Source organism: Myxococcales bacterium (assembly GCA_022184915.1).
In the GTDB taxonomy this organism is placed as follows: domain Bacteria; phylum Myxococcota_A; class Polyangia; order Fen-1088; family Fen-1088; genus JAGTJU01.
This window is the reverse complement of the sequence record JAGTJU010000001.1, coordinates 980,416-1,038,086: the sequence shown is the minus strand read 5'-3', so window position 1 is coordinate 1,038,086 and position 57,671 is coordinate 980,416. Positions and strand designations below refer to the sequence as shown.

General features: G+C 66.8%; 44 protein-coding genes, 1 tRNA gene and 1 pseudogene (2 of these 46 only partly in view). 31 read left to right on the top strand and 15 right to left on the bottom strand.

Features of this window, described 5'->3' with window-relative positions; all coding sequences use genetic code 11:
• A protein-coding gene (locus KA712_04270; protein MCG5052155.1) for a LysR family transcriptional regulator crosses the window boundary here: on the bottom strand, positions 1–828 show its 5' portion. It extends 39 nt beyond the left edge of the window; only the first 828 of its 867 coding nucleotides appear in the window; its start codon is at positions 826–828; its stop codon lies off the left edge, out of view.
• 194 nt (positions 829–1,022) lie between these two features.
• Here KA712_04270 and KA712_04265 point away from each other — a divergent pair, with 194 nt between their 5' ends.
• The 3 genes from KA712_04265 (at position 1,023) to KA712_04255 (ending at position 4,476) form a co-directional block, all read left to right on the top strand.
• Entirely contained in the window at positions 1,023–2,177 is a 1,155-nt protein-coding gene (locus tag KA712_04265; protein ID MCG5052154.1) for a 2-isopropylmalate synthase, read from the top strand.
• 168 nt (positions 2,178–2,345) lie between these two features.
• Positions 2,346–3,494: a response regulator gene (locus tag KA712_04260; GenBank protein MCG5052153.1), complete on the top strand. Its 1,149-nt coding sequence runs from the start codon at positions 2,346–2,348 to the stop codon at positions 3,492–3,494.
• On the top strand, positions 3,427–4,476 hold the full coding sequence (locus tag KA712_04255; protein ID MCG5052152.1) for a GGDEF domain-containing phosphodiesterase: 1,050 nt from the start codon (positions 3,427–3,429) through the stop codon (positions 4,474–4,476). The genes KA712_04260 and KA712_04255 overlap by 68 nt, the downstream gene beginning before the upstream one ends.
• A gap of 15 nt (positions 4,477–4,491) precedes the next feature.
• On the opposite strand, the gene KA712_04250 is transcribed toward KA712_04255, so the two are convergent.
• The gene (locus KA712_04250) at positions 4,492–5,223 is read right to left on the bottom strand and encodes an HAD family hydrolase (protein ID MCG5052151.1); all 732 of its coding nucleotides are present in this window, start codon (positions 5,221–5,223) and stop codon (positions 4,492–4,494) included.
• A gap of 159 nt (positions 5,224–5,382) precedes the next feature.
• Here KA712_04250 and KA712_04245 point away from each other — a divergent pair, with 159 nt between their 5' ends.
• The 9 genes from KA712_04245 to KA712_04205 all read left to right on the top strand — a co-directional run bounded on the left by KA712_04245 (position 5,383) and on the right by KA712_04205 (position 17,723).
• Positions 5,383–6,609, top strand: coding sequence for a hypothetical protein (locus tag KA712_04245; protein MCG5052150.1), 1,227 nt, complete (start codon positions 5,383–5,385; stop codon positions 6,607–6,609).
• 36 nt (positions 6,610–6,645) lie between these two features.
• Positions 6,646–8,232 carry an Hsp70 family protein gene (locus KA712_04240; GenBank protein ID MCG5052149.1) on the top strand — a complete coding sequence of 529 codons (1,587 nt, stop codon included), beginning with the start codon at positions 6,646–6,648 and terminating at the stop codon, positions 8,230–8,232.
• A 10-nt stretch (positions 8,233–8,242) separates the two neighbouring features.
• Positions 8,243–8,776, top strand: coding sequence for a DnaJ domain-containing protein (locus KA712_04235; protein MCG5052148.1), 534 nt, complete (start codon positions 8,243–8,245; stop codon positions 8,774–8,776).
• Between the two features lie 13 nt (positions 8,777–8,789).
• Positions 8,790–10,556, top strand: coding sequence for a serine/threonine protein kinase (locus KA712_04230; protein MCG5052147.1), 1,767 nt, complete (start codon positions 8,790–8,792; stop codon positions 10,554–10,556).
• Positions 10,557–10,791: 235 nt separating this feature from the next.
• Positions 10,792–11,793 (top strand): hypothetical protein, encoded by a 1,002-nt coding sequence (locus tag KA712_04225; GenBank protein ID MCG5052146.1) that lies wholly within the window; start codon positions 10,792–10,794, stop codon positions 11,791–11,793.
• Positions 11,790–13,754, top strand: coding sequence for a hypothetical protein (locus tag KA712_04220; GenBank protein MCG5052145.1), 1,965 nt, complete (start codon positions 11,790–11,792; stop codon positions 13,752–13,754). Before KA712_04225 ends, KA712_04220 begins: the two co-directional genes overlap by 4 nt.
• Before the next feature lie 50 nt (positions 13,755–13,804).
• Complete coding sequence (locus tag KA712_04215) at positions 13,805–14,872, top strand: hypothetical protein (protein ID MCG5052144.1); 1,068 nt, start codon at positions 13,805–13,807, stop codon at positions 14,870–14,872.
• Positions 14,869–16,848: a hypothetical protein gene (locus KA712_04210; GenBank protein ID MCG5052143.1), complete on the top strand. Its 1,980-nt coding sequence runs from the start codon at positions 14,869–14,871 to the stop codon at positions 16,846–16,848. Before KA712_04215 ends, KA712_04210 begins: the two co-directional genes overlap by 4 nt.
• A gap of 23 nt (positions 16,849–16,871) precedes the next feature.
• On the top strand, positions 16,872–17,723 hold the full coding sequence (locus tag KA712_04205) for a tetratricopeptide repeat protein (protein MCG5052142.1): 852 nt from the start codon (positions 16,872–16,874) through the stop codon (positions 17,721–17,723).
• A gap of 4 nt (positions 17,724–17,727) precedes the next feature.
• On the opposite strand, the gene KA712_04200 is transcribed toward KA712_04205, so the two are convergent.
• Positions 17,728–18,357, bottom strand: coding sequence for a hypothetical protein (locus KA712_04200; protein ID MCG5052141.1), 630 nt, complete (start codon positions 18,355–18,357; stop codon positions 17,728–17,730).
• A 24-nt stretch (positions 18,358–18,381) separates the two neighbouring features.
• Positions 18,382–19,185, bottom strand: coding sequence for a hypothetical protein (locus KA712_04195; GenBank protein ID MCG5052140.1), 804 nt, complete (start codon positions 19,183–19,185; stop codon positions 18,382–18,384).
• A 131-nt stretch (positions 19,186–19,316) separates the two neighbouring features.
• Between KA712_04195 and KA712_04190 the strand changes: the two genes are divergently transcribed.
• Positions 19,317–19,388: transfer RNA gene (locus tag KA712_04190), tRNA-Val, on the top strand.
• A 27-nt stretch (positions 19,389–19,415) separates the two neighbouring features.
• On the opposite strand, the gene KA712_04185 is transcribed toward KA712_04190, so the two are convergent.
• Both KA712_04185 and KA712_04180 read right to left on the bottom strand, forming a co-directional pair.
• Positions 19,416–20,003 (bottom strand): class I SAM-dependent methyltransferase, encoded by a 588-nt coding sequence (locus KA712_04185; protein MCG5052139.1) that lies wholly within the window; start codon positions 20,001–20,003, stop codon positions 19,416–19,418.
• 8 nt (positions 20,004–20,011) lie between these two features.
• Positions 20,012–20,974: an NAD(P)-dependent alcohol dehydrogenase gene (locus KA712_04180; GenBank protein ID MCG5052138.1), complete on the bottom strand. Its 963-nt coding sequence runs from the start codon at positions 20,972–20,974 to the stop codon at positions 20,012–20,014.
• A 212-nt stretch (positions 20,975–21,186) separates the two neighbouring features.
• Here KA712_04180 and KA712_04175 point away from each other — a divergent pair, with 212 nt between their 5' ends.
• The gene (locus tag KA712_04175) at positions 21,187–23,238 is read left to right on the top strand and encodes a hypothetical protein (GenBank protein ID MCG5052137.1); all 2,052 of its coding nucleotides are present in this window, start codon (positions 21,187–21,189) and stop codon (positions 23,236–23,238) included.
• A 16-nt stretch (positions 23,239–23,254) separates the two neighbouring features.
• Here KA712_04175 and KA712_04170 read toward each other — a convergent pair whose 3' ends face one another.
• Positions 23,255–25,729 carry a hypothetical protein gene (locus tag KA712_04170; protein MCG5052136.1) on the bottom strand — a complete coding sequence of 825 codons (2,475 nt, stop codon included), beginning with the start codon at positions 25,727–25,729 and terminating at the stop codon, positions 23,255–23,257.
• A gap of 111 nt (positions 25,730–25,840) precedes the next feature.
• Complete coding sequence (locus KA712_04165; protein ID MCG5052135.1) at positions 25,841–29,617, bottom strand: HAD-IC family P-type ATPase; 3,777 nt, start codon at positions 29,615–29,617, stop codon at positions 25,841–25,843.
• A 62-nt stretch (positions 29,618–29,679) separates the two neighbouring features.
• On the opposite strand from KA712_04165, the gene KA712_04160 reads away from it, so the two are divergent.
• Complete coding sequence (locus tag KA712_04160; protein MCG5052134.1) at positions 29,680–30,447, top strand: hypothetical protein; 768 nt, start codon at positions 29,680–29,682, stop codon at positions 30,445–30,447.
• A 39-nt stretch (positions 30,448–30,486) separates the two neighbouring features.
• Entirely contained in the window at positions 30,487–31,353 is an 867-nt protein-coding gene (locus KA712_04155) for an MYG1 family protein (protein MCG5052133.1), read from the top strand.
• 4 nt (positions 31,354–31,357) lie between these two features.
• Here the strand turns inward: KA712_04155 and KA712_04150 are convergent, their stop codons facing one another.
• The gene (locus KA712_04150) at positions 31,358–32,395 is read right to left on the bottom strand and encodes a saccharopine dehydrogenase NADP-binding domain-containing protein (protein MCG5052132.1); all 1,038 of its coding nucleotides are present in this window, start codon (positions 32,393–32,395) and stop codon (positions 31,358–31,360) included.
• 173 nt (positions 32,396–32,568) lie between these two features.
• Between KA712_04150 and KA712_04145 the strand changes: the two genes are divergently transcribed.
• From KA712_04145 to KA712_04135, 3 genes are all read left to right on the top strand, one after another.
• Complete coding sequence (locus KA712_04145; GenBank protein MCG5052131.1) at positions 32,569–33,636, top strand: serine/threonine-protein phosphatase; 1,068 nt, start codon at positions 32,569–32,571, stop codon at positions 33,634–33,636.
• A gap of 43 nt (positions 33,637–33,679) precedes the next feature.
• On the top strand, positions 33,680–34,861 hold the full coding sequence (locus KA712_04140; protein MCG5052130.1) for a metallophosphoesterase: 1,182 nt from the start codon (positions 33,680–33,682) through the stop codon (positions 34,859–34,861).
• 72 nt (positions 34,862–34,933) lie between these two features.
• Positions 34,934–35,800, top strand: coding sequence for a hypothetical protein (locus tag KA712_04135; protein ID MCG5052129.1), 867 nt, complete (start codon positions 34,934–34,936; stop codon positions 35,798–35,800).
• Between the two features lie 37 nt (positions 35,801–35,837).
• Here KA712_04135 and KA712_04130 read toward each other — a convergent pair whose 3' ends face one another.
• The gene (locus KA712_04130; GenBank protein MCG5052128.1) at positions 35,838–37,214 is read right to left on the bottom strand and encodes a hypothetical protein; all 1,377 of its coding nucleotides are present in this window, start codon (positions 37,212–37,214) and stop codon (positions 35,838–35,840) included.
• 229 nt (positions 37,215–37,443) lie between these two features.
• Here KA712_04130 and KA712_04125 point away from each other — a divergent pair, with 229 nt between their 5' ends.
• Positions 37,444–38,283, top strand: coding sequence for a hypothetical protein (locus KA712_04125; GenBank protein MCG5052127.1), 840 nt, complete (start codon positions 37,444–37,446; stop codon positions 38,281–38,283).
• A gap of 427 nt (positions 38,284–38,710) precedes the next feature.
• Here KA712_04125 and KA712_04120 read toward each other — a convergent pair.
• Positions 38,711–38,845: pseudogene (locus tag KA712_04120) on the bottom strand (pentapeptide repeat-containing protein).
• A gap of 715 nt (positions 38,846–39,560) precedes the next feature.
• On the opposite strand from KA712_04120, the gene KA712_04115 reads away from it, so the two are divergent.
• From KA712_04115 to KA712_04090, 6 genes are all read left to right on the top strand, one after another.
• Positions 39,561–40,487, top strand: coding sequence for a GTP-binding protein (locus KA712_04115; protein ID MCG5052126.1), 927 nt, complete (start codon positions 39,561–39,563; stop codon positions 40,485–40,487).
• A 130-nt stretch (positions 40,488–40,617) separates the two neighbouring features.
• A complete protein-coding gene (locus KA712_04110) occupies positions 40,618–41,607 on the top strand; it encodes an alpha-ketoacid dehydrogenase subunit beta (GenBank protein MCG5052125.1) in 990 nt (329 codons plus the stop codon).
• 21 nt (positions 41,608–41,628) lie between these two features.
• A complete protein-coding gene (locus KA712_04105; GenBank protein MCG5052124.1) occupies positions 41,629–42,888 on the top strand; it encodes a 2-oxo acid dehydrogenase subunit E2 in 1,260 nt (419 codons plus the stop codon).
• A gap of 328 nt (positions 42,889–43,216) precedes the next feature.
• Complete coding sequence (locus KA712_04100) at positions 43,217–44,212, top strand: 3-methyl-2-oxobutanoate dehydrogenase (GenBank protein ID MCG5052123.1); 996 nt, start codon at positions 43,217–43,219, stop codon at positions 44,210–44,212.
• A gap of 114 nt (positions 44,213–44,326) precedes the next feature.
• The gene (locus KA712_04095; GenBank protein ID MCG5052122.1) at positions 44,327–45,241 is read left to right on the top strand and encodes an OmpA family protein; all 915 of its coding nucleotides are present in this window, start codon (positions 44,327–44,329) and stop codon (positions 45,239–45,241) included.
• 41 nt (positions 45,242–45,282) lie between these two features.
• Positions 45,283–46,509 carry an MFS transporter gene (locus KA712_04090; GenBank protein MCG5052121.1) on the top strand — a complete coding sequence of 409 codons (1,227 nt, stop codon included), beginning with the start codon at positions 45,283–45,285 and terminating at the stop codon, positions 46,507–46,509.
• 15 nt (positions 46,510–46,524) lie between these two features.
• On the opposite strand, the gene KA712_04085 is transcribed toward KA712_04090, so the two are convergent.
• Entirely contained in the window at positions 46,525–47,850 is a 1,326-nt protein-coding gene (locus KA712_04085; GenBank protein ID MCG5052120.1) for a DUF1552 domain-containing protein, read from the bottom strand.
• Positions 47,847–49,487 (bottom strand): DUF1588 domain-containing protein, encoded by a 1,641-nt coding sequence (locus KA712_04080; protein MCG5052119.1) that lies wholly within the window; start codon positions 49,485–49,487, stop codon positions 47,847–47,849. Before KA712_04080 ends, KA712_04085 begins: the two co-directional genes overlap by 4 nt.
• A 157-nt stretch (positions 49,488–49,644) precedes the next feature.
• On the opposite strand from KA712_04080, the gene lpdA reads away from it, so the two are divergent.
• The 4 genes from lpdA to KA712_04060 all read left to right on the top strand — a co-directional run bounded on the left by lpdA (position 49,645) and on the right by KA712_04060 (position 56,032).
• Entirely contained in the window at positions 49,645–51,036 is a 1,392-nt protein-coding gene (lpdA, locus tag KA712_04075; protein ID MCG5052118.1) for a dihydrolipoyl dehydrogenase, read from the top strand.
• 18 nt (positions 51,037–51,054) lie between these two features.
• A complete protein-coding gene (locus tag KA712_04070) occupies positions 51,055–51,402 on the top strand; it encodes a Rieske 2Fe-2S domain-containing protein (protein ID MCG5052117.1) in 348 nt (115 codons plus the stop codon).
• 65 nt (positions 51,403–51,467) lie between these two features.
• Positions 51,468–54,032: a glycoside hydrolase family 3 C-terminal domain-containing protein gene (locus KA712_04065; GenBank protein ID MCG5052116.1), complete on the top strand. Its 2,565-nt coding sequence runs from the start codon at positions 51,468–51,470 to the stop codon at positions 54,030–54,032.
• Positions 54,033–54,079: 47 nt separating this feature from the next.
• Entirely contained in the window at positions 54,080–56,032 is a 1,953-nt protein-coding gene (locus KA712_04060) for an OPT/YSL family transporter (GenBank protein MCG5052115.1), read from the top strand.
• A gap of 35 nt (positions 56,033–56,067) precedes the next feature.
• Here KA712_04060 and KA712_04055 read toward each other — a convergent pair whose 3' ends face one another.
• Both KA712_04055 and KA712_04050 read right to left on the bottom strand, forming a co-directional pair.
• Positions 56,068–56,409: a hypothetical protein gene (locus tag KA712_04055; GenBank protein MCG5052114.1), complete on the bottom strand. Its 342-nt coding sequence runs from the start codon at positions 56,407–56,409 to the stop codon at positions 56,068–56,070.
• Between the two features lie 4 nt (positions 56,410–56,413).
• Positions 56,414–57,403, bottom strand: coding sequence for a hypothetical protein (locus KA712_04050; protein MCG5052113.1), 990 nt, complete (start codon positions 57,401–57,403; stop codon positions 56,414–56,416).
• 30 nt (positions 57,404–57,433) lie between these two features.
• On the opposite strand from KA712_04050, the gene KA712_04045 reads away from it, so the two are divergent.
• Positions 57,434–57,671 carry the 5' end (the start) of a hypothetical protein gene (locus tag KA712_04045; GenBank protein ID MCG5052112.1) on the top strand. It continues 356 nt past the right edge of the window, so 238 of the gene's 594 nt are visible here — the first part of the coding sequence; the start codon lies at positions 57,434–57,436; its stop codon lies off the right edge, out of view.

The following is a 57,671-nucleotide window of genomic DNA, read 5'->3' as shown; positions in this document are numbered from 1 at the left end:
AGAGCGGCGGGCCGGGAACACCAGGTGAATCTTTCGGGCAATCCGAAGCTCGTTGACCTGGACCTCCTTGAGGACGCCCTGCTCGACCTCGGGCCCCACACACATGCGGGGCAGGAAGGCCACGCCCTCGTTCAGCTGCACAAGCTTCTTGATCGTCTCGACCGTGGGCATTTCGATGTCCCGGTTGAGCGGCACGTTGCGGCGCTCGAACTCCTTGACCACCATCTCGCGGTACGGGGACAGGACGTTGTGGGCGATGAAGGTCTCCATGCCCAGCTCGCCGATCGACACGGTCTTGCGCCGGGCCAGCCGGTGCTCGGGAGACACCACGAAGGCCAGGTGGTCCGTATAGATGACCCGCGTCGAGAGGCGCTCGTCCCGGGGCTCGTAGGACACCACGCCCAGCTCCAGATCGCCCCCCAGGATCTCCTCGGGGATCTTGCTCGAAAGGCTGCGACGCACCAGCACCCGCACCCGGGGGTACTTGCGCCGGTACTGCACGATGTGTCCCAGCAGGTACAAGGTGGTGGACTCGTTGGCGCCGATCAGCAGCTGGCCGGCAGACTTGTCCCGCAGCTCGGCCAGGGCGCCCGCCAGCTCCCCGCCGAGATTCTCGAAGCGACGCGCGAATTCGTAGACCAGCTGGCCCGCATCGGTCAAACGCATGGCCTTGCTGCCGCGATCGATGAGCGCCTCACCCAGCTCATTCTCGAGGCGCTGCACCGCGAGAGACACCGCTGGCTGCGTACGCCCCAACTTCGCGGCAGCCCGCGAAAAGCTCGCCTCCGCAGCCACCATGCGGAACACTTGAAGTTCGTGTAGCTCCAACGCTTATGGCCCCCCTGTCATGAATAAGCGCTGATTATAAGATTAAGAAAACTTATTCCAATCGTGAAAACAATAAATTCGCCAAATCCAGAGACGCTCGCTACAGTTGAGAGCTTCAGGGCGACCGCGGGCGCGTGCCGCGCGCGGCGCGACCATTCTTCACCCCCAGCGAGACGAACCCGAACAGAGGCACCATGAACGACCGCGTATTCATCTTCGACACCACGTTGCGCGATGGCGAGCAGTCCTGCGGATGCAGCATGACGGTGGCCGAAAAGCTTCAGATGGCGCGCAAGCTCGTGGAGCTCGGGGTCGACGTGATGGAGGCGGGTTTCCCCATGGCGTCCGAGGGTGACACCGAGGCGGTCGACCAGATCAGCCGCACCTTCTCGGGCGTCAGCGTGGCCGCCCTGGCGCGCTGCAATGTCAAGGACATCGAGCAGGCAGCCCGGGCGCTGGACAAGGCGAAACGCCCCCGGATCCATACCTTTATCGCGACGAGCCCCATCCACCTGGAATACAAGCTCCGCAAAACGGAGGACCAGGCGCTCGAGAGCGCGGTCAAGGCGATTCAATTGGCCCGCAAGTACGTAGGTGAAGTGGAGTTTTCAGCGGAGGACGCCACCCGGACCTCCCCCGAAAGCTTGGCCCGCTTCGCGCGCGCCGCGGTCGACGCCGGCGCGTCGGTCGTGAACATCCCCGACACCGTGGGCTACGCGATTCCCCAGGAGTTCGGCGCCTTGATCGCCAAAGTGGTGCAAGCCGTCGGCGACCGGGCGGTGGTGTCGGTGCACTGCCACAACGACCTCGGCCTGGCGGTGGCCAACAGCCTGGCCGGCGTTCAGGCGGGCGCCCGCCAGGTGGAATGCACCATCAACGGCATCGGTGAACGTGCAGGCAACTGCTCGCTCGAAGAAGTGGTCATGGCGATGAAGGTCCGCAACGACCTGCTGCCCTTCGCCACCGGCATCAACACCCCCGAACTCTTTCCTGCGAGCCAATTGCTTTCTTCGATCATCGGGGTGAGCCCGCAGCCCAACAAGGCCATCGTGGGGAAAAACGCCTTCGCCCACGAAGCGGGTATTCACCAGGACGGCTTCCTCAAGGAACGCACCACCTACGAGATCATGGATCCCACCACGGTGGGTGTGCCCGAGAGCCGGCTGGTGCTGGGCAAACACAGCGGCCGCCATGCCCTGGCCGACCGTTGCTCGCACCTGGGCTTCCAGCTCACGCCCGGGCAGATCGATATGGTCTACAAGACCTTCATTGCGCTGGCCGACAACAAAAAGGGCCTGACTGACGACGAGATCGCCGAGCTGGCGCGGCAAGCGCAAGCGGCGGCCTGACTCACGCACGTCACGCGCCCCCCTCGCTGACCGCGAGGCTCGCCCCGGACAGGCTTTCGGCCAGTCCGGGGCGTTTCATTTGAGCCCAATCGCGGGCAAGCGCCACGTTCAAGCCGGCTGGGCAGCCGCCGATGACAAATCCGATAAGTCCCATCGAAAGACACCGCGATGTCGCCCCCTTCCGCCAAAGTGCTGTTCATCGACGACGATCCCGGGATTCGGCGGGCCTTTTCACGCGTTCTGGCGAGCCGGGGGTTCGAGACCGAGGCGGCGGGTAGCGGCGCCGAGGCGCTGAGGTTGGCGGAGCTCGGGCAGTACCCGGTGGTGGTAACGGACCTCCGCATGCCGGCCATGGATGGGCTCACCCTGATAGAGAAGATGCGCCCTCTTCAGCCTCACGCCGCTTTCGTGGTGGTCACGGGCATGCCCGATCTGGACCTCAATCGAACCAGCGCCAGCACCAGCCAGATCGACGGCGTGCTGTCGAAACCCTGGAATGCCGACGAGCTCGAGGAGGTGATGCGGCGGGGATGCGCACTTTACGAGCAGCGATGCGGCGCCCACGCCCAGGTGGTGAATGATGCTTACTCGGTGCTGGTGATCGAGGACAACGCCCAAGACGCCGAGACCATTCGCGCCATGCTGGCCCCTGCGGTGGCGGAGATTGTCCTGGCGGAGCGTCTGGCTGAGGGCCTTCAGATCCTACGCGCCCGTGACTTCGACGCCGTTTTGGCCGACCTTTCACTGCCGGACGCCCGCGGGCTCGACGTGGTGGTGCGGGTCCGTACGCTTTCGCCCGAGTCGGCCGTGGTCATCCTGGGCGGCCTCGACGACGAAGAGATCGCCCTGCGCGGTGTGCAGATGGGCGTTCAGGACTACCTGTCGAAGCGGGGCATGGACCAGCGGACCTTGCGACGCACGCTTCGCTACGCCGTCGAGCGCAAGCGCGCCGAGCAAAGCCTTGCCTTCCTGGCTCGCCACGATCAACTGACGGGCCTGGCCAACCGGACGACCTTTCAAGAAAAATTGAACGCAGCCCTGGCCCGCGCCCGACGCCAGAACCAACCCCTGGCGGTCTTGTTCGTGGATGTGGATCGGTTCAAGGCGATTAACGACAGCCTGGGGCACGAGGCGGGGGACCTCCTGCTCAAGACCATGAGCCAGCGGCTGCTCGCCACCGTCCGTGAGTACGACACCGTGGCGCGCATCGGCGGCGACGAGTTCGCCGTGTTGCTGGAGGACCTGAACGGTGACTGCACGCCCCGTCGACGTCTCTCAGCGCATTCTGGCGGCGCTCACGGCGCCCCTCATGGTTGACGACATCGAATTGGTGGTGACCGGGAGCGTGGGGGTGGCCATTCACCCGCAGGCAGGCGAGACCGGCGAGCGACTGATGAAGGCGGCTGATATCGCGCTACACGCAGCCAAGCAGAGAGGCAGGAACAACTTGCAAATCGCCGAGGGAGGGCGCGATGTGGAGTCTTCCCTGCAGCTGCGGCTGGCCGCGGACCTGAGGCACGCTTTGCGCGACAAACAGTTTCTTCTGTTTTATCAGCCTCAGATCGACATCCGGGAGGGCCGCGTGGTGGGCCTCGAGGCGCTCCTCCGCTGGCGCAAGCCCGATGGGCGCTTGGTGTCTCCCGCCGAATTCATCCCGGTCTTGGAAGAGACGGGGCTCATCGTGGACGTGGGCGCCTGGGTGCTGGGCGAAGCGTGCCTTCAGCTCGCGCGCTGGCGCGCCGAGGGCCTGCCTGACCTGCGGGTGGCCGTGAACCTCTCGGCCAAGCAGTTCGAGACCGATGGGCTCGTGGACGCAGTGAAGAAGGCGCTGGCGGCCTCGGGGATCGAGCCAGGCGGGCTGGAGCTGGAGATCACCGAGAGCTTGCTCATGCAGGACACGTCGCACACGAACCGGACGCTCGAGGCCTTGAAGCGCTCGGGCGTGCGGATCGCGGTGGATGACTTCGGCACGGGCTATTCGTCGCTTGCCTACCTCGAGCGCTTCCGCGTGGACGTACTCAAGATCGATCGTTCCTTCATCAACGCCATCAACGTCACCGGCCGCAAAGGATCCGTGGCGGGCGCGATCGTGGGGCTCGGACACCGCCTGGGACTCGAGGTCGTGGCCGAGGGCGTGGAGACGGAGGAGCAGTTTCGCCACCTGCACGGAAGCGATTGCGACGTCGTGCAGGGCTTTTACTTTGGCAGACCCTCCGGCGACTGGACGCGGCTTCTGCTCGAGGACATCATCACGCGCCTTTGTCCTCAGACGACGCCGCGCGCAGTGGCGAAGGGCTGAGCCCACGCTCCCGGTTCAGGCGACGCTCACCAGCGCGCGCCGTGCCTCGGCCGTGGCAAGGGAGTCCGCCACGTGGTCGGCGCCGGCCTGCTTCAGCTCCGCAACGCCAAAGCGCCCCGTGGCCACGCCCAAACAGCGCGCGCCAATTGCATGCGCCGCCGCAACGTCCTTCGGGGTGTCACCAATCACCAAGACCCTGCAATCGGAGACGTCCCGCCCGAGCAACGCTGCGCCCCGGGCCGCGCCCACCGCCAAGAGCTGCGCCCTGTCCTCGTGGTCGCACCCGAAACCACCGAACGCAAAGCGCTCGTAGAGCCCCACCGCCTCGAGCTTCAGGGCCGCGCCCTTTCGAATGTTTCCCGTGCCGAGGCCCACGACCCCTTCGGCGCGCTCCCGCACCAGATCGACCGCGTGGCTGACACCCTCGTAGACCACGAACCGGTGAGCTTCCGCTTCCACCTCCCGCCGCAGGGCCTCCACGTAACCTTCGAGCAAAGCGTCGATCTCCGCTTGCTTGGCCTCCCGTGAGGCCCACGCGTCAACCAGTCCGTGAGGTTGCAAGGCCGCAAGCCCGATGGCCACAATCGCGCGATCGGTCATGCCATCGAAGCTGAAATCCAGACCATCCGCCCGTCCGTAGCGGCGCTCGAAGGCAAGCGCCAACGCGCGTCGCCCCGCACCGGCCGTATCCACCAGAGTGCCGTCGATATCGAAGAGGTAGATCGTGGGGCGGGCGGGCCTTTGCATGCGCCAGCCGTGAACCATAGCGGCAGCAGCGCAGAGGATCACGTCGCGCGATGTGAAATTTCGAGCACGGGGGCACGAAAGCCGGGCGCAGCGTACGGCCTCCCAGGTTTCTCGCGCCCGAAATTGACCGCGCGCACCGGGGCCTGAAACAATACCGGTATGAAGAAACGCCCCCGCGCACGTGGCCCTGCGGCCGCACTCGCCTGCCTCGTGGCAGGCCTGTCGACCCCGGTGCGCGCGCAGCCGGCGCCGCTCGTGGTGCCGCCCACGACGCATCCGATCTACGTGAGCGCCGAGGGTGCGGCCCTCGACGACCAAGCGCTTGCGTCCTTTCGCCAGGCCACGGCCAAGCTGGGTCTGCCTCCCGTGGAGACCGTGGATCTGCCCGCGTTGCCGAAGCCCTCGGCGCCGGGCGCCGTGATCGCCGGGGTGGCGCAGGTCAGGGACTTGGCGTTCGAGCAGGGCGCAAAGTTGCTCGAGACCGCCCGGGCCGAAGTCGCCGAGACGGGAGCAGAGGGGCTCTCCCACGACGAGCTTTGTGACCTTTTCCTCTACCTCGGGATGGCGCTCGACCAGGCCGACTGGCACGACCTTCCCGAAGAGGGGCCGCCTGCGCCCAGCCCCACCGCGGGCCAAGCCTACCTGCAAGCCGCCGCGCTCTGCCCCGAGCGAGAGCTCTATCACCGCACCTACCCGCCCCTTGCGCTGCACCGTTTTCAGACCGCCGTGGCGGAGGTGCGCACACGCGGCCAAGGCACCCTGGTCGTGCGTGCGCCGGCTGACGCCCTCGTGTCCGTGGATGCGTTGCCGGCGCAGCCCGCCCCCGTGACCCTGGCCTTGCCTTTTGGTGAACACTTCATCCGCGTCGAGCGCCCAGGACGGCACCCTTGGGCGACCCGCGTACCTCTGGCCCTCCCCCGCCTCGAGGTGGAGGCGCCGGCCCAGGCGTTCCGGACCTTTCCGGATCTCGAGGCCGCCGCGCACGCCCGTCGCATGGGGGCGGCCTACGCGCTGGTGGCCGAGCTCAAGCCCGGGCCTGACCCTCTGCTCGAAGCGCGTCTCGTGGAGGTGGCGTCTGGCCGGCGCATCGATTCGACGCGCGTGCCCCTGACAGGCGAACCGGGTGGCGTGCATGCCGCCGTCATGCGGCTCGACGAGCAAGCCCGCCGCCGCGACATGCTGGCGCAGACCGGGGACGACATCGAAGCCCGCGGCCCCACGCTTGCGGTCGGAAGCGCGTTACCGAAGGCACGAGACCCGCAAACGCCAGGCCCTCACGAGGACTTCGATGCCTGGGCCCGGGCCCGCTGGCCGCTTCTCGCCGCCGTGGGGGTCGTGGTGGCAACGTCACTGGTTCTCGGTCTGGCAGTGGCGCTCGACGACTGAAACGATGTACAATGACGCTCTGATTTGGTGTCGTAAATGGCCGTCGTCGGGATCGATTTAGGAACCACGAACTCGGTCATCGCCACCGTATCGAACGGGCAGGTGATGGTCGTGCCCGACGGTCAGGGACGGCACCTGCATCCGTCGGTCGTTTCGTTTTCGACCGACGGCCTCAAGCTGTTTTCGCACGAAGCGGTGGCCCGCCGGATCGTGGCCGCCGAGTACACCGTTTACTCTTCGAAGCGGCTGATGGGCCTGCCCTACCGTTCAGACGAGGTCCGCTTCGCCCAATCACGCTTGCCCTACAGGCTCACCGAGGGCAACAACGAGCAAGCGGTGGTGGTTGGACCCGATCGCACCTACACGATCCCCGAGATCGGCGGGCTGTTTCTGTCCTACCTCAAGCAGTGCGCCGAGTTCTATCTGGGCGACACGGTATCGGGCGCCGTGATCACCGTACCTGCCAACTTCAACGATGCGCAGAGGCGCGCCACGATGGACGCGGGTCGGATCGCCGGGCTCGAGGTCATGCGCATCCTCAACGAGCCGACGGCAGCAGCGCTTGCTTATGGGCTTGGCCGCAACATGAGCCGCCGCATCGCCGTTTACGACTTCGGAGGCGGCACGTTCGACGTGACGATTCTGCAGGTCGAAGGCGACGTGTTCGAGGTTCTGGCTACGGGCGGCGACAGCTTTCTCGGGGGCGACGACGCCGACGCGGTGCTGATGAACCTGCTGGCAGATCAATGCATGCAACAAACCGGGGTCGACCCCCGGGCGGGCCACGGCTCACGCGCTCGGTTGATGCTGGCAGCCGAGCAGGTCAAACGTCACCTCTCGGAGCGGCCCGAAGCGAAAGGAGATCTCAAGCAGCTCGTGGTCAACGACCGCGGTCAAACCTTGAATCTGCGCTTTCACATTCGACGCGATGACTTCGACAGAGGCATTTACCCGCTGGTCCAGCGCAGCCTTGCGACGTGCCAGGCGGTGATGCAAGCAGCGCAGCTGACGGTGTCGCAGATCGACGAGGTGATCATGGTGGGCGGGTCTACCCGCATTCCCCTGGTACGTACGGAGACACAGCGCTTCTTCGGGCGGCCGCCCCGGGTCGACTTGAACCCCGACGAGGTGGTGGCCTGGGGCGCCGCCATTCAGGCCGACAACCTCGCGTATGGCAGCGGCGACGTGGCGAACCGAGCCGTCTTGCTGGACGTCACCCCGCGCGCGCTTGGCATCGCGGTCTCGGGGGGCTTCTCGGAGACGATCATCGAAAGAAACGTGCCCCTGCCGGTGGAGCAAACGCGGGTGTTTACGACTTCGGCGGACCGGCAGGCGCTCGTGCGCATCCAGGTCTGTCAGGGGGAGGCCCGGCGCTTCGACGAGAACTACCCGCTCGGGGACCTCGAGCTTTCGGGTATACGCCTGGCACGCCGAGGGGAGGTCTCGATCGAGGTCACGTTCAGGGTCGATACCAACGGCATCTTGCGTGTGCGCGCGCGCGACCAGGAAACAGGCCACTTCCAGGAGGCCCAGGTGAACGTCCGCGGCGCCATGAGCGCGCAGGAGGTCGACGACGCTGCCAACCGCGCCGCCGCCGATCAGCTGCCGGCGGCTCTTCCTTAGGGCGTAGGTCATGAGCGCTGCCGATCGCCTCGCCCAACTGATCTCATTCGCGCGCCTGGTCGAACCCACCTTGAGCGAACGGTCGTACTACGAGCTCCTCAACGTGGACAAACAGGCCAACATCCCTACCATTCGACGAGCGTTCTACGACGTGGCCGCGAAGCTTCATCCCGACCGCTGCGCGGCGCTCGACGACGCCGAGGCCCGCAGCAAGCTGGAGACCATCTACGCGCGCATCGCCGAGGGGTATCGTGTGCTCTCGGAGCCACAGAAGCGCGCCGCCTATGACGAAGCGCTCGGGCGCGGTCACAAGCGCTTGGTGATCACGGCGCGAGACAAAAAGGGACCTCAGAACCCCGAGGAGCTCTTGAAGCATCCCGAGGCGAAAAAGTTCTTCCGCTTGGGGATGATCGCGCTTGCCAACCGCGACTTCAAGGGCGCCGCCTTGAACTTCAACTTTGCCCGTAGCTTCGAGCCTTCGGCCGCCGTGATCGCCGAAAAGCTCGCCGAGGCCAAGGCAGGCGCAGAGCCGCCAGCGGGCTGAAGACCTTCAAGCCATGACGGGCGAAGACGCAACACGAGGTGAGCACGAAGCGCCTGCGCGGCCGCGGTCCCTCATTCAACCCCCCCGCGCAGGCGACGTGCTGGGGCGCTTCGTGCTGGAGCAGCCGCTGGGCCACGGCGCCATGGCGACCGTGTTCCGCGCACGCGACACCACGCTGAACCGCCAGGTGGCGCTCAAGGTCCTCAACCCTGCCATCGCCAGCCAAGAAAGCGGCGCCGAACGCTTCCGGCGCGAGGCGCTGGCCGTAGCGGCGCTTCGCCACCCGCACATCGTCGAGGTTTACGACTTCGTTCCCGCGGCCCACGGGCACAGCGCCTATTTGGTGGAAGAGCTGGTGGAAGGCGAAACCCTCCAGGAGGTGCTCGAAGCCCGTGGTGGCAAACTCATCCCCGAGGTGGGCGCTTTGCTGGTGGCCGACGTGGCCGACGCGCTCGGCGCGGCGCACGTGCGCGGCGTGGTTCACCGCGACGTCAAACCCGCCAACATCATGCTCGAGCGCCGCGAGCGCGGCGCGCGCTTGGTGTTGATGGACTTCGGGGTCGCGCACGTCGGCGACATGAGCACGATGACCGCCACGGGCGCCATGGTGGGCTCACCTGCGTACATGGCGCCCGAACAAGCGCGAGGACGCGAGGTGGGCCCATCGGTCGATATCTGGGCACTTGGGGTTTTGCTGTACCAGGTTTGCACGGGCGCCCTACCCTTTGCCGGGCGCGATCCCCTGGTCGTGATCACGGCGATATGCAAAGGCGAGTACAAGCGCGCGGCACAGATCGACGCCCGCGTGAGTTACGACCTCGACCGCATCATCGGCAAGTGCCTCAAGGCCGCGCCAGCGGAGCGATTCTCGACCGCGGAAGCGCTCGCCCTGGCGCTGCGGGCGTGCGCCGGGCGCGTGGGCCTCGCCGACAGCTCCGAGGTGATCCGGCAGGTGCTGACGGAGCCAGCGGCCCTTCACGACACCCTCGGGCCCCGTCTGGCCGAGGCCGCGGTGGCGAACGCCAAGCAGCTCTTGCGCAAGCGCCAGCTGGCCCGCGCCCTCGGCGAGCTGGGGAGAGCCACGGCCTACGTGCCCAAACACACCGAGGCGTTGCGGCTCATCGATTCGTTGTCCACTCAACGCCGCTGGGGGCGGGTGTTGCTCGGGGCCGCGGGCGTGTTCCTGGTCACCGCGACAGCCACGGCCTTCTTGCGGACGGTGAAAACCACGAAGCCCACGGCACGGCTTGCCTCCTCCGCGGCCGCGCCTCTGACCCGCCCGGAAAAGCTGACGTCGCCGGCCCCACGCCCGGCGGACGACGAGCCACAGCCGCCCCCACCCGGCCCGGAGGTGCCCGGGGCGGCGCACGCCCCCCCCAATCGCGCCGTGCCCCGGCCGCGCGTGCGCCCCCGGCCTCAAACGCACGAGCACGCGCCCGCCGCACCAACCGCGGCTTTGCCGCCCCTGCAAGCCCCGCCAAGCCCAGACCCATCTCCCCTCACCCCCACCCCCTTACCGTCGCCGGCGCGCGTGCGGCTCTTCGCACGGTTTGCTTTTTGTTTCCCTTCACTCGATGGCGACGACGTGCGCAAAGCGCCCCCGCGCGCTTACGATGCCGTTGCGCCGGGTCGCCACGAGGTCTACTGCGCCCTGACACGCAGCAGTCCCCGCCTGCGGGTGGGTGAGCTGAACGTCTTGCCCGGTGCGCGCCTCGACGTGAACATCATTCCCGACGATCAAGGCCGTCCCGTGTTGTCGAGTGCAACGGCATCTCGCTGAGCTCGCCGTGCACGCGACGTGAACAGGACATTCGGATCCGGGCGGGGCGGGTTTGGCGGGCCCAAGGGCGTGCGCCCCTGGCAAAGCACGGGGAAAGAGCAGGGGTTCGGGTGGTCCGGTGCTTGCAAACGAGAGGCTGTGCTACCGTCGGGACGTGGTTCGGATGCGCGTTTTTTGGGCCCTTGGCGCCTTTGCGCCTGTCTTGACGGGTTGCCTTTTGACGGAGCCCATCAACGTGCCACCCACCGTTCAGATCGCCGAGACCTCGCCCCCCGCGCTCTTCCGGGGCGACGCTTACCTCTTCGAGGCGAGCGTGACCGACGATGACGACGTCGTGACCCTCACCTGGGGCCACGTGATAGGGCCCTGCCCGCTCGAGCCCGCTTCCGGCCCCGTGGAGCATACGGGAGGACCTTCAGAGGGCTTTGCGTTCACACCCGCCAGCCACGAGCTCGGTCCCGTGTGCATCTGGGTGGAAGCGCGCGACGGCCGGGGCGCCCGCACGCGCACGCACGTGGGGCGCGAAATCGAAAACCGGGCGCCCGTCGTGGCCCTGGCGGTGGAAGGCGACCCCATGGTCACGACGCAACTCGCGACGATGGCGGTGGGGGTCCCGCTCGGCGCCGAGGTCCGCCTGGTCCTCAACGCCTCCGATCCCGACCCCAACGACACCGTCACCACGCAACTTCGGTTGCAGGGCCCCGATCAGAAGGACGTCCCGCTGTCGGCTTGTTCCGCGGGAACGCCGGACCTCTCGTGTTTTCGACCCACGCGCTCCGGCACCTGGCGCGCCCGTGCCGAGGTTCAAGACGCGTTGGGCGCCCGGGGCACCGGGACGGATCTCCTCGTCGAGGTAGGGCCGGATCTGCCGCCCTGCCTCGCGACCACCCCCGAAAGCCCCATCGTGCTCCACGACACGCGCTTGCCTTTGCTGCTCGAAGCGCGCTCCAACGACGACCTGGATCCGGCGCCCCCCCGAGACGGAATGCCCACGCAAGCGTCGTTCCGCTGGAGCCTGTCCGCGCGGGACGACGAGCCGCTCTTGGTCCTGGTCGACAACACGGGTCGCTCCCTGCGGGTGCCCGCAGACCGCTTTCGTCCTGCCGACGTGCTGCGCGTCCGCGTGGAGGCTTTCGACCGCGTGACCCGCCCCCCGACCTGCGCCCCCGATGACGACACCTGTGGCGCGGGAAGCGCCTGCCGCCAGCGCTTCACGTGGAGAATCGAGTTCCGATGAAGGCGCCTGCGGCCCCCGTACTTTGGCTGAGCCTGCTGGTCGCTTGCCACGGGGGAACCAGCTCGACCGGCAACGATGGCGACGACGAGTCGCCCATTGATCCAGGGGGGTCGAGCGGCACCGGGGGCGGGAACGGCAATCAAGGCGGGGGCGGCGGCTCCAGCGCTCAAGGCGGGCACTCCGCCGGACTGGGCGGGAGCTCCGGCGGCGGGAGCTCCGGCGAGGTTCGCTCCCCCTGCGGCATCCGGCTCTCGGCGCTCTCGGACACCTCGCTCACCCGCATCGTGGCCGGGCCGGGACGAACCGCCACGGTGCAGGCGCAGGTGGAGAGCGGCCGCGTCCCACCGGAGGAGTCTTTCGTGTGGCAGGTGAGCTTCGAGGGGGCTCTTCTCGTCGCGGAGACGGGCGGAGAGCGCCTGACCTTTCCTGTGGAACGACGGGGGCCGTACCCAATTTTCGTGCAGGCCGGAAACTGCTCGGGAAGCACGGTGTTGCAGGCTTTGGAGGCCAATGAACGCACCACGGATCTGTGGGTGCGCGTGTTGCCACCCGCAGGCGCCAACTTGGTGCCTTACGAGCGCACCCTCGCGCTGTCCCGGGACGGGGTCGCAGAGCAAGTGCTCCGTCTGGCTCCGGGCGTTCAGGTGTCCATCGCGCCCAAGCGCGCCTCGGCCCTCGAAACCGACGTGCAGATCCCCGCCTTCGTGCGCGTGGTGCCCAAAGAATCCACGTTTCGGTGGGAGGGCCACACGGCGGCAACCGGACGGTTCGAGGCCCGGGTCGATCCGTTTTTGGTCTACGACGTTCTGCTGGTGCCCGAAAGCGACTTTGCGCCGGTGCTGCTGGGCGCCCAAACCACCCAGATGCTGGGGTCTCAGAGCTTTCGATTGGACTCCGGCACGCTCGTGCAGGGCACGGCTCTCGCGGCCAGTGGCAACGTGGCGGGCGTCCGTGTGCTCTTGCGAGCCGGCGCCTTGCCCTCCACGTTGGCCACGAGCGATGCCCAGGGCCGCTTTACCCTGCGCGCCTCGGCGGCTCGGTACGGGGTGACCGTGCGGGCCCCCGAAAACGCCGCGCTTCCGGATCTCGAGCTGCCCGAAGCCGAGGGTGTGACGGTCACGCCTCAAAGGGCGCTCTTGCCGCTGTCGGTGACCTGGCAACCTTACGAGGCCACGCAGGTGGTTCTGCGGGTGCGCCTGCCCGACGGGCTTGCGCCCTTGCCCGACGCCGAGGTGGAGCTGGCCACGCGCACACCTTTGCCAAACGCGGGCGTCCTGCGCGTCGACCAAGGTCCCGCGCAAGCGCTGTTGGGAAAGGTCGTGCGCCGCGGGACCACCGATGCCGAAGGGCAGGTGGTGTTCCTGAACGTGCCCCGGGGTAGCTACCGGGTGCGCGTCACGCCCCCCCGGAGGCCAGGCCTCGTGCAGAGGGACCACGACATCCAGCTGGACGCCACCAGCGCCGAGCTCACACTGGACCTGCCCCGTCCCGTCACGCTCACGGGCCAGCTTGCCCCGGCGCCACAAGCGGCGGGCGCGCTCATTCAGGCATACGACACGGACGCCCCGGCGGCAGCGCCTTTCGTGGCGACCGTTGATTCACAGGGGGGCTACGCCCTGCAAGTGGCCCCGCAGCGCACGTACCGGCTGCGGGCCGTACCCGCGGCGCCTGCGCCCGCCTTTCCGATGGCCAGCGTCAGCGTGCAAACAGCCGATCTGCCCCTGCCCCCGCGTACATTGCCCTTGGCCATGCCCTTCGCCGGACGGGTCACGAGCGAGGCCGGCCTGCCGCTGGCAGGCGCCGTGGTGCAGCTTTTTTGCTGGGGTGAGGGAAGCGATTGCGTCTCACGCTCGCCCGACGGCACGTTGCTCTCGGTGGCCACGGCCATCCCGCTCGGCGAGATCACGACCGACGAGACGGGGCAGTTCGCGCTATCGGCCATAGACCCGGCCAGCCCCTGACGACCTCGCCTCGTGGTAGGGGTTTAGCGACGATGACTCGGGAGACGTTCATGGCCCTTCTACTCGCACTGGGTCCCGCGGGGTGTCTGCTCGCCGAGCCCATCAACGCCCCCCCCTCCGCACCCGTGATTTCGGGTCCCGACGTCATGGCGCGCGCGCAGCCTGGCGCCTTTTCAGCCAACGCGGAGGACGCCGACAGCGACGCGCTCGAGCTGTTCTGGGGACAGGTATCCGGCGCCTGCCCTGCTCCCGCCGTCTTGGCAGATGAGGCTTATCGGGGCCCCCCTGCGCACTTTGGACAAACCCCTTACCTGGCGACAGGCAACGATCTCGGCCCCCTGTGTGTCTGGGTGCTGGCCCGCGACGAAAATGGTGCCGTCGCCGTCGCCGGAAAAACGGTACAGGTGGCGAACCAAGCGCCCACGGCGGTCTTGGCGCGTCTTGACTCTTTGGGTGAAGGCACCGCGATGTCTCTTTACGAAACGGTGCGCATCTCGGGCGCAGGCTCACGCGATCCGGACACGGCCGATGCCGTTTCCCTCTACACCTGGTCGTTGACGGCCCCCTCCGGAGCGCCGCTGCCCCTCACGCTCTGCCCGGACGTTGCCGATGGCAGCGCACTCTGCTTTTCGCCTGCCGGCCCCGGGGCCCACACGGTGACCCTCACCGTCACCGACGGCCTCGGCGCCCCCAGCGCCCCCGCAACGCTCGTGGTGAACGTGGCCGAGGATCAGCCGCCCTGCCTGCTCGACAACGATCTACAAAGCGCCTTTCTTCTGCGTCGGTGGGACGAAGACGTGGCCCTGGCCGTGGCAGTGGAAGACGACGGAGACCCTTTTCCTCCCCGTGAGGGCCGCGCCTCACAGGTGAGGTTTCTGTGGTGGTTTCGTGAGCTCGGGCGCCCGCAAGAGACCAGCTTTTCCCCTTTGCTGGACGCCGTGGGTCCAATCCTGCGCGTACCCGCACGAACCTTTCGCCAGGGCGATGAAATTCAGCTGCGGGTCGAGGTCACAGATCGGGTTCACACCCAGATCGGTTGCCCACCGAGCGCCGACCGATGCGAGGCGGTCCCGATGTGTTTTCAACGGCTCACCTTCACCGTGAGGTACTGGTTGTGAAGCGCTGGCATACGACTTGTCTGCTGCTCGTGCTGGGGGCGCAGGGGTGCGCCTCCAACGAAGACACCGCCGCCGTCGAGACCGATGCAGCGGCTCTTCCCGATGCGGGGGGCGGCGCACAGGACGCGGGAATGGCCTTCGACAGCGGTGTCCCCCTCGAGGACGCCTTGGGGAGCCCCGACGCTCCCCCTGGGGCCGACGCCGCAGCCCCGCCCTGCGCGGTGCTCGTTCGCGGCGTTTCTGTTCCCGCGCTGAGCGACGTGGCCGCCGGCCCCGGAGCCTTCGTGCACATCCGCGGACAGATCACGGGGCGCCCCCCGGATCTCGTGCCTGTATGGACCTGGGCTGTGCGCACCCTGGCAGGCGAGCCGGTGGCCGCCGAGACGCCGGCCGGACAGGATCCCTCGCTGGTCCGGATCCCCGTGGAGAGGCCGGGCACGTACGCCGTGGACGTCATGGTGTCGCCCACGTGCACGGGCATGGCCACGTTCACGGCCGTCGAGCGCAGCCAACGGCGCAGCCCGTTTTATCTGCGGGTGCTCCCTCAGCGCGAAAGCCAGCTGCCCCCGCAGAACTTTCCACAGATCATCGAGGCCGGTACGCCCGCTTACACGCAGCTCACCGTGCTCACCGGGTTCAAGGCGGGCATCTCGGCCTACCACGCAGAGGGACCGCTCGGCCGGCAACAAGTGCCTGCCTTCATGCGCGTATCGAGCGTGACCAGTTCCTTCACACGCGAAGGAGAAACCACCACCGGAACTTTGGCGTTCACCCCTACGCTCAGCCCCGGTGCCTACGACGTGTTGGTGATGCCCACCGCCCTGGATCGGGCGCCGCGGCTCGTGCGGGGGCTCTCGGCGCCGCAGCTTGCCCGGCTGGAAGTCGAGGTGTCGACCGGCGTCAACGTGAGGGGGCTCGTCACGCAGGGTGGAGTGCCCCTCGGGGGCGTGCGGGTGATGTTGCGACAGGATGCGCTTCCCTCAACGCTCGGCGTGTCCGCCGCCAACGGGCAGTTTTCCTTGTGGGCGCGCCCGGGTGTTCACAGCTTGCGCGTGGTGGGCCCCCGCGATGTGCCCCTGCCTGTGCTCGATCTTCCGCTGGATGCGGGGGTCACCGTTCCTCCGGAGACACAGGCCGGCCCCCTGCCGATTTCCCTCATCTACGAAGACCCAGCACGCGCCACCCTCACCCTCGTGCTCACGCAGCCCGGGGGCGGGGGGCCCGAGGCGGGGGCCGAGGTGAGGCTGCAGTCGCTCGATCTTGGCACGGTGGCCACGTTGTCGGTTGCGGGGGGCCCGGCGCAGCCGCTCTCGGGCAAGGTCGAACTGTCCCTCGTCACGGATGCCGGTGGCCAAGTCCGCGTACCCGACCTTCCCCGCGGCAGGTACCGGGCGATCCTGCGGCCGGCCGCACACGCGGGCGCCACGGCCGCGCAGCGTACGGTGCTCGAGCTCGACCTCACGAGCGGCGATCTCGAGCACACGGTGGCGGTTGCCGCGGCAGTCGAGGTCACCGGGCAGCTTCGGGCCGACGAATCCCCCGAGGGGCTTTCTGTGGTGGCGTTGCTCGAGGAGTCTGCGGAGCCCGCTGCGTCCGCGCTCGTGGCGGCCGACGGCAGCTTCAGGATGAGGCTCTCTCCCGAAACGAACTACCGCCTGCGCGTGGACGCCCCGCTGGGGCGGCTGGTGCCGCGCGTGGTCTTTGGCTCCATTCGCACGGAGGCGGGGCCCCAAACACTGCCGCCCTTGTCGTTGCCCAGATCGCTGCGCCTGAGCGGAAAAGTGCTCGAGGCCAACGGCAAAGGGCTTTCGGGCGCTGTGGTGCAGGCGTTCTGCGCCGCCACCACCACGGATTCGCTCTCCTACTGCGTGGACTTCTCACAGCCCGCGGTGGGTGGGGCCTTGCCTATAGCGGAAGCTGTGGCAGGCCCCGATGGCTCGTTCGTTTTGGTGCTCCCCGATCCGTTTTCCGGGTAAGAATCGCTCCCATTCGGATGTGTGTGTCCCGCTTGGTTCTTGCCGCCGTGCTCCTGTGCTCACCCACGCTCGGCAGGGGTGGGCGCTTGGCCTGGGCTGAAGAGCCCTCGCCTGGGGGGACCGAGCGCGCGGAAGCGTCTTCGGAGGGCGAACGGCCGCTCCCCCGGTCGACCGCAGCGGCGCTCGCCCAAGCTGCCGCCGCGTACGAATATGGCGACATGCCGCTGCTCGTGGAATCGGCGCGCTGGGTGACGGATGGCTCGCTGCCGGCCACGCCCGCTGAGCGGGCGCAAGCGCTCGAGTACTTGGGCATCGGCCTCTACGTCACGGGGCGTATCGAAGGCGCGCGCGACGCGTTCTCACAGCTCCTGGCGCTCGCGCCCGAGGCCGAGCTGGATCCTGCCACCACCCGTCCCGAGATCGTGGCGGCCTTCTATGAGGTGCGCCGGGCGCGGGTGAATGAACTGCGCGCGACCTACATGGCCCAAAGGCCAAGCCCCGCCTGGAACTTCCTTCCCCCGTTCGGGCAATTCAACAACGGCGACCGCGCGAAAGGCTGGATCTTGCTGGGCGCCGAGGCCGTCACCTTCGTGGCGGCCACCGTGAGTTTCGCGGTCGTCACCGCCTGGAAGCAAGGTGACGGCTCGGTTTGCGAGCGTCCGGGGCCCTGCGGGCGCACGGATACAGCCAACACGCTTCGTGACATCAACCTCGGCAGCAGCCTGGCCTTCGCGGCGCTCTACGTCTACGGCGTGCTCGATGGGCTCCTGGGCCACCGCCACATCCCCGGAGACGACGAACTGCTCCGTAAGGCCCCGCCGCCGGTGTCGTTGAGCTTGCTGCCGAACGGGGCCGCCCTCTCCCTGCGCTTTTGAGGCTTCAGTTGAACGTGGCCGAGAGGCCCACCGCACTTGCCTGCGTTTTCCAGCGGCCGCTGGTTTCCCGCGCCGCGCCCGCCACCTCGAAGCTCACGAAGACACCCACGCCCCAGTTGTCGGAGAGCCACCACTCGCGGCCAAGCCGCAGGTCCAGGGCAACCCCGCGCTTCGAGTCGGTGAACACGCGCTGCCCGTCTTGGGCGTAGACCCGGCAGAGCATGAAGCCCAGCCCCATGAAGTAGTTTTCGGCAAAGTAGTACGTGAGCCCCGGGCCGAGGCCCGCCACGATCAAGCGACGGTCGTTGCTCAACCGCTCGGTAACCGTCCCGCCCTGAGACACGGTGGGCCCGGGCAGTGTCAGGTACGTGAGCTGGCCGAACACGATCAGGTTCGGGCGCACCGCCCCGCCCACGGCCAGCGACAGCGCGGCCGCTTCCCCGGCGTGAACGGAGGACGGAGCGCCTTCCCCGAGCAGAGTCATCTTCGCGCGGCCCGCACCGAGGGTCATGCGCACGAAAACACCATCGTGCTGATGGCGCCCCACGGGCGCGCTTTCGGAGGGAACCTGGGCCCGCACGCCCACAGGGCCACCAAGCAGGGCCCATAGTCCCACCAGCACCTTCGTCTTCATGACCCAGCGAGGTGGCAGCGCCGTTTAGTTGTAGGTGGCCGACAGGCCCAGGGTGAAGGCCGAGTTCGTCCACGTGGGCGTTTCGCTCGCGCCTCCCTCGTTGCGGTCCTTAATGCGCGACACTTGAAGCCCCAGGTAGGCGCCGAGGCCCCAGTCGTGAGACAGCCACCACTCCTTGCCGACCCGCAGATCGGCACCCGGGCCCCCGTCTGTCTCACCGACGACATCGTCGTCTTGCCTGGCAGAAAGCTGTGTCCACAAAAGCGCACCGCTCACGAAGGCGTTGAGCGGCATGATGTAATACGCGACACCCGCGCCCAAGCCAAAGGTGTCCAAGCTATCGTCTTCGGAGGCCGTCGCGACCTCGCTGCCGTCGACCTCGATCGTGGGCCCCGGCATGGCGGTGGACGCGATCTGCCCGAAGAGCACCAGGTTTTCTGCGATGGCCCCCCCCAGCGCCAGCGAAAAGGCCCCGGCCACGCCGCGGAACACGATGTCGCTGCCGGCCAGGGAGGTCGAGCTGCGGCCGATGCCCAGGCCCAAAGTCATGCGCAGGAAAAAGCCATCGTGTTCGTGGTACCCCGCGGGCGCGTGATAGTAGACCGGCGGGGCGAACTGGTACGGGGGGGGTGGGTAGCCGGCAGGCGGCGCCGCGGGCCCCGGAGGCGCGGCCGGGGGGGGCGTCGCCTCCGCAGGCTGCGAGGGAGGAGAGGTGTCAGGGCCCTGGGCCTGCGCCTCGGGGGCCACGATCCAGGCGAGAAGGGTCGCCAGGCAAAGCTGCGAAAGGGTTCCCGTAAGGGGTTTTCGGCGAAAGAGCGGCAAATGCACGCCGCCACGATAACGGCAACCGAAAGAGGCATCAAGCCAGGGGCGGGGCTGGCGCCTGCTGGCCCAAACACGCGTGTCTGCCTTTGAGGCTTTACGACGGGGCGAAGTCGGGTAAATTACGCAGCCTCCAAAGGCGGGTAGCTCAGCGGCAGAGCGGGTGCCTTACAAGCACCGGGTCGCAGGTTCAATCCCTGTCCCGCCTACGACATCGGCAAGGGCGCGCGCGCCTCTCAAACACGGCGGCGCGCCGTGAAGCGCCGCAAAACGCCGTGCGCCTCCCGGTCGACCGGATCGATCTGAAACCCGGCACGCTCGACGGCGGATTCGGTCTCACGGTTCGGATGACAGCCGCCCGTGGCCCAAGTCCACAGGGGCGCGACCACGTCCTGGAGCCTGGCGCCCCAGACGCTGTGCGCGCGTACGTGTTCCAGCATCCGAAGCTCGCCGCTGGGCGCCAGCACCCGCGCCACTTCCGCGAGTCCGAGCGCCGGTTCGGGAACGCTGCAGAACGTGAGCGAGCTGACAACGCCATCGAACACACCCGGGGCGAAAGGAAGTGCGTGAGCGCTGGCGCGCACGAGCGGCACACCCGGCGCGCGACGTCGGGCGCGGTTCAAGACATGGACCGACGGATCGATGCCCACCACGAAAGCGGCGGAGCGGGCCAGCCCCAGGTTTCGCCCCGTGCCGCACCCGATCTCGAGCAGGCGGCCCCTGGCACCGGCGAGCAGGCGCCTGCGCTGCGACGCGAGGCCCAAGCGCTCGGCCACCCATGACCAGGAGTCATAGAGCCAGGGGATCTGTTCGAGGCCACGCATGCGTACCGTCACGCGATCTTGAGAACGACGTTTCCGATCTTCTGTCCACTTGCGACATACCGAAAAGCTTCGGCGATCTGCTCGAGAGGATAAACGCGATCGATGAGAGGCTTCCACTTTCCCAGCGCCAGCAGGGACTGCATGTGAACCACGCTGCCTGGAATGTCGAGCGGCAGAGGAAACACGACGCGCTTGCCCCGCGATAAAGGCGAAAGCAACGCGAAGGCAAGGTTCTGGCCACCGGGCCCCAACTCGGACGAGATGTAGACGCCACGGGCAACGAGGATGCGCTTGCACGCCCCAAACGTGCTCTTCCCCACGGCGTCGAACACGAAGTCATAGAGGTCGTCTTGTTGTGTAAAGTCTTCCTGGGTACGGTCGATGACCCGGTCGGCGCCCAACGATGCCACGAGCGCAACGTGGGGGCTCGCACAGACCGCCGTCACATGCGCTCCCCTCAGCTTCAGCAGCTGCACGGCGGCCGAGCCGATCGCGCCGGTCGCGCCGTTGACGAGCACCCGGCAGCCCGAACCCAGCGTCACCTTTCGCATGAAGTTCAGAGCGTAGTGCGCGCCCTCGAGGCTGGCCGCCGCCTGTTCGTAAGGCACACCGTCAGGGATCTTCGCCACTCCCTTGCGCGTCGAAAAGCACACGAACTCAGCGTGTGTGCCTGCAACGTTGTCGTCGAAGCCGAACACCCGGTCACCGCGCGCAAAGCCGCTTACTCCCTCTCCGAGTTCGACGACGTCTCCCGCGAAGTCGGTACCCGTAGCGGTATGACGCGGACGAGGGAGACCCGTAAAGAAGCGGAACACGAACGGCTTGCCCCACAGCGATCCGCAGTCGGTCCGGTTGACGGTGGTGGCCCGAACCTTCACCAGCAACTCCCCGGGTCGGGGCGTAGGGGGAGTCCTCTCCTCGATGCGCAGCACCTCTGGAGGCCCATACTGTGTGCGGTACACCGCCCTCATGCCGCGCAGGTTACCAGGCGGGCGAGGCTCACGGGATGCCGACTACTGACCCGCGTGTCCATACCGCGGATGTAGCCCGAGGAAAGAAGCGCACAGCCACCCAGACCCGCACACCCGTTTCGCAAGAGTTCCCGCAGATTTTCGCGCGCCGTCCGAACGAGAATGCGCTCGGAGCGTTGACGAGCTCTGCTTCGTGCCAGATCCTTTCTGGCATGGAAAGTCCCTCCGCGGCGTCGGCTTTCGACCAGGTCACGAAGGTCCTGGGGCGTTTGCGGGGCGTGAAGCTCTTGTGCGTGGATCTGTTCGATACCGTGATCACGCGTGCCGTGGCCGAGCCCTCTTCGGTCTACTTGCTCTTGGGACAGCAGTTGGCATCCGAGGGGCTCATCTCGAAGTCCCCCGAGCTCTTCGCCAGGGCCCGCGCGATGGCAGAAAAACGCGCCCGCGCGCATGCGCCCCCGCCTTCGGACATCACCCTCGAGCGGATCTACCGAGAGCTCACACACGCCCATCCCCGACTCGAGCCCAGGAGAGCCGTTCTCATGGAGCGAGAGCTGCGCATGGAGGCCCAGCTGATTCGCCCCGTCTTCGGGGCCGCCACGTGGCTTGCGGCGCGAAGGGCAGAGCGCCTCCGCATCGCATTCGTCTCTGACATGTACTTGCCAGAGACCTTCCTCAAAGAGCAACTCGAGGCGTTGGGGCTCTGGTCGCCCAAGGATAGGCTCTACGTCTCCTCGGCTCGTGGGTGCATGAAGGCACGTGACGGTGCCTTGTTTCGAGACGTTCTCGAACAAGAGCGCACGGCGCCCCAGGAGGCCGTCCACGTGGGAAACAACTGGACGGACGATTACCTCGAGGCAAGACGGGTGGGCCTCCATGCGGTTCACTTTCCGAAGGCCAACCCGAACCGCTACGAGGAAGCCTTGGAGGCACACCGCTGGGGAAGCACGGCAGGCAGCAGCTTACTGGCCGGGGCTTCGCGCCTGGCACGACTTGCCCAACCGACCAACACCCCGCACGAACGCGCGCTCGTCGACGTCGCAGCAGGCGTGGGGGCTCCGTTGCTCGTTGGCTTCCTGTTGTGGACCCTGCAACGCGCCCGAGAAGAGGGGATCACGCGACTTTACTACCTGTCGCGTGAAGGTCAGATCATGCACCGCCTCGCCGAGCGGCTGTGTCAGCGCCTGGGCTTCGACATCGACAACCGATACTTGTACGTGAGCCGCCGCGCGCTGAACCTGGCCCTCCTCGACAAATTCACACGCGACGACTTGCAGTGGGCGCTCACCCACGCTCACGAACAGGACATAGGCAGGATCCTGACCCGGCTCTCCCTGTCGCTCGACGACATCGTGCCCCTACTCCCTCAATTAAAACTGAGCCCCGAGACCTGGCATCGGCCCCTCGACGAGACAAGCCGCAGGCTGCTCTTGGATCAGCTTGCCGGAGAGCCTTGCCGCTCTGTCATCCAGCAACGCAGCGCCGCTGTGCGCGTTTTGGCCGAGGGCTACCTGCAGCAAGCAGGCGTGTTCGACGATGTCACGTGCGGGCTGGTCGACTCGGGAGGGCTCGGCAGTCAGATGCGCACGCTGTCTTTGCTTCGCACCACCCGTGGTCTGGCACCGGTGACCGGCTTTGCCGTGTACCGTGACGGCGATCCACAGCTGCCACTTCAGGGCTTTCCTGATCTGCACGTGTATATCCGTGACATTACGAACGGCGTAGGCCACGCCCGCGTCAAGGGCATGTGGGAAATGCTCGAAATGTTCTGCTCCGCGGACCATGGCACCGTATCGGGGTACGAGCACACCCACGAAGGCATCGTGCCCCGCTTCGAGGGGGGACGAACCGCGCGGGTGGCGGCGTGGGGACTGCCCCTGGTCCAAAAAACGTTCTGCGTGTTCGCTGATGTTTTGGCCTGCGAAACACCCGTGCTGCTGGAGGCTTTGCTCGAAGATGCCCGGGAGGCGTTTGGCGATACCCTGACCCGCTTTTGGAACAACCCTCATCGCGACGAAGCCGCAGCCTGGGGCTGCTTTCCCTGGGAGCTGGACGCAGGCCCCGAAGAGACAGAGTTGGCGTGGCCCCTCAGCACCCGCGAGGCCCTCTCTCAGCAGACCCATGCGCGCGTCTGGCCCGCCGGCTCCGAGCGGCGCAGCGCCACCCACGTGCGCGTGGCCCTGCGCCTGGGGCGCGCCGTGCCGCGTCCCCTGAGAAGCCTCGTACGGGCAGGGGTCCGCTCCCTGCGACGCCCCTCCTCCTGACGCCTTACTTTTTGTCTCAGTTGCCGAAGATGGTCTCGTACAGCGCGCGGTGTTTGGGGGCCTCGGGAAGGGGCTGATCCAGGTACTCGAGCCCTCCCCACGTGCCCCACTTCGACCAGCCCCCACAGAATACGAACTGCATCGTCAGGTTGAACCCTGCGTTCTTCAAGGCTGCAAGGTAGTCAACGTACAGGGTGTACATCTGTGGTGAGCGGTTCGCCGCGAAGGCGTTGTCCACGAAGACCTGACTCTCGCGCGACCCCGGCTCGATCGCCCGGATGGTCTGCCCCGCTTCGACGGCCCACAAGCTCACGCCGAACCGCGCCGCGAGTTGCTTGGCGTCTGACCATTGCCCATTGCGCTTCTGGTTCAAATCGTCACGCGCGTCCTGCAGGATCTTCGCGGTCGAAGGAACGCCGCCCGCCACGTCGGCGTTTCGATAGAACTTGCCGAAGTAGGGAGCCAAAGCCAGGCCCTGCACCTTGATCCCCTGGGGATTGATGTCGGCATCGTCTGCGAAGTCGAGGCGCAGCTCGTTGAGAGCGCGCCCAGCGGCTTGTCCCCCGAGCGGGCGACGAACGCGCGCCTCGAAGGCATTGCCGAAGACCTCCTTGAAGAGCTCCCAAACTCGTACCTGCTTGTACGTGGCAAACTTGTGGTGCGCCTGGTACTCCGAGAGCGAGGGGTAACGCGTCTTGCCCTGCGCGCGCACGTACTTGCCTTGCTCGAACTCGGTGTTCCACGTTTCGTTCGAGTACTCGACGTAGATCTTCGCAGCGGTGTGCAACTTTTCCTGCAGCATCTTGGCCATCTCCCGCACGAAGGCATCGTTCGCAAGATGCGGTACGTTGACCCAGGCATCGGCCTTTGTCGCGTTGGCAAGCGCGATCATGTGCTCGAGCGCCACACCCTCTTCGGTGGCCTGCGAGTAGGTCTGCGGCGTGGGACGCTGGGCCCACGAGCTGATCGTCTGCCCGTTGATGGCGCCCCAGTCCATGAATCTGAGGGGGTTGATGCCGGCCAACCGGGAGACGAACGTGGGCTCAAACACATCCCTTTCGTAGATGGCAAGGTGCCGCGTGTGCAGGAACTTGAAGTTGCGGAGGTGGTCAGCGGGATCCGTCGCGTGTATCTCGACGTAGAAGATGGCTGAATCCTTGTAGCCGTTGTCCCGCTTGTTCACGATCACGTCGAAGCGGCCGGAGCCCCCCTGGGCGTCGACGGTGGCCAGCACCCCCGGCCCCTTGACCACGATCTTTCCCTTGCCCTCGAACAGGAGGGCGTGAGGGCCATTGCGAGGCGTGGAGATCAGCGTGTGAACGATCTGGGGAGGCTCGCCCGGCGGAGTGAAGGGCACTTGCGTGGGCCAGCCATGAGCATCGTGGGGGATCTGCTCGGAAAAACGGCGATCGAAGCCGTCCATGGCGCCCACGGGTCGGGTGATCCAGGGACGCGCCTGCTTGAATTTATCCAAAAAGGGTGAGTCTTTTTCGAATTCGCGGATGTGACCGAGGTTTGTTCCCACGTCGCTGCGCCTGGCGGGCCCTGGTCCGGGCGCCGCAGCGACTTGGCCTCGCAGCACGAAGCCGGCGAGAGACACGGAGGGTGTCTGCCCGGCCTGGCCCAACGGGTAAATCCGGATCTCGACCGGGCCCAACAGCCCCTCGTAGCCCGAAGCAGGAAGGGCCACCGTGTACTTGACGAGGCCGTCACCGGCGCCGGGGACGGGTTCGGTCACGCTGACGGCCGAGGCGGGCGCGAAGCCGCCCACGCTGGTGAAGACAGCCAGCGGTCCCGCCGTTTGCGAGGCTTGCCGGCCGAGCCAGAACTCGATTTTTCCCCCGTTCAGGTTCACACGAAACGCGGGGCTCACGCTGAACCGGACGGTCGCGTAGCGGGCGGCCGTCACCGCTTCGGCCGCCGACGCTTCGCTGGCCGCTGCTTTTGCAGTGAACGCGAAGCGGTCATTCTGTCCCGGTGAGGCGTTCACCCCATCGGCAAGCGCAAAGCCCTCGAGCACGATCTCCGGGTGCTGGAGCCAAACCCGATGCCAGGGCAGCTGCTCTGCAGGCACCGTTCCTGAAAAATCGGTGGCGAACAAAATCCCGTCAGGATCCGTGAAGCTGCTCGGTGGGTCCACGATGGTGTCCCCGCCCATGCCCGCCCCGCCGCCCATGCCCCCAGGGCCGGCACCGCCCGTTCCCGGGCTATCGAGTCCTCCCGTGCCACCCACGCCTTCCCCCGCAGCGCCCCCTTCGCCCCCACCGCCGCCCAAGGTGCCGCCTGTGCCCCCGGGGCTTCCACCCGCGCCCCCTGCTTCGTCGCCGGCACGGCCGCCCGCGCCGCCCACACCCGGGAAGGTGCCCGCTGAACCTCCTCGCTCACCGCCTGCGCCCCCTGCGGGCGCCTCCTCGTCCTCGCCCGAGCCATCGCTGTCGCTCTCCGCGCCGCTACACGCGACGGAAAGGGCCAGCGCTAAGCTCGAGAGCACGAGCCAAGAGGGAATTCGAGCAAAACTTCGTCTTCGCATCGCCGTCATGACGGAGGAGACGTCGATTTACTGCCTTCTTGAGTTGACACCCCTCACTTGAGGATTCTCCGTTCATGTTGCAAGAGCGCTGTGAGCACCGCGGCGGGTCAGCCAGGCCTTGTGTGCCTCCATCGCGACGAAAAGGGACAGCGCCAAGCCCACGAGGGTCAGCCAGGTGCGGAACGAGACCGGCGCGATCGCGAGAACCTCGCGCAGCCCCGGGGTGTACATGGCTCCGACGTGCACGAGCTGAGCGACCATCGTACCCACAAAGAGCACGGGGTTTTTGAGGGGGCTGTGGCGCAAGAGCGAGCGGGTTTCCGAGCGGCTGTTTCCCGCCTGGATGTTCGAGAACAGCACGATGAGAAGCAGAAGCACGTTTCGCACCTCCGCGAGCGGCACGCCCCGCGCCAGGAGCCAGACGTAAAGGCCGAAGGAAACACCGCCGATCACCAGACACGAAAGCACGGTCCGCTCGATCATGAGGCGGTCGATGACGGGCTCCTGAGGCGCGCGGGGAGGCCGCAACAGCTCCCCGCCCTCGCTCTGCTCGAAGGCCAAGCCCACGTCCTGAATGCCATTCGTCACCAGGTTGAGCCAAAGCAGCTGCACCGGCAAAAGGGGCAAGGGCAACCCGGCAGCCACCGCCAAGCAGAAGAGAACGAGGTTCGCGGTGGCCGTGCTGAGAAGCAGGAACACCACCTTGCGCACGTTCGCGTAGGCGATCCGCCCCTCCTCGACCCCGGCGACGATGGACGCGAAGTTGTCATCGGTCAACACGAGCGCGGCGGCTTCGCGGGCCACGTCGGTGCCACGCTTGCCCATCGCCACCCCGATGTGCGCGCTCTTGAGGGCGGGGGCATCGTTCGCCCCGTCGCCGGTCACGGCCACGAAGTGCCCTTGCGCGATGAGCGCACGGACGATCTCGAGCTTCTGCCGAGGCTCCACCCGGGCAAACACCCGGGCCCCCCGGATCAGCGCCGCGAAGGCCTCCGCGCCGCGTGCGGCGGCCTCCCTCAACGCCGGGCCCGTCACCACGGGGGCGTCGGACGCGACGATGCCAAGCTCGACGGCGATGGCCTTCGCGGTCAGGGCATGATCACCCGTCACCATGGCGACCTCGATGCCCGCACGACGACAGGCGCTCACGGCAGCAGCCGCCTCCGGACGCAGCGGATCGATCTGGCCCACGAAGCCCAAGAACGAAAGACCGTGCAGCATCTCGGGCACGAGGGCGGGCAGACCCGCCCCTTGCGCCCCCGAAGCCGGCTGAACCAAGGTGGCGACCGCCAAGACCCTGTGCCCGCTGGTTGCGATGCGCTCGGCCTCCGCTTGAAGAGCTGCACGATCGATCGGAACATCTCCTGCGGAGGTGGCCATGCGGTCGCACATGGCCAGAACCTTCTCGCCGGCGCCCTTCACCATCAGCACCCTCTTCCCCCCCGCGTCGTGCATCGTGGCGGCGCACTGGCGTGCCGCCTCGAAGGGCAAGGCGGCCACGCGGGGCGCTTCGGCCTCGCACGAAGCCCGGGTCACGCCCAGTTTGTGCGCGAAAACGAGCAGCGCCACGTCGACGGCGTCGCCATGACTGGTCCAATTGCCCTGCTCTTGCTGGACCAGGGTGCCGTCGTTGCACGAAGCCACGGCCTTGGCCAGCCGGAGCAGGCGAGCCGAGGCGGGCACCCCGGCGTCGGCGTCCTCCGGGGCAAGGACGCCGCCCTCGGGACCGAGCCCCTGCCCTGTCACCCGCCACGTGGCTTCACCCGGCAGCGCCACTTGGCGCACGGTCAACTCGTTGACCGTCAGCGTGCCTGTTTTGTCGGAGGCGATGAAGGTGCAGGACCCCAGGGTCTCCACCGCCGCCAGCCGCCGCACGATGACGTGACGGCGGCTCATGCGGCGCACGGCGATCGACAGGGCGACCGTGAGGGCAACGGGCAAGCCTTCGGGGATCGCCGCCACCGCCAGGGCCACGGCCAAAAAGAATACGCTTTGCAGGCTCGCACCTTGCACCAGCGAAACGCCGCTCAAGAGCAGCACCACGGCCCCTATGGCGATCGCGATGCGCCTGGTGAACTGATCCATGCGCTGAAGCAACGGCGGGCGGGCGGCGACGGCCGTCTGCATCGAGGCGGCGATTGCGCCCACGGCGGTCGCAAGGCCCGTGGCCACCACCAGGCCACGTGCCCGCCCCCGCGCCACCCACGTACCCGCAAAAGCCATGTTGATGCGGTCACCCAGCACGGCGTCCTGTGAAAGGACGTGCTCTGCGACTTTGTCGACGGGCAGCGACTCCCCCGTCAGCAGCGACTCGTCGATCTGCAGTTCGTCGCCTGACAAGAGCCGCAGATCGGCGGGCACCTTGGTGCCCGACTCGATCACCACCACGTCGCCCACGACCAGGTCCTCCGCGTCGACATCCTGCTCTTCGCCGTCACGTATGACGGTGCTACGCGCCTTGACCAGTTCGCGGAGGGCGTCGGCGCTCCGCTCCGCACTCCGCTCCTGCACGGTACCGATGCCTCCGTTGAGCACGAGCACCCCGAAGATGAAGAGTGCGTCCTGCGCGTCTCCCAGGAGGATGGACGCCACGCCGGCGATCATCAGGATGTAAATGAGTGGATTGAGGAACTGCCGGAGGAAGATCTTGATGACCCCCGGGCGCTTCGCGCGTGGCAACTGGTTCGGCCCCGCTTCGCGCAGACGCCGGTAAGCGTCCGTGGCGCTCAGGCCTTCGAAGCGGCTCCCGAGAAGCGCGAGGCAACGCTCGGCGGGCAGCGCATGGGGCGTTGAAGTGTCCTCCTGGGTCATTCTGTGCCTGCACGCTCCGCGATGACAGAGCTTGTCAGGCGCTGGCGATACCTGCGACTGAACGTTCGTACGGGCCGGCGCGGGTGGCGCGAACCCGCCCGCATTCATTCGTCTTTGCGGGCGTTTGGGATCAAGGGTTTTTATCGACCCCAGTTCCGAGGCACGACGAACCCTCGCGCTGCGAGGCCTTCGAGGCCCACGAGATGTCCCACGAACAAGGGGCGGCCCTGCGCCTCCACCCAAGCCACGAGCGCCTGGGTCTCGAGGCACGGCGCCACCTCCGCGTGGCGAGGATCCAGCCACCACGGTTTGTGAAGAACAGCCCAAGGGGCATCCGCGGGGGGCCATGCCCGCGAGTTCGTGGCTTCGACACCAAAACCCGCGATCGGCTGCAGCGTGCATCACATGAGGCCAGGCCACGTGCTCAGGATGCGAGAAGAACGCGCCCCGCAGGAAGATCTCGCGACGCTGTGGGTTCGGTAACCAAACCGGCCAAACCTGAGCACGAGCCGCGCGCGCGGCGACGTTCAGCTGGTGCTCGGTAAGACGGGTCAACTTGACGTCCAGGCGATCGACGAGGCCTGGCCCCACCCAGGTGTCCGGTGCGGCGCTGTTGGCAACACCCAAGTAGTACTTCACGGCCAGCTCGCGGTGCGTGGGCGTGCCCTGGGCATCCACGTACAGGCAATCCACCTCGCCCAGGGTAACGCCCGCAGCGGCAAGCACCAGATTGAGCGCCAGCACCTCGAGGTCGGACTGAGCTTGCATGACACGGGCGTGTAACGCCTCGAAGCGGTGTCCAAGGGGCAACACCCGCCCTCCGGGCGACTTGCCTTCGTGCCAGGCTTCCCAGCTGGTGGGCGGCGGCAGCGTCCAGCCCCTACACGTGGCCTCGGCGAGGCCGCGCTCTTCCCAGTACCCCGCATCAACGAGTGGCGGGGCGTTGATCATCCACGCCGCGTCCGTGGCCCAGCGGCGCACGACCTCGGCGGCAGCGAGTGCCCGAGAGAAGGGATCTTCGAGCCGCGCCGTCGTCACATGCGGTTATTTGCCATGAACCGCTTCATCTGCGCAAATCAGCGAAAGCGTTGGAGATCGCCGTGAGCACGACCACCGAAAAATCGATCGTTTCCCCTTCCTTCAACCGCTCGCGGGGTGCGGGCCAGGTCAACGAAGCCGTGCGGGCCTCGCTCCAAGCGCTCGAGTCCGCGCGCCGGGCGCAACGCCGACGGCAGCAACGGGACCGGGCTTTGGCGCTTCTCAGCGCCGTTTTGACCGTGACCGCCATCTGGGGCCTGAGCACCAGGTTCCGCAACGCCAACGATGTGGCTCCACCCGTCGAACTCAACGCGCTCACACCTCCCGTGGCACCTGCACCAACGGTGCAAGCACCTCCCTCGATTGAAGAGGCGCCGGTCGTGGAGGCCACGAGCCCTGAACTCGATGCGCACGACGTCGCGTTGCAAGACATGAGCGAGCCTGCCGCGCCGTCAGCCGCTCTTCCCTCGTCGGACGAGGAGCTCATTGCCCTGAGAAGCGCGTGTGAAGCCGCAGCGGCTCAACGACGCTGGCGCGACCTCACCGAGTCCTGTGGGGCGCTCTTCGTCCACGAGCCCCAGGCGCCCCGCGCGCTTCAGATCGCGCAGGCGCACTTTCGGCGAGACCAGGTGTCCGAAGCGGGGGCGTGGGCCGAGCGTGCGCTGGCGCTGGATGCGCAGCTGCCCGAAGCCGCGATCATCGTCGCCCAAGCTGCCGAGAAGGCAGGCGAGAAAGCCAAAGCCCACAAGGCCTACGCGCAGTACCTCGCCCTTGCCCCCCGCGGCTGGCATGCCTCACAGGCACGCGACGGCCTCGCCCGCCTGCGCTGAACGGGCCCACGGCGCGCGCATGCTAGGGTGCCGCGCACCATGCTCGACCACATCGTCACGCACCCCGGAGGGGCCCACAAAGACGACTTCCTTGCCGTATGCGTGCTGGCAGCGAAGTCCGGAGCCCCCATCCAGCGCCGGGAGCCCTCTGAAGACGACCTCCAGAATCCCAGGGTGGCGGTGGTGGACATCGGAGGGTCCCACGATCCGGCGCGCATGAACTTCGACCATCACCACTTCCCTCGCGAGCACGAGCCCACCTCGTCCATCAGCTTGGTGCTGGCGCATCTCGGACTCTACGGGGACGCCCGGCTCTTCTGCCCCTGGCTCGAGCCCGCCGAGTGGTTCGACTCACGGGGGCCCACCCGCACCGCCGAGTGGCTGGGCGTCGGGCGAGACGTGGTGGCGAAGCTGAACTCTCCCATCGACGTGACGTTGCTGCGCCGCTTCGCTGCCAGCAAGCAGCTGGCCCCCGGCGAACCGCTCTACGAGGTGATGCGCTTCATCGGCGAGGACCTCTTGACGTATCTCGAGACGATTCGGTCTCAGCTTGCGTTCACGGCAAAGCATGCCTCACGGTGGCAGCTCGAAACCGGCGGTGCGCCGATCGAGGTGGTCTTTTTGCCCCGCACCGAGGCCGAGACGGAAGAGCCCTCGAGCGCCGTTGCGGCCTTCATCCGCGCGCAAGGCTGGCACCCGCACATCGCGGCCACGGTGTATCCCGATCGGCGTGGTCCCGGCTACGGCATCTCCCGCTACGAAGACCACCCGCACCTCGATTTTTCGCGCGTGCAAAACGAACCCGACGTTCATTTCGCGCACAAAACGGGGTTCATGTGCAAAACGTCCGCGATCGATCCCGAACGCTTGAAGGACCTGATTCGTCAGGCCTGGAACGCGCCCTGAGACATCAGGCGGGCACGTCTTCGCGCCGCACATCCGGGAACGACAAGACGTAATCGGCTCCTTGCGCGCTCGACGGCGTCTGAAATCCCGGGGGCAAGGCCCCTTCGTGGGCGCGCAACGCGAGCGCCAACGCGGTCCAGCTCGTAAATTCGTAGGGCTCTGGGGTCTCGAGGCGCGCGCATACCCGGCGGCCGTCAGGCGCGCTGGCTTCAGCCCACAAACGCGCCCAGCCTCGCGCCCGTTGGCGGGCCGACGGTCCAGGGCGCGCGGCGCGCACACGCTTCGCCACGAAGGTCCGCACCGGCGCAAGCGCGAGCGCGCGTACGGCAGGCAGCGCCAAGCGCGCGCCGAAAGGCAGCACGACGAAGGTCTCGATGTTCGGGATCGCCGTGCTGTAAAAGGCAGTCGCCACATCGCCCCAGGGAATGCCCACGGCGGTGCGCAGGCCCCGGCCGAGCTCTACCCGGATCGTCCGATGTGCGAGCGGCACCTTCGCCAGGGCACCGTCTCGTCGCACCCAGCCAGCCCCCGAGGTGCCGAGGGCCGTGAGCGCGGTGCCCCGTGAGGCCCGCGACGAGGTCTCGAACGCCAAAACGAGGCGGTGGGCCCCGGGCAAGCGCCCCGCCACGTAGCGGGCCAGGCAGTCGGAGGGGACCACGTCGAAACCAGCGCCGGGCAGCAGGGTGCACCCCGCGGACCTGGCGGGCGCGTCGAGGCGCAACAAGTCCTCGAACACCTGGATTTCCCCGGTGATATCCAGGTAGTGAACCCCTGCCTGCAGACAGTGGTTCGCGAGGGGAACGGCCGTCGACGAAAAGGGCCCCGCGCAATTCAGGACCACGCGGATCCCCGCGAGGGCGGCCCGGACGGCCTGCGGGTCATCACCAACGGCAAAGGCTCTCGCCTCGTAGCCCAGCTCTGCCGCGAGGACCTCGAGCGGCGCCAGGTTGCGGCCCGCCAGGACGAGAGGCACCCCAGTTGCGGCGGCCCGGCGTGCCACCAATGCCCCCGTATATCCGTACGCACCATACAGCAGGATCACCCATGTGAGCCTACCGCATGCACGGCCGTGCACGCTTGCCTTCACGTATCTTCAGACCACCGCCCAGCGCCCCTCCAGCACGGGCGCACACCGGCCGATAGGGCGTTGGCGTGCTCTGCGACGTTCCCCCGTTCCTTGCTCGAACAGGCCTCGATACGAGGGACGTATGCTACGTGACCGACGCGCAGCTGAAGATCGTGTTCGTCAACGAAGGATGGCGGCGCTTCGCGTCCGACAACCACGGGCATGCGGTGCGGGACGGCGGGCACGACAGCGTGCTCGACAACTTCAGCGGCAGCGAAAAGGCGCGCTGGACCGTGATCTATACCGCTTTGCTCGAAGGCAATATCCCTCGTTACGAAGATACGCTTTTGTGTCCCTCACCCCAGGAGCGACGCACACACACTTTACGGATCGAAAGGGTCGTCGACCCCGAGACCGGAAGAACCTACCTCGTTCACCGCAGTGTCCTTGTCGAGGCCTGGAAGGCCGAACAGGAGCGCGGCACACGGACGCACCTCCGTCACCACTGCGCGTTGCACGCGGGCGCCTTGGATCTCACGGGGGGCGTCGAACCCTTGCACGGGGACGGCGGCGACCTCATTTGGTTCCGTGAGCGCAAGGCCGGCGGAATCGAGCTGGTCATTGCCGACGTCATGGGGCACGGCCGTCCGGCCGCCTTGGTGGTGGAGCTGCTCCGCGACGCCCTGGCAGAACAAGTTCACGAGGATCTCGCTCTTCCCGAGGTCACGTCACGTCTCAACCACACGCTCTGCGAGCGCATGCCGAAAGGCCTGGCTGACGAGCCCCCTCGGCCTCTTTTCGTCACCGGTTTGCTCATGCGGGTGCCGGCTCACGGCCAAGGCCTGCAGGTGTGCAACTTCGGGCACGGAGGTCTGCTGTTCTCGGAAACAGGACTCGCGCCACTCCCGCCGGGGCTGCCGCTGGGCATCACCCAAGGCGATGGGCTCGCGTGGCCCGAGCTCACACTGGCTTTCGCGGAGCACGGGACACGTTTTTTGGCCTTCACGGATGGAATCACGGAGCAGTTCGACGAGCGCGGTGAGATGTTCGGTCCCGAGCGGCTCTCGAAGGTCTTCCAAGCTCGGGCGGCACAGTCCCTCGACGAGCTTCTCGCAGGCATTCAACGCGACCTCAGCGCGTTTCGTGGGCGCGCGCTCGTCAAGGACGACTGCGCGCTGCTCGCCGCTGAGGTGTGTCCCTCATCCTCTTCTTCTTGAAAACCTGCTCGACCGCGAGCTTCACCCCTTTCAGATTTAGGTCGTGATTCATCTTCGTCAACGGCGCGCCAAGGTCATCGCCGCCGTCCTCGCGGTGGCCGCCCTGGCTCAACTTCCGGTGGTCTGGGCCGCCAGCACACTGGGGGTGCCGGCCTGGATCACGGTCACGTGCGGAGCCTTGGTGTCGCTGCCGTTCATGGGACAGCTTCTGAGGAGCCCGTGGGACCATCGGCCCCGGTCGCGACTTCACAAATACCTGGTGATGTGGCCCTTCTACACGTGGTGGACGTTCTGCCTCGTGTTCACGGCCCACGCCGTCGCAGCGCTCTCGGTGGCGGCCGTCACGCCCCTTCCGACCCCCACCGCTCTCCTGGTCTGTTTTCCCCTGGCGGGGCTTTGGACCCTGCGCGCGCTGCGCCCTCGTCCGCGCGTGACGCGCATGTCCATACTCATCGAAAACTTGCCCCAGGCCTTCGAGGGATTCCGGATCGTTCACCTGAGCGACCTACACTGCGGCCCCTTCACGCCGCGTGCCCGGGTCGCCCACTGGGTTCGGCGCGCCAATGCCTTGAAGGCCGACCTCGCGGTGGTCACGGGCGATCTCATCACCTCGGGAACGGACCACGTCGAGGACGTGGCGATGGCGCTCGGCGGATTGAAAGCCCCGTTCGGCGCCTTCGGCTGTCTGGGCAACCACGACTATTTCGGCACCGACGGGACAGTCGGTCCGGCCCTCGAAGCTCAGGGCGTACGGGTTCTATCGAACCGCGGCGTTCTCCTGCGACGCCCTGGAGGCACGCTGTACCTGGCCGGTGTCGACGACAACTGGAGTGAGCGCGACGATCTCGGCAGGGCGCTACGCGACAGACCAGCACGCGTGCCCACCGTGTTGTTGGCCCACGATCCGGCGTTGTTTCCGCCCGCGTCGCAGGCGGGCGTCGATCTCGTCCTGTCCGGTCACACCCATGGTGGCCAATTCGCCGTGCCCTGGCTCGTCCGGCGCTTCAACCTCGCGCGCCTCATGACCCCGTTTTCTTCCGGCCTTTACCGCCTGGGCCGAACGACCCTGTTCGTAAACCACGGTTTGGGCACGAGTGGCCCCCCCATTCGCCTGGGCGCACGCCCAGAGCTCGCCCTCATCACCTTGGTGCGCGCCCGTCACAGCACAGCGGCCTCGTTCGCAGACGCGGCCCACACCGATCTGGCTCGACAATCGAGCGCGTAGGCTGCTGCACCGGGTTTGCACAAAAAGAGCGACCCGCAGGGGAAGGCCGCTGCTTTGCATGTCGCAGGCGGCATGCAGTGTCCTTTCCATGTCCGATTCAAAATCTCGAAGCTTTGTCTCGAAGCCGGGCGCATCGCCCTGGCGTCCGTTACGGGGCTCGCTCTTTGGTGTGGTTACGCCGAGGCGCAGACCTTCACGTTTCGTTACGAAACGGGCCCCGCTTACGTCGCGCAGAACGACAACCGCTACGGCGCTACAGGCACCACGTTCACAGCAGACGAGGTGGGGCAGCAAGACACGCTCGTTCGCATACAACGCGCCAGCGTGGAGTTGGGGCTCTCCCGCCACACCTTGACGTTGACCTACATTCCCTTCGGTGCCCAAACGCGCTTCACGCCGGGCAGCGACCTGCAATTTTACGACACGCGCTTTGCGGTCGGGCAACCCCTCGCCCTGCGCTACCTCTTTGACGGCTATCGCCTCTCGTACCTCTTTCATTTGAGACCGCATCAATGGGACATCGGGTTCGGCGGTTCCGCCCAGGTGCGAAGCGCGCAGGTGGCCCTCACGTCCCTGGATGGCACGCGCTTCGAGGACGAAGGCGACATTGGCCTCGTCGGAGCCTTAAAGGCGCGCGTCCGCTGGACGCCAGCCACCGGGCCCTGGGTCGAGGTCGATGCGGATGCGCTCTCGACCTTTGGGCTGCTCGGAGACACCACGGGCGGCATCTACGACGTGGCCCTCAGCCTTGGCCATCCGGTTTCCGATCCAGTGGATCTTTACGTCACCGCGCGGCTCTACGGTGGGGGCGCCGACATCCCGGACCAAAACATCGATAACTGGGCCAACATCGTTTCCGCCACCGCGGGCGTGAGCGTGGCGCTCGACAGACTCTTTTCACCTTCCCGCACGCCCGCCCCCCCACGCCAGCGTCAGTGATGACGGGCCAAGTCGTCCCGGATCTGGCGCGCGCCGGTCAAGGACAGTCGCCTCCACGTTTGCCGTAGCCGAAGACGACGTGCCTGAAAACGCTGCCCGACGGCCCGTCGGCGCGCGTCCAGGTCCGACCGTCCTCGCTGCGATGGAAGGCGTCGCCGTTCTTCGCCAATCCCGCGTAAGTGCCGGAAGCGGCGCGTGCCACGACCTCGATTTGGTTGTCGCTGCCAGACAGCGCCTGCGCGCGCCAGGTCTTGCCATCGTCACTGAAGAAGCCGCGCCCCCCATCGAACGCAGCAAACTCCCGACCCGTCCACAGGAACCCCTCTACGCCCCCGCCTACCGAACCCGCGAAGGTCCAGGACTGGCCCGCGTCCTGGCTGCGACAGTGATTCCCCTGTGCGCTCACGGAGACGCAAAGCTCCGCGCCGCAGGCGACACCCCCTCGCCGTTGATGACTCATGACACAGTCGCCAACGTCAACCGCCTTCCACGTGCCGCCTTGATCGGCTGACACCGCGAGCCGGCGGCGCCCCGAGCGGCTATCGCCCGTGCCCTCGTAGCCCGTGACGAAGCCCAGCGCGCTGGCGCCGAGGCGCGCCCCCGAAACACGGCGCACGTGGGAGTCGACCCCTGGACTTCCGGCTTCGCTCCAGGCCGCCCCATCGGACGAGACGATCCCCTTGCCGCCGTCCATCGCGAAGAACCGCGCCCCCAAAAAACCCACGCCCCCGAAACCACTGCCGTTGGTGCGCACCTCTTGCCAGCTGCGGCCGCTGTCCGAACGTTCGAGCGCCCCGCTGCCTCCCCAGCCGAAGACGGCCACGAAGACGCCGTTCCCATAGGCAAGGCCCTGGGCAGCTCCGGAACTTTCTTCTCCTTCGGTGCCGTTGCTCTTCCGGGCGTCTCTCCACGTGCGGCCGTCGTCGCAGGAAAAAGCGATACGCCGGCCGTGCCCCACGGCCACGAACATCGGCACGTAGTCACCGGGGGGGTGTCCTGGATCGGGCGACGTTGCGTCCACGATGCCGCCCCCCGCGCCCCCAGGCGTCCCCCCGCCCATGCCCCCCGCCCCCTGCGCACCACCACCACCTGCGCTGGCGCCTGCCGCACCACCTGCGCTGGCGCCTGCCGCACCGCCTGCACTGGCGCCCGCCGCGCCTGGCTGTCCCCCTGCGCCACCGGCTCCACCGCCTCCTGCTGGAACCTGGCCTGAATCACCGCCGCGCCCGCCCTGGGAGGCCCCTGCGGACCCGGCCCGGCCTCCAGAGCCCGCATCATTTTCGGGCCCGTCCGACGCACCCGTGTCTTCGGTCGTGCCCTGGCACGCCGCGAAGACCAGCGCCGAGGCGCAGAGCCAAACGAGAAGAGCGGCACGCGCGGCGCATGCCTTCGGGGGAAAGGGCGAGAACTTCATGACCTGTTCACCTCGGCAACCGCCTTCGAGGAATCAAGTATGGTCAGGCGCCACGCTCGCAGGAGCCATTGAGGATCGTCAGGGCACCCAGGCGTATCCGCACGAAGGAGGGAGCCGGAGCCCGCTCCCGAGGCTCCCCCTGCGCGAGGGCATGAGTTTCGCCACCATACGCAGCCGCCCTGGCCCTTTCGGGGGCGTGCGGCTGGATAGGGGGTATCATGTCCGGGTCTTGCCCGACTTCATTCGCTCCCGTCCGTTGACCTACCTGCTCCACGCGGTGATCTGGTGTGGTCTCGGCGTCGTGGGCACGCTGGCCGTGACGAAGCGGTTTTCCCGGAGCCCCGTTGAACTATCCGAAAGCGACGACCTCGTCCGCTGGGCCGACGTGCTCCGTGATCGCCAGGTCCCTCCCCGGGTCATCTACTTGCAAAGCGGCCCGATTGTGCTCACGCCCGGGGTGGACGCCTCGCACGAAAACCGCTCGAGCGTATTGCTGGCCAACAAAGTCACCGAAGCGAAACTCCCAGGGTTTTCGGGCTCGCCAGAGGCCTGGCAGGCAATTACGAGGTGCGTCAAGGCCCAATTCGCACCCTTCGCGATCGAGGTCACGGACGAACGCCCCACCGACCCCGGGTACGTGATGGCCATCGTGGGCGGTCACCCCCACGACCTCGGCATGGAACGCAAAAGCGGCGGGTTGGCCCCGTTCAGCGGTGGGGTGATCGAAGATCCCGTGGTCTTCGCCTTCGCGTCTCGCCTGGGCAACGCGCCCCGCGCCGTGTGCGAAACGATCACGAAGGAGGTCGCGCACGCCTTCGGCCTCGATCACGGCTACCTGTGCGCCGACGTCATGTCGTACCTATCGGGCTGCGGCGGCAAGGCGTTCGTCGACGAGGACGTTCCTTGCGGTGAGCGCCACCCCCGAACCTGCATCAACGGGCGCAGCACGCAGAACTCGTATCAGATGCTCCTTTCGATACTTGGCCCTCGTGGCAACCCATCGAAGGGTGCGGCCCGCGCAGCGGCTCTCGAGCCCGCTCAGCCCCAGGCGCAGAACGATCCCCCTTGATGCATCAAGCCTTGAGAAGGCGACGGAGACGATCTTGTCAAGGCATAATCTGCGAATGCTTGACTTAAGGCAGGCTCAAACACATTCGGAACTCGATTCTTCCTCAAGAACGAAAAAAACGCGCGATCGTTTCGAAACCCGTTCCTAACTGTCGTGCGAACGCCTGAGCAAGGCGACGCCGGCCACGCGACCGGGGGTCTTCCAGATGTTCGACAGGAGTGTGCCTAACATGCGTACGACAGTGCTTGCCTTCGTAGCTGTGCTCGGTGTCGCCGGAGCCGTGAGCTGCGGCCAGACTTCCGAACCTGGGTCAGACGACGACACCGACGGGGAGGGGGGCAGCGGCGGAGGAGAAGACGGCAGCGGCGGCAAGGGCGGCAGCGGCGGCAAAGGCGGTTCCAACGCCGGCGGCTCCAGCGCAGGCGGCTCAGACTCGGGCGAGGGCGGCTCCGGTGAGGGTGGCTCGGGTGAGGGTGGCTCCGGTGAGGGTGGCTCCGGTGAGGGTGGCTCCGGTGAGGGTGGCTCCGGTGAGGGTGGCTCCGGTGAGGGCGGTGCGGGAGAGGGCGGTGCGGCCGGAAGTGGTACGGGAGGAGCGCCAAGCGGAGGCATGGGCGGGAGCGGCACCGGGGGGTCAGGCATGGGGGGCACGGGTACAGGCGGAATGCCCCCGATCGCCGCCGATCCAGACTGCTCCGGCGCACGTGTCGCCCGCGCCAACGGCTTCGAAACCGAATCCAACCTGTGGGTTGCGTCTACGTTCGGGAACCGGGTCCCGGCTCCCAAACCGACTTTGAGCCAGGCCCAAAAGCACAGCGGAACGAGCTCCATGGAGGTCGTGGTCAACACGGCCGACGGGGTCACCGCAGGCAAGACAGCGCCATTCGAATGGTTCTTTGTTGCCCAGAGGTTGAGCGACACGCTGGCCTCCGTGCGGGCGAACCGCACGTTGTCGGTATGGGTCTACGTCCCAAACGGGCACGCACTTTCCGACATACGTTTGGTTGCGTTCACGCCTCAACCAAACGGGTGGAAAACAGGTGGTGGTCTAGGCTCAATCAAGGCCGGGGAGTGGAGCAAAATTTCCTTCAAGCTCCCCAGTGACTTCGATTGCACGGTTTTGTTGCCGGGAAGATCGCCCTACGAAGTCGGTCTCTACATGAAGACCCAAGCCGGAAAGACCTGGAACGGAAAGATTTACATCGACGACTTCGAGATCAGCGGGCCTCCTCCTTGAGGCAACCTGCCCCGGGGTCAGACCTCTCGCGTAGACTTCGCGTGTGAGCCCTGTCCCCGTCACCGTCATCACCGGCTTTCTCGGCGCGGGGAAGACCACGCTCCTCGATGCCTGGCTGCGCGCGCACACACCCAGCGAGGTGGCGGTCATCATCAACGAAGTGGCCAGCCAGGGCATCGATGGCGAGTTGCTTCGAGGCCGGGCGGAGCAGCTCGTGGAGATCACGGCGGGATGTATCTGCTGCACCACGAACCAAGAGCTGCTCCACGCGCTCGAGACGCTGGCGGCGAGCACCCCCAAGCGGATCTTCATCGAGATGTCGGGAGCGGCGTCGCCCGCGGGCGTGGTGCGCGCCGCCCTGCACGTGGAGGGCATCCTGCTCGACGGCATCGTCACCGTGGTGGACGCCAGCGGACAGGCCCCCCTACCCCCTTTGCTCGTGGACCTGGCGCAAGAGCAGCTGGCTTACGCCGACGTGGTGGTGCTGTCGCAGGTGGACCGCGCGGAACCCGAGGCCGTTCGAAAAGCCACGCAAGCGGTCCTGGCGGTGAATCCTACGGCCGTGCAGGTCGAGGCGATCCGCGGGGTCGTGCGAGGCCACACCTTCGCGTCTCTCCTGGCCCAACGAGCGGAGAGCTTGACGCCCCCTCCCCGAGAAAACGCTTCACACGGCGCCGTGGAGACCCTGGTCTTGACCGCGCCTGGCGAGCTTGATCCTGACGCCTTCGCCGACTGGGTCGAGCGGGACTTGGGCGCTTTCGAGTCACGTCTGTTCAGGGTCAAAGGCATCGTGGCCGTGGCCGGCCTGCCCGACCGCCTCGTGGTCCAGGGAGTCGCGGGGCGCCTCGAGGCCTCCCTCGGCCTTCCGTGGGGGCCCGCGGCGCGCACGAGCCGGCTCGTGGTCATCGGGTATGGCCTTGATCCCCTCTGCCTCCGCGAAGGCTTCGCACGCACCCGCGTCGTTACCTGACCCGCCCCCTTTGCGCCGCCCTTCCGCACGCCGGGGCAGGCCGGCCCCCCTGCGACAGCCGCCCACCTGGCCACCCTCCGTCCGCCCGGCTACAATGCGCAATCGACCCTGATTTCGCGGATTTGACGCAATGCCAGAAATGAACATCATCCAAGCTGTGAACGACTGCCTACGCCTTGAAATGCGGCGGGATCCCAAGGTGGTGGTGCTGGGTGAGGACGTGGGCCGTTTCGGGGGCGTTTTCCGCGCCACCACGGGGCTTTTCGACGAATTTGGGCCCGAGCGCTGCATGGACACGCCGCTCGCCGAAGCCGGCATCGTGGGGAGCGCCATTGGCATGGCCCTTTACGGGATGCGCCCCGTGGCGGAGATCCAGTTCGCCGACTTCATCTACCCCGCTTTCGACCAGATCGTGAACGAGCTTGCCAAGTTGCGTTATCGCAGCGGTGGCGAGTATCCGGCGCCGGTAATCATCCGCACGCCCGCCGGCGGGGGCATTCGCGGCGGGCACTACCACAGCCAATCGCCCGAGGCCCTTTTCATCCACGTGGCAGGTCTTCAGGTCGTGTACCCCTCGAACCCCATCGACGCCAAGGGCTTGTTGGCCTCGGCCATCCGAGGTGACGACCCCGTGATCTTCTTCGAGCCAAAGCGGGTCTACCGCGCCTCTCGCGCCGACGTTCCCGAAGGGGAATACACCGTGCCCATCGGCAAGGCCAAGGTCGTCAGGGAGGTGGGGGCACGTTCGGCCCAGTCGGTCACCGTGCTCGCCTGGGGCGCCATGGTTCACACGGCCCTCGAAGCCGCCGCACAAGGCGCGGAGGAAGGCTTCGAGATGGAGGTGGTGGATCTGCGCACGCTCCTGCCCTACGACATCGAGACCATCCTCGCTTCGGTGAAAAAAACGGGGCGGGTCGTCGTGGTGCACGAGGCCCCTCGCACGTGCGGCTTCGGCGCCGAGCTCGCCGCCACGATCCAGGAAAAGGCCATGCTGTCTCTCGAAGCGCCCATTCTTCGGGTGACGGGCTTCGACACCCCTTTCCCTTACACGCTCGAAAACGAGTATCTTCCCGACGCGAACCGCATCCTGGACGCGGTGGAACGCACCATCAACTTCTGAGCCCCGCACGACTGGAACGACATGGCCTACGAGTTCAAGCTGCCCGACATCGGCGAGGGCGTGGTGGAGGGAGAGATCGTTCGCTGGCTGGTGAACGAAGGCGACGTGTTGGCGCAAGATCAGCCCATGGTGGAGGTGATGACCGACAAGGCCACCGTGGAGATCCCTGCGCCTCGGGCTGGCAAGGTGCTCAGCCGTCACTACGCCGAAGGTGACATCTGCCCCGTGGGCAAGGTGCTGATCACGATTGACGACGGTGTGGCTTCCGCCGCGATCCCTGCCGACACAGGAAAAAAACGTCGCACCAGCGTCAGCAGTCCCGCCCCTACCCCTGCCCCTTCGGCGGAAGTGCAGACCGCGTCCGTCGTGGCGCCCTCGCCAGCGTCCCTGCCCCCTGCTTCGGCCCCGCCCGCGGAGGTGCTGGCCACGCCAGCCACGCGCAAGCTCGCCCGTGAGCTCGGGGTGAACCTCTCTTCCGTGCGCGCCAGCGGCCCGGCAGGGCGGGTGACCCACGACGACGTACGCCGTGCCTACGAAGCACCGTTGGCTCCCTCGGCTCCGCGCCCCGCGCCGGCCGCAGGGGATGTCAGGGTTCCCTTTCGCGGCTTGCGCCGCAAGATCGCCGAGCGCATGGCGCTGTCGAAGCAAAAGGCGGCACACTTCACCTACGTGGAGGAGGTCGATGCGTCAGCGTTGGTCACTCTGCGAAGCCGCGCCAACGCCCGACTGGCCTCGCAAAACGTCAAGCTTTCCTTTCTGCCCTTCATCGTGAAGGCCACAGTGGACGCGCTCAAAAGGTTTCCCCAATTGAACGCCACGCTCGACGAGAGCGCCGCGGAGATCATTCAGCGCCGCAGCTATCACATCGGCGTAGCTGCGGCGACCGATGACGGGCTGGTCGTACCCGTATTGCGCGACGCCGACCGCCTTTCCGTGGCGGATCTCGGGCGCGAGATCGAGCGTCTGGCGGCGGCCACGAAGGCTGGGCGCGCCACGCGCCAGGAACTCACCGGCAGTACGTTCACCATCACGAGCCTCGGCACCCTCGGTGGCCTCATGGCCACGCCCGTCATCAACTTCCCCGAAGTGGCCATCTTGGGTGTTCACAAGATTGCGAAGCGGCCCGTGGTGATCGACGACAAGGTGGAGATCCGCGACATGATGAACCTCTCAATCTCCGTGGATCACAGGCTGGTGGATGGGCATGAAGCCGCTGCGTTCGTCGCGATGATCAAAGAGTCACTGGAAACCCCAGGACTTCTCTTCCTCGATACGATCTGAAGGCAAGCCGTTCGCCGGAGGACCTGTGGCCACAACGAAATCAAACGAGACGTCCGTCAACACCGACCGCAGTCCGTCGAGCGCGGAGAGCACGGCGGCGGGACCCTCCCGCACGGCCTCGGCCCCGCCCGGTCGCAAGGTCTCGCCCTCAGTGCCTTCCGCGGGCTCCCGTTCGGGCCAGGCAGACCTCACCGAGGTGGAAGTGTGGACAGACGAAGACCACGCGCGCGCCACGGGCATCATTCAGATCCTGAACGAAAACGGCGTAGCCGACCCCCAGCGGGTGCCCCCGCTCACCCACGATGAACACCGCCGCATCTACCGCGGCATGCTGCAGAGCCGCTTGCTCGACGACCGGCTGATGCCGCTTCAGCGGCAGGGGCGCATCGGGTTTTACATCGAAGCGCGTGGTCAAGAAGCAGGCATGATCGGCGGCGCGCACGCCATTGAGCCCCGCGACTACTTCATTTCGGGCCTCCGTGAGACCGCGGCCGGCATTTATCGAGGCGTTCCTCTGCGCACGCATCTGGCGCAGATGTTCGGCAACGTCAACGACGTGACGCTCGGGCATCAGCTGCCCTGCCATTCCGGCACGCGCGCTTCGAACCACCTCGTGATGTCGTCCTGTGTCTCGTCGCAGCTGCCTCAAGCCGCGGGCGTCGCCTGGGCAGCCAAGCTCTCGAAGAGCGACGTGGTGGCGCTGGGCTACATGGGCGACGGCGGCACGAGCGAAGAAGACTTCCACGTTGCGCTCAACTTCGCAGCCGTCTTCAAGCTGCCCGTGGTTTTCGTGTGCCAAAACAACCAGTGGGCGATCTCCACGCCGCTTTGCCAACAAACCGTTTCCGAGACCCTCGCGGTCAAGGGTCTCGCTTATGGCATCCCGTCGTACCGTGTGGACGGCAACGACATCTTCGCCGTGTACACCACCATCAAGGCGGCGGTGGATCGCGCCCGCGCGGGATTGGGCCCGAGCTTCATAGAGAACCTCACCTACAGGGTGGGCCCCCACAGCTCTTCGGACGATCCCACGCGCTACCGCGACCCCAAAGAGCCAGAGCCCTGGCGTAGCCGGGACCCCCTGGCGCGCTACCGGACGTGGCTTGCCGCCGAGGGCATCTTGAGTGAAGCCGCCGAAAGGAACCTCTCGGCCGAACTGGATCGTGAGATCCGGGAGCATATCGCGGCCGAGGAGGCCGCACCCAAGCCCACCACGCGCACGCTCATCGAATCCGTCTTCGCCAAACCCAACTGGCTTCTCGAAGAGCAGCTCGCCGAACTCGAACGCGTTCGGGCCCGACGGGGGGGCGGACAGGGACACTGACCTACGCCGCGGGACGTGGCGCCCGTTTGAGTCCCGGACTCGCGACGGGCATGAGTTCCCCACGAGCCTGTGATACCGTCACGACGTCTCGTCTTTCGTTTGCGGAGTCACTGCATGCGCCCCATCACGCTCGCCACCGTCGCTTGTTGGACCCTGTTTGCTTGCGCCGGGCCCCAGCGGCCTCCGCAGCCTCCTGCCCCTGAAGAGAAAGCTCCGCCCTCCGTCGGCGCCTCTCACCCTGCGTCCGTCGCTGCGTCTCCCGAAGCAGAGAAGCCGCCAGACGAGCCCCCCACTACCACCGGCAGCGCCTTCGCGCTCACTGGCACGAAAACGGCTCGCACCGCGCAGGGCGTGTCCCCCTCTCGCATCAAAGCCACGAAAACCGAGGCGGCGATGAAGATCTTCGTCATCGACAAAGACAAAGGTCCGGTGCCTGGGATCGTGGTCGTCCTCACCGCTCCCGATGGCACGAAGTACTACACCGAGGAGACGGACGCGTTGGGCTATACCGAGGTGCTGGTCCCCATCGCGCGCACCTACGAGCTCGTCTTTCTCAGCCTCGGCCGCAAAGACATTGCCGCCACAGTCGAGGTGGCCGACGAACCCAACCAGAACGTCAAGCTCACGCTGCGCTACAAGCGACATAATCTGCCCGCTCCCGAGGTGCCCAGTAACCGCCCAAAGCCCGGGCTGGTTCTGCAGGGCGTGAACTTCGACACCGGCAAGGCCAGCTTGCGGCCTGAGTCGTTCGCCCAGCTTGACGGCGTGGTCGAGTACATGGCGCACAAAAAGAGCGCGCGCATCGAGATTTCCGGACACACGGACAACGTCGGCAACCCCAAGACGAACAAAGCGTTGTCCGAAAAACGCGCAAAGGCGTGTCGCGATTACCTCGTAAGCAAGGGCATCGCGCCAGACCGGATCGAAGCCGTGGGCGTGGGAGACGAGCAGCCCATCGCTCCGAACGACTCGGAAGAGGGGCGCCAAAAAAACCGGCGCATCGAAGCGACGGAACTGAGAGCGATGTAACCGCCACCCGGCGGCGGGCATCCTAACGGCCCCGCCCTGCCATGCCCTTAAATACCCTCGCTTTCGAACGAAAAATCATCGTCCTCCTGGCGGCGGTCAACTTCATCAACATTCTCGATTTCATGATCGTCATGCCGATGGGGCCGGACTTTGCTGCGGCGCTCGGTATACCCCTCTCGCGGCTCGGGCTGGTGGGCGGCGCCTACACCGCCGCGGCTGCCGTTTCGGGATTGGCCGCCTCCACCTTTCTCGACCGTTTCGACCGCCGCCGCGCCCTGTCCGTAGCGCTTTGGGGTCTCGTTGGTGGCACGCTGCTGGGTGCTCTTGCTCAGGGGTTCACCACGCTCGTGCTGGCCCGGGTCGTTGCGGGGGCCTTTGGCGGCCCGGCGACCGCCCTGTCGCTTTCCATCCTGGCCGACGTCGTTCCCCCCGAGCGCCGAGGCAAGGCCATGGGCAGCGTGATGGGCGCTTTTGCCGCGGCCTCGGTTTTGGGGGTTCCCGCTGGACTCGAGCTCGCGCAACGCTGGGGTTGGCGCGCGCCCTTCTTCGCCGTGGCCGCGCTGGGCGTGGTGGTGATCCTCCTGGCGCTCGCCCTCATGCCTCCGATGCGCGCTCACCTCGACAAGCCGGTCGATGCCCCCCCGCGCCGCCCGCTCGTTCTCTTCCTGCGCGATAGCCGGGTGCGGCTCTCGCTGGCTGCCACCGGTGCGGCCTTCCTGGGCATGTTCGCGCTGGTGCCAAACCTCGCGGCGTATCTCCAGTTCAACCTCGGCTACCCCCGCGAGGGCCTGGGGGGCCTTTACCTGGCCGGTGGCCTCGTGAGCTTCGTCGCGATGCGGGTGGGAGGCATCTGGGTGGATCGGCACGGGCCCAACGTCGTCACGATCACGGGGTCTGCCTGCATGATGGCGGTCCTGGCGTTTGGCTTTTGGCCGTTACACCCCCTCATGCCCGTCGTGGCGATGTTCGTGCTGCTCATGACGGCCAGCTCGCTTCGCTCAGTCGCGCTGAACACCGTGTCGTCTCGTGTTCCCCCCATCCAGGAGCGGGGCCGGTTCATGTCGACTCAGTCAGCCACCCAGCACATCGCAGCGGCATCGGGCGCAGCGCTCTCCTCCCTCGTGCTCGTCGAGCGCCCCGACCACAGCCTGGCCGGCATGCAGACCGTGGTGGCCATGGCCTTCGTCATGACGGCCCTGCTGCCCCTCCTCGTGTGGCAGATCGATCGCCGCGTGCGCACCGCTGCGTCCACGGTCTCCGCACGCTGAGGGCCATCCCCCCCTTCAGGTGAGGTTCGCCAACGGTCCGCGGCAGTGCTCTGCGGCGCCGAAGGTGGACACCTCGGAACCGAAGCCGTTGAGGATCGAAACCAAGAGGTCGTTGTGGGGGGCGCCGTCCCAGCGCACGTAGCGGCCCATCTTGAAGCCCGCGCCGCCGCCCGCCAAAACGAACGGCATGTCGTCGTGCGCGTGCGTATTCCCTCGCGAGACATCCGTACCCCAAAACACGAGCGTGTGATCCAGGGCGCTCCCTCCGCCTGGCGCCTCTGTGGCTTCGAGTTCGAGCAAAAGACGCCCGAGCAAGGACGCCACCCATTTGTCCCTGACCCCCACCTGGGTGCGAGCCGCGTCGCTGTCGGACAAGTGCGTGAGGTTGTGTACGTCGGTGCGAATGTCGAGGTGCGGGATCGCGTTGTGGTTCAGCGCATCGCCCACCATGATTGTGGCCACGCGAGCCAAGTCGCAGCGGAAGGCCGTCACGAGCAGGTCCAGCTGCACTTGGGCCACCTGCTGCATCTGTACTTCTGAGGCAAACTCGATGGCCGCTGGCGGCGTGCGGGGCCCACAGGTGACCGGGTCCACCTTGGTGACCTTCGCCTCGAGCTCTCGCAGCAGCGTGAAGTGCCGGTCCAGGCGGGTGCGGTCGGACGCGCTCACGCGCATCTGCAAGTTTCGGATCTGACCGCGAACCGCGTCCAACACCGATCGCCGCCCCGCCGCGAGTTCGTCCAGCACCACCGCTTCGGTGCCAAAGAGCGTACGAAAGGTCAGCTTCGGATCGTTTTGGGGCAAGAGCGGTTGGTCGGGGCCCTGATAGCTCACCACGCCGGCCACGTTGGGCGTAAGCGCGTGCACCCCTAGCTGCAAGCTCTTCACCGACGTCTCGGCACCGATGAGCGGCACCAAGGCCTGATCGAGCGAGATTCCCTGGGCGTAACCCGCCCGAGAGCCGTCGTTCCCCACGAAGCTCCCCTTGCCCAAGCTGCTACCCGTCAGCCAGCCACCCACGCCGCGCTGGTGCATTTCCCCGGGCCCCGCTACGGCCACTTTCATGTCGATGCCGCCCGTGAACAGGAGCTTCGATTTCCACGCCGCCAGCGGTTCGTGCAACGGCCCCAGCTCGAACTCGGTCTCTGGAGCATTTGCGGGGCGCGTGGGGAACCATTGCGGCGTGAACACGCCGTTCGGATGGTAAAGGCCCACGAAGCGCTTGACCGGTGTCGCGGCGTACGCTCGGTCGGCCCGCGACTCCAGGAACGGCAGCGCGATGGCCGTGCCGAATGCTCCTCGCAAAAACCTCCGTCGATCGCGCCGCGCCCTCGGGTTCATGGCAGGTCCCCCTGTACGGCGTGCGTGCGAAACCCGGGCGACGTGGCGATCGCGGCCAGCAGGGCCTTGAAGTCGCCGCCCGAATCGAAGAAGCGCGTCCGGATGGGCTCGAACCAGCATTCGTCGGCGCGCGCCAGGGGCCGGCCCACGGCGAAGCGATACACCTCACGCGCCACGCAGTCGTGCACCTGCCGGCTCTGGGCCAGCTTCGCGATCAGCTCGTCCGGGCCTTCGACCGGACCCACGAGCGACTCGTCGGCGGCCGCCAGGATCCCGCCGCGTGCGTCGATCGGAATGCCGTTTTCCTCGAGCCGCCACCGTCCCATGCCATCGAAGTTCTCGAACACGAAGCCCACGGGATCGATGAACTTGTGACAGAGGGCGCAGGTGGCATCGGCTTTGTGATCCTCAAAACGCTCCCGCGTCGTCTTGGCGTTGGAGGGCGCCGGCGGCGTGATGGGCACGTTGGCAGGGGGAGAACCAACCGGTTCACAGAGCAGCTTGTCCAAAACGAAGGTCCCTCGGCGAATGGGCGACGAGCCATCGTGAAGAGCCTTGAACGCGAGGAACCCTGGCTGCGCCAAAACGCCGCCCGGCTGCCCCTGCGGCACCTCTGTCTGCGCGAAGGACGAGGCTGCGCCCTCGGTTCCCTTGGGGAGGTAAAGCGCCATGGACTTGTCCGCGAAGAGCACACGCGATGTGAGCAGCGCCTTCAGCGTGGGCGCGGTTGCGAGCACGTCGGCGATGTAAAGCGCAAGCGACTGGCGCCAAGAGGCGGCCAGGCCGAGGGAGAACTCCGGGTATACCGCCATGTCTTTTTCGGTGGTGGCCACTTCGTCGAGCGAGAGCCACAAGGCCAAAAAGCGCGCCAGGCCGTCGAGGCCGTCAGGTTGGGCCAGGATGTCGCCCACGGCGCTCCCAATGCCCTCGGACGTGCCCAAAACACCGCTCGCCGCCTGAGCCATCAAGGTCGCGTCGGGCGTAGTGGCGCGCAAAAAATACGACAGCTTCGTGGCGAGCTGATGACCCGAGAGGCGGTGGTAGTCCATATTGGGCACCGCCGCTCCCAGCTCGTCCCGGTACAGGAACTGAGGCGACTGGAGGAGCAGCTGCAAGCCGCGCTCGAGGGCCACGGACGGTCCCTCAGCAGCGTGCGTCGTATCGTGGAGCCCCACCAGCAGCTCCCACTCCTCCGGACGGAGGGGACGACGAAACACCCGAGGCGCCAGGCCCGCGAGGACCTCGCGTCCACATGACGCCGGCTTGCCCTCACAGGAAGGCAGCACCAAGGGGTCCGCGGCCGTCATCACCTGCCGCGACAGGAACTCCGCAGCCTCGAAGTAGCGTGCGACGTTGTCAGGGGCCACCTGCAGCAGGGTGGCGTCGTTGTCCAAACCGTGGGCCAGAGGTTCCCGGGGAAATTCACGCGCCGGCGCCGACGTGTCCCCGAGCAGGTCCTGGACGGTGCGGTCGTACTCGTACCGGGTCAGCAAGCGCAGGGGAGCCGCCGGCACCGCTTCGCACGCAAGCGGCTCGTCCACCGGCGGCGGCGGTTCTTCGACTTTCGGCCTTTCGCTGCAAGCGCAGGCCATGGCACCCGCGAGCAGCGCCCATCCCGAGCGCATTGGTACTGCCATTTTAGCCCTTGGCGGCACCGTGACCAGCAACAAACGCCAAATGTTCCCGCCGCGACGCGTTGCACCGGGAACACCGTTCCGCCGCGCCCGCGCTTCTGGCCCCCGATCCCGAATTACGCTATAAGCCAGCGCCGTGGCAGCCTCGAATTCGCAAGACATGAAAGTAGATGCCCTCGTCATTGGCGCGGGCCCGGGTGGTTACGTGGCCGGCATCCGTCTCGGCCAGCTCGCCCAAAAGGCGGTCGTAGTGGAGAAGGAGAAAGCCGGTGGCGTGTGCCTGAACGTCGGCTGCATCCCCTCGAAGGCGCTCATCAACGCTGCAAAAACCTTCGGCAAGATGAAGCATGCCGACGAGATGGGCATCTATGCCGACAACATCCGCCTCGACATGGGCAAGCTGCAGACCTGGAAAGACGGCGTGGTGTCGAAGCTCACCGGGGGCGTGAAGTCACTGCTCAAGGCCAACGGTTGCGAATACCGGCAGGGCACGGCCCGCTTCCTCACCCCGAACAAGGTCGCGGTCGAGGGCAGCGAAGGCACCTACACCATCGAGGCTCGCAACATCATCATCGCCACAGGCTCCCGGCCCGTGGAGATTCCCGGCTTCAAGTTCGACGGCAACCGCGTGGTGGACTCCACGGGCGCGCTCGCCTTCGCCGAGGTCCCGAACCGGCTGGTCGTGATCGGCGGCGGCTACATCGGCATGGAGATCGGCACGCTCTACGCCAAGCTCGGCAGCCAGGTTACCGTGGTCGAGGCCCTGCCTCGTCTTTTGCCCGGCACGGACCCCGAGTTGGCCCAGGTGGTCACCAAGCGCCTCAAGAAGCTGAACATCGAAGCCGTCACGGGTGCCAAAGCCAAGGGCTGGGAAGAGCGCGGGGATCACGCCCTCGTGACCCTCGAAACCGCGGACGGCGAACGACAACTGCAAGCTGACAAAATTCTCGTTGCCGTGGGACGCCGTCCCAACACGGAGTACTTGGGTCTCGAGGACGTGGGCGTGAAGATCGAACGGGGCTTCGTGCCCGTCAATCAACGCCAGGAGACCAACGTGCCGGGCATCTACGCCATTGGGGACGTGGCCGGGCAGCCGATGCTGGCGCACAAAGCCTCGAAGGAAGCCGAGGTGGCCGCCGAGGTCATCGCAGGAAAAAACGCCGCCATGGACGCACGCGTGATTCCGGCCGTCATTTTCACCGATCCCGAGGTGGCGTCCGCGGGCATCACGGCCGAGGAGGCCGAACAAAGAGGCCGCAAGGTCCGCACGGGCAAGTTCCCGTTTGCGGCCTTGGGTCGTGCGATCGCGAACGCCGACACGGACGGCTTCGTCAAAGTCGTCATCGACGCGGACACGAGTGAGGTGCTGGGCATTCACGTCGTGGGTGGTGGAGCCTCGGACTTGATCGGCGAGGCCGCCCTCGCGATCGAGATGGGCGCGCTGGCCGACGACTTGGGCCTGACGATCCACGCTCATCCCACCCTGCCCGAGGCTCTGATGGAAGCCGCGAAGGCAGCACAGGGTGAGGCGGTTCACATCCAAAACCGCTGAAGCTCGGCGTCAGCTCGGATGGACGAAGGGGAGCGGCCGCGCGTTTGGTGCAAGGTGCTCGACCCGGGCAGCTTGGCCGACGACGACGTGCGGTCGGTAACCTGTCAAGGTCGCGCCCTCTGTGTCGTCCGAGCCGGGGGGCGGCTCGCCGCGCTGGACGACGCCTGCCCCCATCAAGGCGCGCCCTTGGGCGATGGCTGGGTGGAAGAAGGGCTTTTGATTTGCCCGCGTCACGCCTGGGCGTTTGATCCTTTTTCGGGAACCCTCGCGGGCGGTGCGCACCAGGAGATCACCACCTACGCGGTGGAAGAGCGTGCAGACGGGGTTTACGTCGAGGTCCCCCCCGCCAAGGCCACGGCCGGGTGAGGCCTCGCGGAGCGGAGCGCGGCACGGCTTGCCCGTCGGCTCCCCAGACGATATGACCAGGTGTCATGCGTCGTTCCCACCCGACTCTGCCCGTGTCCGCTGCTGCTGCCCTCGCGTGCGGTCTCATCTGGCTTCCCACCGCGGCACATGCCAAGCCTCCCGCTCCCCTCTACCAGGACCCTGGCCAGCCTACCGAGGCACGCGTGGCGTCGCTCTTGTCCGAGATGACGCTCGATGAAAAGCTGGTCTTGATCTCGGGCAAGGGCTTCGAGTCGCGGGCCGTGCCCCGCCTGCAGATCCCGGAATTGACGATGACCGATGGCCCCAATGGCGTCCGTTGGGGCAAGACGGCCACCGCCTTTCCCGTGGGGATCTCCCTCGCCTCGGCCTTCGATCCCGAGCTGGTCGAGCGCATGGGCAAAGTGCTCGCCGCCGAGGCGCGGGCGCGCGGACGCGCGGTGCTGCTGGCCCCCTGTGTGAACATCAGCCGCGTGCCGCAGAACGGCCGCAACTTCGAGTGCTTCGGAGAGGATCCCGTGCTTTCGGCCCGCACGGCGGTTTCCTACATCAAGGGCGTTCAGGACGGGGGAGCCATCGCCACCGTGAAACACTTTGCCTGCAACAACCAGGAGCACAGGCGCCGGGAGATAGACGTTCGCGTCTCGAAGCGCGCGCTGCACGAGATCTACTTCCCTGCTTTCGAGGCCGCGGTGAAGGAGGCCGGCGTTTACACGGTGATGGCAGCCTACAACAAGGTGAACGGCCTCTACTCGACCGAGAACCCCTATTTGCTCGAAGACATCCTGAAGAAGCGCTGGGGCTTCAAGGGCTTCGTCATGTCCGATTGGGACGCCGTCCAGCACACGCTGGAGCCCGTCATGGCGGGTCTGGACTTGGAGATGCCCGAGGGCACCTACACGGGCGAGGACAAGCTCAAACCGGTGGTGACCAGCGGCAAGGTGACCAGCGCGGTGATCGACGAGAAGGTGAAGCGCATCTTGTGGGTCATGTTCAAGTCGGGCGTGTTCGATGCGCCCCCCAAAGAGCAGCCCGGCGTGGTGGGCTCGGAAGCCCATCGGGCCGTGGCCCTGGACGTGGCGCGTGCGTCCATCGCGCTCTTGAAGAACGATCGCAACGCCTTGCCACTCGTGAGCAACCCCAAGCTGAAGTCCGTGGCTGTGATCGGTCCGGGTGCGGTGTACCCACGCGTCGGCGGCGGAGGCAGCGGAGAGGTCAGGCCCGATACGGCCGTACGCCCGCTCGAAGCCCTCACCACCATGTTGCGCGGTCACGGCGTCACCGTCGACTACGAACCTGGCTTCAACATGGACGGCGACGTCGAGACGGTACCGCCGGCTGCGTTCTCCCACAAAGAGGGAGACCAGCTGCTCCCGGGTCTCGTCGCGGAGTTCTTCAACAACAAAAACGTCGAGGGCGCCGCGGTCAAAAAGTCCGTGGTCAAGCAGATCGATTTCGATTGGGGCAACGACCCTCCCGCCGAAGGCGTCAACTCCGACTTCTTCTCGGTGCGCTACACCGGGTTCATCACCCCGAAGACGCCGGGGCGCTACCGCATGCTGGGGGTCGCAAACAACGGCTTTCGGGTGTTCATCGACGGCAAGCCACTTCTCAACGCCTGGGATGGCGAAGAATTCAAGAAGCCCACAGCCGAGTTGGATCTGGAAGCACGCCCCTACGAGATCCGGATGGATTTCTTCGACAACAAAGCCCAGGCGAAGGTCCGACTGGGCTGGGGCCGGGTCGAAGGCTCTCAGAAGGAAGCCGTCGTGCTGGCCCGGAGGTCAGACGCCGCGATCATCTTCGCCGGCTTTTCCGACTTCTTCGAGACGGAGTCGAGCGATCACGGCCTCGAGCTGCCCAAGAATCAGGTCGACTTGATCAAGGCCGTGGCCAACGCCAACCCGCGCACGATCGTCGTGCTCAACAACGGGTCACCGCTTTTGATGGAAGACTGGGTGGGCCGCGTGCCTGCGCTGGTCGAGGCCTGGTACCCCGGCCAGGAAGGGGGAACGGCCATCGCGGAGATCCTGACCGGATGGACCAACCCTTCAGGCCGCTTGCCCTTTACGTTCCTGAAAGCGTGGAAGCACGCCCCCGCGTTCAAAACGTATCCGGAGGTGGGCGATACGGCCCCCTACGACGAAGGCATCTTCGTGGGATACCGCCACTACGACGCCAAGAACCTGCCCGTGCGCTTCCCCTTCGGCCACGGCTTGTCCTACACACGCTTCGTCTACGCCGACCTCCAGATTCAGCCTGCCCCCGGCGAGCAAGGCGGACCCGCCTGGGAGGTGAGCTTCGCCGTGACCAACAAGGGCACCAAACGCGGGGCCGAGGTGGCGCAGGTTTACTTGGGCCAGGCGAAATCGCCGGTCCCACGACCGCCGAGAGCGTTGCGCGCGTTCCAGAAACTCACTTTGGAGCCGAAAGAGAGCCGACGTGTGTCGTTACGGCTGTCGAGCCGCGATCTGGCTTACTTCGACGAAGCCAAAGATGACTGGGTCGTGCCGGCCGGCGTCTACCAGATTCAGGTGGGAGCCTCGTCTCGGGACATTCGGCTCAAGGGCACCTTCACGCAACCGGCGCTCACCGCTTCCGACTGCCGCTGAGCGCCCGTTCGGCGCGCCCACGGGGAACGGGTTAAGATGAGGGGCGCATGCCCCTTTTCCAAAAGCCTGCCGTCACCGCCGAGGACATCGAACGGGGCAAGCCCCTGGCCATTCCACCCGAAGAGGTGGACCCAATGGACGAGGCCACCTGGTACCAGAAAGTGTACCGGGGCGACGATCTGCCCCAGCTGACCTTCCGGGCGGTGGCGATGGGCTCCCTGCTCGGGTTTCTACTGGCCTTCACGAACCTGTACATTGGCCTCAAGACGGGCTGGGCGCTGGGGGTGGCCATCACGGCCTGCATCCTGGCCTACTCGATGTGGAACGGCCTACTCCGCCTCAGGCTGGCCCGTACCCCGCTTTCCATTCTCGAAACGAACTGCCTGCAGTCCACCGCGTCGGCTGCCGGCTACAGCACGGGCGCCAGCATGGTTTCGGCGATCGCTGCCCTCTTGATTCTCTCGGCCAGCCCCGCGCGGCCTGGAGGGGAACACCTGCCCTGGCCCATTCTTGCGGCGTGGACTTTCTTCCTCGCCATGCTGGGGGTGTGCTTGGCGATCCCGATGAAGCGCACCATGATCAACCACGAGCGGCTGCGTTTTCCGTCGGGCTTGGCGGCCGCCACCACGCTGCAGTCGCTCTACAGCCATGGCGGCGACGCCCTCGCGAAGGCGCGTGCGCTCTTCATCGCGGCCGGGGTGGCAGGTGTGACCCCCTTGCTCATGGATCTGAAGCTGCGGGGACGTGGCGCAGAGCGTACGCCCTTGCTTCCCGCCGAAACCCCGATCTTCGATGGCTGGCTTCCTGCGGTCGGTAGCGACCCCTTGTCGGGACGCAGGCTCTTGCCCAGCGATTGGACCTGGGTACTCGACCACAAGCTGGTGATGATCGCAGCAGGGGCCCTCGTGGGTCTGCGGGTCAGCGTCGCCATGGTCGTGAGCAGCGTTCTGCTCGCGTACTGGGTGGGACCGGTGGCGCTGGGCCTGCGGGCCATCGGCCAACCGGCAGCCGCCTGGCGCGAGATCGGCGTGTGGGTAGGCGCACCGATCATGGTGGCTTCCGGCCTCCTGTCGTTTGCCTTTCAATGGCGCACCATCGGCCGTGCGTTCAAACAACCGAAAAGCGCGCCCGGGCAGCCCCCGGGCTCCACCCAGGGCTCGGCAGAGGTGCCAGGCCGTTGGTTCGTCTGGGGCGTGCTGGTGTCGGGTTTGGCGATCGTGTTCATCTCGCACCGCTACTTCTTCGTGCCCTGGTACCTGGGCGTCGTGGCGGTGGCGATGACCTACTTCCTGGCACTCGTGGCCTGCCGAGCCACCGGCGAGTCCGACATCACGCCCATCGGAGCGATGGGCAAGATCACCCAACTCACCTACGGCGCCCTCATCCCGCAAAGCGCCACCGCGAACTTGATGACCGCCGCCATCACGGCCAGCGCCGCCTCGTCGTCCGCTGACTTGCTCACGGATCTCAAGTCGGGGTACCTCCTGGGCGCGGATCCTCGCAGGCAATTCGTCGCGCAGTTCCTCGGAATCTTCTCGGGCACGGTGGCCACGGTGATGGGCTTTTACCTCCTCGTGCCCGACGCCACGGCGCTCACGGGCAGCCCTGGTCACACGCCAGCCTTCCCCGCGCCTTCCGCCCAATCGTGGCTTGCCGTGGCGCGCGTCTTCCAGGATGGCTTCGAGACCTTGTCGCCCATGGCCCGCACGTGCATGGTGGTCGGCTTGCTCGTGGGCGCCGCGCTCACGCTGCTCGAGCGATGGTTTCCCAAGCGGCGTACCTTCATCCCGTCGGCCACCGGCCTCGGCCTCGGCTTCATCCTTCCCTTTCAGTACCCGCTCTCGATGCTGATCGGCGCCCTGGCCACGTGGCTGTGGCACAGACGTTCACGGGCGAGCGCCGAACGCTTGGTGGTCCCACTCGCCTCGGGGATGGTGGCGGGGGAGTCGATCGTGGGCGTGCTGGTCGCAGCTGCGAACACGTTTTTCCTCAGCCGCTAGGTCTCATCCGGTGCCCCGGGGCACGTCCGCTTCGGTCACTCGCAGACTTGCTGCAGGCACATGCCTCCGGGAGGGGTGCAGATGCCACAGCTTTCGTTGCAACAGACCTCACCGGCTGCACACGTGTTCGAACCGCAGGGAGGTCCTTGCGCGGCACCCGTTTTTCCTGCTTCGGGAGCCGGCGCGGCCCGGGCGTCCTGCGCCGGCACCTGTTGCGGGCTCTTGCTCGCGCAGCCAACGCCTCCCGAAGCCCCTATGAAAAGCCCCACCACGAGCGCCACGCGCACCGGCGCGCGAAAGAACCTGGATATCGTCGCGTACATGGCCACCTCCGCCGCTTTGTTTCCGTTGGTGCCCCGGATCGTTGCTCGCCCCACGCCGTCACACACGAGGCAGTTCCACCACGTCGATTCCGCCATCCGGGGTGACGAGCACGATCCGGCCCGCCTCGGCGTCGAAGCCGAACGCCCGGCCGGGAAGAAAGCTGGCCGGGGCAGCGAGACCCGCGCGGGGCACCAGCTCGAGGCCGCGCTCGGAAGCAGCGGCGATGGCGAGTGACGTCGCCATGATGCGGGCGTCGGCGGCCAGAGGTTTGGGGTGAGCCACGAACTCGAGAACGGGGCCCGCGCTCGTTTCCGTGTCCTCGGTGGGCAGCTTGTGCACGGAAAACCCGGGAACCTCGGCCGCTCGGTTCCCGAGCCGGGGTGTTTCCCTGTACAGCAGCACCTCTTCCCAGCCGCACGGGCCTATGGCCACGTGATTGTGGCCGAGGTCGGACAAGCGCTTGATTCCCAGCAAAAGTTCGTTTTCTCCCTCGAGAAACGCCCCCATGCGAAAGACGAGCGGCCCCATGCGGGAGTCCAGGAAGGTATGCCCCACGACACCCACGGCTTCACCCGCGGCCAGCTCGACCGTCTGCGTGGCAATGAACGCCCGGGGCTTGTCGCACGGGATGCGCATGATGGTGTTGCCGCTCGGCACTTGAGAAAATTCGAGGCTCCCGGGGCGGGCGGACACCAGCACGTCGTCCCCAGACAGCGTGGCAAAGGTGCAGGGAAAGGCGTCCGAGCCCGCCTGGGTAAAGACCGGCTCGAGCGTGCGAGCGTTCAGGACCTCGTACCAATTACCGTGATCGTTGGCGACGAGGAGATGTTTCCGCGTCTGGGAAATGGACACACATGCAGGTCGGTATCCCAGGTGGCGCATGCCCCGAACCCGCGGCCCCGCGTCTTCCAGAACGAAGGCGACGAGCAGATCCCGCCCCTCCACGACCGTCAGCAGATCGAGGCGCATGGCCACGAGGCGCGGCCAGACGATCCTGAGGCCCTTGAGCACCAGGGAATTCACTTTCGCGCCTGTGGGGCCACTCATGAGGTCCAAGCCCCATGGTACCATGGGCGCATGGCGAGGGTGATGCTTGGCGAATTGCTCGTCGGTGCGGGCCTGGTGACCGAGGCCCAGGTTCTGGCGGCGGTGCGCGGCCAGAGGGCCACCGGCTTGCCGCTTGGCCTCTACTTCATCCGGACGGGTGTGCTGACCGAGGACCTCCTCATGAGGGTGCTCAGCCAGCAGCTGACCGTACCCATCGTGGCGCTCGACACCGTCAGCATCGGCGACGACGCCGTTGCCAAAGTCCCCA

Excerpts from the sequence above, each read along its gene's own strand:
- KA712_04265 (MCG5052154.1), top strand. The coding sequence starts at position 1,023 with ATGAACGACCGCGTATTCATCTTCGACACCACGTTGCGCGATGGCGAG.
- KA712_04260 (MCG5052153.1), top strand. The coding sequence starts at position 2,346 with ATGTCGCCCCCTTCCGCCAAAGTGCTGTTCATCGACGACGATCCCGGG.
- KA712_04250 (MCG5052151.1), bottom strand. The coding sequence starts at position 5,223 with ATGCAAAGGCCCGCCCGCCCCACGATCTACCTCTTCGATATCGACGGC.
- KA712_04245 (MCG5052150.1), top strand. The coding sequence starts at position 5,383 with ATGAAGAAACGCCCCCGCGCACGTGGCCCTGCGGCCGCACTCGCCTGC.
- KA712_04240 (MCG5052149.1), top strand. The coding sequence starts at position 6,646 with ATGGCCGTCGTCGGGATCGATTTAGGAACCACGAACTCGGTCATCGCC.
- KA712_04235 (MCG5052148.1), top strand. The coding sequence starts at position 8,243 with ATGAGCGCTGCCGATCGCCTCGCCCAACTGATCTCATTCGCGCGCCTG.
- KA712_04230 (MCG5052147.1), top strand. The coding sequence starts at position 8,790 with ATGACGGGCGAAGACGCAACACGAGGTGAGCACGAAGCGCCTGCGCGG.
- KA712_04220 (MCG5052145.1), top strand. The coding sequence starts at position 11,790 with ATGAAGGCGCCTGCGGCCCCCGTACTTTGGCTGAGCCTGCTGGTCGCT.
- KA712_04215 (MCG5052144.1), top strand. The coding sequence starts at position 13,805 with ATGGCCCTTCTACTCGCACTGGGTCCCGCGGGGTGTCTGCTCGCCGAG.
- KA712_04200 (MCG5052141.1), bottom strand. The coding sequence starts at position 18,357 with ATGAAGACGAAGGTGCTGGTGGGACTATGGGCCCTGCTTGGTGGCCCT.
- KA712_04185 (MCG5052139.1), bottom strand. The coding sequence starts at position 20,003 with ATGCGTGGCCTCGAACAGATCCCCTGGCTCTATGACTCCTGGTCATGG.
- KA712_04180 (MCG5052138.1), bottom strand. The coding sequence starts at position 20,974 with ATGAGGGCGGTGTACCGCACACAGTATGGGCCTCCAGAGGTGCTGCGC.
- KA712_04175 (MCG5052137.1), top strand. The coding sequence starts at position 21,187 with ATGGAAAGTCCCTCCGCGGCGTCGGCTTTCGACCAGGTCACGAAGGTC.
- KA712_04155 (MCG5052133.1), top strand. The coding sequence starts at position 30,487 with ATGCTCGACCACATCGTCACGCACCCCGGAGGGGCCCACAAAGACGAC.
- KA712_04135 (MCG5052129.1), top strand. The coding sequence starts at position 34,934 with ATGCAGTGTCCTTTCCATGTCCGATTCAAAATCTCGAAGCTTTGTCTC.
- KA712_04130 (MCG5052128.1), bottom strand. The coding sequence starts at position 37,214 with ATGAAGTTCTCGCCCTTTCCCCCGAAGGCATGCGCCGCGCGTGCCGCT.
- KA712_04110 (MCG5052125.1), top strand. The coding sequence starts at position 40,618 with ATGCCAGAAATGAACATCATCCAAGCTGTGAACGACTGCCTACGCCTT.
- KA712_04105 (MCG5052124.1), top strand. The coding sequence starts at position 41,629 with ATGGCCTACGAGTTCAAGCTGCCCGACATCGGCGAGGGCGTGGTGGAG.
- KA712_04100 (MCG5052123.1), top strand. The coding sequence starts at position 43,217 with ATGCTGCAGAGCCGCTTGCTCGACGACCGGCTGATGCCGCTTCAGCGG.
- KA712_04095 (MCG5052122.1), top strand. The coding sequence starts at position 44,327 with ATGCGCCCCATCACGCTCGCCACCGTCGCTTGTTGGACCCTGTTTGCT.
- KA712_04090 (MCG5052121.1), top strand. The coding sequence starts at position 45,283 with ATGCCCTTAAATACCCTCGCTTTCGAACGAAAAATCATCGTCCTCCTG.
- KA712_04085 (MCG5052120.1), bottom strand. The coding sequence starts at position 47,850 with ATGAACCCGAGGGCGCGGCGCGATCGACGGAGGTTTTTGCGAGGAGCA.
- KA712_04080 (MCG5052119.1), bottom strand. The coding sequence starts at position 49,487 with ATGGCAGTACCAATGCGCTCGGGATGGGCGCTGCTCGCGGGTGCCATG.
- lpdA (MCG5052118.1), top strand. The coding sequence starts at position 49,645 with ATGAAAGTAGATGCCCTCGTCATTGGCGCGGGCCCGGGTGGTTACGTG.
- KA712_04070 (MCG5052117.1), top strand. The coding sequence starts at position 51,055 with ATGGACGAAGGGGAGCGGCCGCGCGTTTGGTGCAAGGTGCTCGACCCG.
- KA712_04065 (MCG5052116.1), top strand. The coding sequence starts at position 51,468 with ATGCGTCGTTCCCACCCGACTCTGCCCGTGTCCGCTGCTGCTGCCCTC.
- KA712_04060 (MCG5052115.1), top strand. The coding sequence starts at position 54,080 with ATGCCCCTTTTCCAAAAGCCTGCCGTCACCGCCGAGGACATCGAACGG.
- KA712_04050 (MCG5052113.1), bottom strand. The coding sequence starts at position 57,403 with ATGAGTGGCCCCACAGGCGCGAAAGTGAATTCCCTGGTGCTCAAGGGC.